We start from the raw sequence: 56261 nt of genomic DNA on the forward strand, positions 1-56261 counted from the left end.
GACCGGGCCCGTGGCCTGGCGCGGCTGGTCAACCTGGCGCAGGCCGAGCTGGCGCGCACCGTCGCCCACGCCGAGTCGGTGGATGCCGCCTACGCCGACGGGTTGACCGGGATGAAGCCCTGGCTGCGCGGCCACACCGCCGCCACCGGACCGGAAGCTGCTGCGGTGCTCGCTGCGGGCCGGTTGGCGCGGCGGATGCCGGCCGTCGGTTCCGGTGCGGCGGTGGGCGGGATCAGTGCCGGGCAGCTGGCGGTGATCGGCCGGATCCTCACCGACGACGTCTGGGCCACCGGCGACGCCCTCGGCGCCGACCTGCCCGCCCTGGATGCTCTGGTCGCGCACACCGCGGTGCACGCGCCCCGCACGCTGGCCGATGTGTGCCGGCGGATCGCCGACGCCCTGGACCCCGACGGGCCGCCACCGGTCGACCCCACCGAGGGTCGGGGCCTGCGGATCACCCGCCGGGCCGACGGGTCACGCGCCATCCGTGGGCAGCTCGATGCCGGTGGTGGCGAGCAGGTGGAGGCCGCGCTGGAGGCCATCGCCGCTGCCGGGCGGTGCGAGGGTGACCTGCGCTCCCGCGACCAGCGCGCCGCCGATGCGCTGGTGCAGCTTGCTGCGTTGCACCTGGCCGCCGGTGACCTGCCCATGCTGCGCACGGCCAAGCCCCAGGTGACGGCGTTGATCCAGCTGGAGGACCTGGCCGACCCCGACACCCGCCCGGCCGCCACCCGCCTGGGCTCCGGGGCGACGGCGTCGAACACGGTGGCCCGGCAGGCGGCCTGCGACGGTGACGTCGCCCGCATCCTGCTCGGCCCCGCCGGCCTGCCCCTGGACGTCGGCCGCGCCCACCGGCTGGTGCCGGCGCACATCCGCCGCGCCGCGGAGGTGCGGGACGGCGGCTGCGTGTTCACCGGCTGCCGCGCCCCCGCCTGGTGGTGCGACGCCCACCACCTCATCCACTGGATCCACGGCGGGGCCACCAGCCTCGAGAACACCGCCTTGGTGTGCGAACGGCACCACACCCAGGTCCACCACGGCTACCGCCTGCAGTGGGACCCCGACGACCGGTGCTGGCGCACCTACCGACCCGACGGCCGGGAGATCATCACCGGCGTCCTCACCGACACCACCGGCCAACCCATCGACCACCAACAAGCACCCGACCGGCCCCTGTTCGACCGCAGCTGACAGCCCGGAGCGAAGCTCCACCCTGCGTCAGTGCTGCGCTGTCGCGCTCGGCCACAGCCGGGGGACCGGCACGGACCGCACCTCGCGGCTGAGGGTGACCACCAGCGCCGTCCCCAGCAGTGCGACCAGGAGGACGACGGTGGCGCCCCGGCCGCCGAGGTGCTCCAGGGCCAGGCCGCCCAGCAGCGGGGCCAGCGGCATCACCGCCATCGACAGGAAGGTCGAGCTCGCGTCGACCCGGCCCTGCAGCGACGCCGGGGTGATGGCGATCCGGTAGGCGGCGATGCCCGCGTTGCTGGCCGGGAGCAGCAGGAGCACGGCGAACAGGGCGGCGGCGGCCACGGCCGGGTGGGCCCAGAACAGCAGTGGGACCAGCGGGAGACCCGCCGTCCACGCCAGGGCCACGGTCAGCCGGCCGGTGGCGACCCGGGCGATCAGCCACGGGGCGGCGACGGCGCCGACGATGCCGCCCACCCCGGCGGCGGCGTTGACCAGCCCGATCTCCGCCGGGTGCGCGCCCTCGTCCACCAGTCGGAGCACCACCACGAACAGCAGGGCGTTCAGCGCCAGGTTCACCAGGGCCGCCCAGGTCAGCAGCACCCGGAAGAACGGCCGGGCCAGCACGAAGCGCACCCCTTCGGCCAGGTCGGCGCCCACCCGCGGGCGTGGGCCGGGGTGGTCGGGTGCGGACAGGTCGGTGCGGATCTGGCTCAGCGTCAGGCAGGACACCGCGAAGGTCAGCGCGTTGACGGCGAACGGCAGCCAGCGGGTCACCGCGAACAGGAGGCCGCCGAGCGGGCCGCCGAGCAGCCCGGCGAGGTGCTCGCGGGCCTCGTTCTGGCTCAGCGCCGTGGGCAGGTCCTCGGTGCGGACGACCGAGCGGACGGCCGAGAGCTGCGCCGGCCCGAACACGCCGGCGGCCACCCCCACGACCCCAGCGACGACGGCCAGGTGCCCGACCGTCAGGTGGCCCGTCGCCCCCGCCACGGCCAGCGACGAGTAGCTCACCGCACCCGTCGCGGACGACCCCAGCATCAGCCGGCGGCGGTGCAGCCGGTCGGCCAGCACCCCCGCCGGCAGCAGCGCGGCCACGGTGCCGACCAGGTAGGCGGCCTCGACGGCGGCGGCCTGCACCGCCGACCCGGTGAGCCCGTAGGTCAGCAGCGGGAAGACGAACAGGCTCATCCGGCTGCCGAGGGCGCTGATCGTCTCCCCGACCCAGAGCACGGTGAAGTCGCGGTTGCGGACGAGGGATCGATAGCCGGGCACATCGCGCACGCTAGCTTGCGCAAGAGTACGTGCGCAATAAGACGTGTGGTCCCGGTACGCTCCGCCGGTGAGCGAGGAGCGGGCACCCGCCCAGCCGGTGCGCGACCCGACCGTGCTGCGGGGGCTGGCCCACCCGGTGCGGGCGCGGATCGTCGACGAGATGTACGCGACCGGGCCGGTCCGGGCGGCCGACGTGGCCCGCGACCTGGGCATCCCGGCCAACCAGGCCAGCTTCCACCTGCGCCAGCTCGCCAAGTACGGGCTGGTCGAGGAGGCCCCGGACGCCGGGCGCGATCGCCGCGACCGGGTCTGGCAGCTGACGGCGCAGACCGGGCTGAGCATCGACGTCGGCGACCTCGCGGCCCTCCCCGGTGGTCAGGCGGCCGTGGACGTGTGGCGGCAGCAGGCCAGCGCGTGGGCGCACGGGGTGGTCGACGCCGCCTACCACCGCGAACCCGACGACGCGGTCACCGTGCACATCGCCACGTCGACGGTGCGGCTGACCAAGGACGAGGCCGCCCGGATGGCGGCCGAGCTCGACGACGTCGTCCAGACCTGGGCGGACCGGACCCGGGGGCGGGACGGCGACCGGTCCACCTACGCCCTGCTCAGCGTGCTGCAGCCCTACCCGGAGAGCTGATCAGCCGCGGATGCGCGTGCCGTGCCCGTAGCCGCCGGCAAGGTCGGACATCGGGTGCGACCGGGAGCCGGTCCGGAAGGCACTGAAGGTTTCGTGTCGCATTGCCTCGACCGCGCCCCGTTGCCGAAACGACTGGCGGCTCCTGCGTGCAGCGCCCGTGCCGCCCTAGCTTCATGCGCGTGCGCCAAAGACCAGTTTGGCGGGCGCCAGCATTTCGTCCTGGCGCCTCGCCTAAGTCTCACCTCAAGTCGCTCGTGGCCGGAAACGGCCACCGTCAGGAAATCGACGCTGTTCGACGAGCAGGCGGCAGTCCATCTGGCCACGATCGGGTGACCTGCGAAGTCGTGAAGGAGTGCTAGGTTGTGGAGGACTCGATTGGAGCTTTGTGAGCCTGACTTTTGGCGACCACGACGACGTCGTCTTTGGGCGCGCGCCGTTAGTAAGCGTTTTGTGTCAGGTTACATTTCCCCCGGTCCTGTCCCTGATGACAGCCGTGGGCATCGCTGGGTTTCAGACAGCGGTGCGGAGCGTGTACCCAACTTTGCTGCCCGCTGAGCAATCTACGGACATCGCCTTCGGCCCGCAGTCACTTGACATCAAGCAAGGTGCACCCGTGTGGAGGATGGTTGATGAGGGCGGCCAATGGACGCTGGGAATATCGGCCGCCTTTGTCTCCCTAGAGACGCCGAACTACACGAATATCGATGAGTTCTTGGAGCGCGTCTCATTCGTTTTGAAGGCTTTGCGTCGTACGATCCGGCCGGCTGAAAGCAATCGGATCGGGCTTCGAAAGATTAACGTTATCGACGCCGACGAGTACGCCAACGACCTCGGCCAGCTTGCAACGATTGTCCGGCGAGACCTACTAGGGCCTCTCGGCGTGTCGTCTTTCCCGGCGAAAATTTCAGCAAACTTCTCTCAGCTCGAATTTGCAGATAGCTTCAATAGTCTCGTTGCACGGTACGGGCTTGGTACGAAAGACGGCCGTGACGGGTTCGTGCTGGACCTCGACTATTCAACCGAACAGCCATATACAGTCGATGGTGATCGCGGTTTGCTCGATCTGCTTCGCTACTTCAGCGACGGCATGACCAGTTTCTTTCATTGGTCAATCACCGAAGAGTATAAGAAGCGACTTGAACCCTCGGCCCGTTCTGAGTGGAAGAGTGCGGAATGACGGTACTGATTGAGTCTCCGACGACGTTCACGGAAGGGGTGTCGGATCGGCTGACTCGAATTCGTCAAGGCGGAACCACGATAGAAAGTGGTCACACGGGGGCGGTCTCAGCCGCCCTGATCAAACGAGCCGAGATGGCTCAAAAGCATCAGGGGTCCGGTGCAATGCAGCGGACCGTCCTTCTGGGTATTCTGCTGGCGCGTCTTGAGGGTGTTCCGTTTGAGGCGTGTGCGGCGCTCCTCGACGTGCGACCTGCGCGTTTGGCCAAGATGATGCATGGCGACGAGCAAATCCCGGGCAATCGGGTTGCGCGGTGGGAGGCACTAGCCGTAGCCCTCGACAACCTTCATAGCGTCCTCCGGCAGGACGCGACTTGGAGGTGGCTAAGCACGCAGATGTCTGCGTTGGGTGGTCAGAGTCCGTACTCGGTAATGCTAAGGCGCGGCGGAGCAGAACGGGTTCGAGACCTGACCGCCTCGTATCGCGATCCAAGCTTCACATAACGGTGGTCGCGCCAATATCTCCATCAGAGTGGTCTCCGGGAAAAATCCGCGCATACAAATGGGTCAACTCGTCGTCCTCGTATGATGCCGACAGTCCTTGGTTTGGTGTTGGACGGTTCGGCGACGGGTCCGGGAAAACGCTTTACGTTGCGGAATCCGACACTGGTGCGGTTGCTGAGTTCCTTCGGCGGCATCCCGAATTTGCGGAGCTTCAGGACGCCTTGGCGATTCGACTCTACGAGATCGATCTTGATGTCGTCGGCCGCTGTCTGGACGTGCGAACCGCAGCTGGTCAGACTGCAGCTCGGGTATCACTCGACCGTCTTGTGTCCTCGGAGGACGATGAGGTTGCGCGTTACCGCGAGAGTCGTCAACTGGCGACCCAAGCGCAGGGCGAAGGCTTCACCGGTATCGCTTATCCGTCGGCCGCCGCAATGTGGGCATGTTGGAATCTTGTTCTGTTCAACGATCCATCCACCACGACTTGGCAGAGTCGCGCGTGCAGAGAGATTCCAGTGCCAAAGGTCGACCCTGCGAACGTTCGATTTCTAGGGTAACGAGGACTGGGATTCTTCCGCCTAGCCGCGGATGCGGGTGCCGTCGACCCAGACGCCGGCGACGTCCGCCGGGCCGCCGAGGGCGAAGACCTTCGCCAACGCGTCGTCGGGGCCGGCGGCCGAGCGCAGGACGACGTCCAGGGTCGAACCCTCCGGCGGGCGCAGCCAGACCGCGTCGAAGCGCATGCCGACCGACAGGTGGCCGACCTGGTCGCCGAGCCCGAGTGCGTCGGCGCCCGCTGCGGTCGCCAGGTGCAGCAGGTCCGCCGGGGTCAGCGGCAGGCCCTCGGCGCCCAGCAGCTGCTGGGCGAAGTAGGCCTGCAGCCCCTCCTTGAGCAGCGAGAACCCGGTGCCGGCCCCGACGTCGGAGCCCAGCGCCACCCGGACGCCGGCCGCGCGGTGCCGGCGCAGCGGGAACAGACCGCTGCCCAGCGCGGCGTTGGACGTCGGGCAGTGCGCCACCGCCGTCCCGCGCAGCGCGAGCACGTCCAGCTCGCCGTCGGTGGGGTGAACGTCGTGGGCCAGCACCGAGCGCGGCCCGAGCAGCGCCCGCTCGTCGTAGCTGTCCACGTAGCCGCCGTGCAGCTGCTCGACGGCGGCCACCTCGGCCAGGTTCTCGTTGACGTGGGAGGTGAAGACGGCGCCGTCCAGCTCCTGCAACAGCGCCGCGCAGGACTCGAGCAGCTCCGCCGAGCAGGACAACGAGAACCGCGGCGTGACCGCGTACCGCGACCGGCCGACCCCGTGCCACCTGGCGGCCAGCTCCCGGCCCTCCCGGAGGGCCCGCGCGGGGTCGGTCAGCAGCTCGGCGGGCAGCAGCCGGTCGCTGACCACCAGCCCCGACGTCACCCGCAGCCCGACCCGCGCGGCCTCGGTGAACAGCGCGTCCACCGCGGTGGCGAAGTGCGAGCCGAAGACCAGTGCGGTCGTCGTCCCTGCGCGGACCAGGCCGTCGACGAACTCGGTGGCGACCGCGGCCGCGTAGGCGGGCGCGGCGAGCTTGCACTCCTCGGGCAGCGCGCACCGGTCCAGCCAGTCCAGCAGCGGCATGCCCAGCCCGCCGATCGCCCGGACCTGCGGGTAGTGCACGTGCGTGTCCACCAGCCCGGGGAGCACCACGCCACCGCGCAGGTCGACGTCCGCGGCGGGGAAGTCCTGCGCCGGGCCGCGGGCCACGACCACGCCGTCCTCGACCTGCAGCACCCCGTCGAGCGTGCGCAGCTCCCCGGCGACCGGGGTGTCGAGGAACGTGCCGCGGACCAGCGTCACGAGGGCACGCGGGCGACCGCGCCGAGCAGCGCGGCGGCCACGCCCACCGCGATCACGGCGGGGTCCTTGCCGGTGAGCTCCGGCAGCCCGATGGGGCAGGTGATCCGGTCGGGGTCGGGCGCGCCGTCGGCGACCAGGGTGCGCCGGAACCGGGCCCACTTGCCGGCCGAGCCGATCAGCCCGATCGAGGCCAGGCCCGGCGTGCGGAGGGCGGCGTCGCACAGCGCGGCGTCCTCGGCGTGGTCGTGCGTCATCACCAGCACGTGGCTGCCCGCGGGCAGCTCGGCCAGCACCAGCTCGGGCAGCACCGGCACCTGGTGCACGTGCACCTCGGCGACGGCGTCGTCCAGCACGGCCAGGCGCTCGGGGGTCAGCTGACCGGGCCGGGAGTCGACGAGGTGCAGGTCCAGGTCGTGCCGGGCCAGGATCCGGGCCAGCTCGAGCCCGACGTGGCCGATCCCGAACACCGCCACCGACGGGACGACGGGCAGCGGCTCCAGCAGCAGCCCGACCTCGCCGCCGCAGCACTGCACGCCGTGCCGGTAGGGCGCCTTGTCCGACAGCGCGAGCTCCACCAGCTCGGTGGCCCCGCCGGTGGCCAGCAGCTCCCGGGCCCGCTCGACGGCGACCGCCTCCAGGTTGCCGCCGCCCACCGTGCCGTGCAGCTGCGTGGCGGTGACCACCATCTTGGCGCCGGCCTCCCGCGGGGAGTGGCCGCGCACGGTCGCCACGGTGACCAGCACGCCCGCCTCCCGGCGCTCCCGCAGCGCCCGCACGGCGCGGTCCCAGCGCATCAGGCCTGGCCCAGGACGCGCTCGGACTCCGGCCGGATCGGCGGGCCCTGCGGCTGGGGCGGCGCAGAACCGCCGTCGCGCACGTGCGCGCCCTCGGCGGCCCGGGCGGCCTCGACCGCCCAGAACACCGCCTCCGGGGTGGCCGGGGAGGCCAGGTCGACGCTGGTGCCCGCCGGCCCGAAGGCGGCGGCGGCCTGGCGCAGTGCCTCGCGGACGGAGAACGCCAGCATGAGCGGCGGCTCACCGACCGCCTTGGCGCCGTAGACCGCGCCGTCCTCGTGGGCGGCGTCCAGCAGCGAGACCCGGAAGTCCTCGGGCATCTCCGAGAAGCTCGGCAGCTTGTACGTCGACGCCGACGACGTGGTGATCTTCCCGGTGCGCTCGTCCCAGCGCAGGTCCTCCAGGGTCAGCCACCCCACGCCCTGCACGAACCCGCCCTCGACCTGGCCGAGGTCGACCAGCGGGGACAGCGAATCACCGACGTCGTGCACGATGTCCACCCGCCGCACCCGGTAGGCGCCGGTGAACCCGTCGACCTCGACCTCGGCGGCGGCCACCCCGTAGGCGAAGTACTTGAACGGCTCGCCGCGCATCGCCGCGGAGTCCCAGTGCAGGCCCTCGGTCCGGTAGAAGCCGGCCGCCCACAGCTGCACCCGCGAGAAGTAGGCCAGCCGGACGACGTCCTCCCACGGCAGCGAGGGCCCGTCGGCGTCCAGCCCGCGCACCCGGCCGTCGACGAACCGGACGTCGGCCGCCGGCACGTGCAGCTCCTCGGCCGCGACCTGCGCCAGCCGGCCCAGGATCTGCTCGCAGGCGTTCTTCACCGCGCCGCCGTTGAGGTCCGCGCCCGAGCTCGCCGCGGTCGCCGAGGTGTTGGGCACCTTGTCGGTGCGGGTGGGCGCCAGCCGCACCCGCGACAGCGGGACGCCGAGAGCGGTGGCCGCGACCTGCAGCATCTTGGTGTGCAGGCCCTGGCCCATCTCGGTGCCGCCGTGGGTGATGAGCACCGAGCCGTCCTTGTAGACGTGCACCAGCGCCCCGCCCTGGTTGAAGGCGGTGAAGTTGAACGAGATGCCGAACTTCACCGGGGTGATCGCCAGCCCGCGCTTCACGTGGGCCGACGACGCGTTGAACGCCTCGACGGAGGCCGTCCGGGCGGAGAAGTCCGAGGAGTCCAGCACCTGCTGCCAGGCGGTGGCGAGCCGGTCGGCGTGCCGCACCGGCTGGCCGTAGGGCGTGTCCTGGCCCGCTGCGTAGAAGTTCCGTCGGCGCAGCTCCTCGGCGGTGAACCCGAGGGTGGGGGCGCAGCGGCCCAGCACGTCCTCGATCACCAGCATGCCCTGGGGCCCGCCGAACCCGCGGAACGCCGTCTGCGACGTCTTGTTGGTCCTGGCGATCCGGCCGTTCACCCGCACCGCGGGGATCCAGTACGCGTTGTCGATGTGGCACAGCGCCCGGGCCAGCACCGGCTCGGACAGGTCCAGGCTCCAGCCGCCGTCCGAGGTCAGCGTGGCGTCCAGCGCGGTCAGCCGGCCGTCGTCGTCGAACCCGACCCGCCACTGGGCCAGGAACCCGTGCCGCTTCCCGGTCATCGTGATGTCCTGCGCGCGGTTCAGGCGCAGCCGCACGGGCCGGCCGGTCAGCCGGGCGCCGAGGGCGGCGATCGCGGCCAGGCCGTGCGGCTGCATCTCCTTGCCGCCGAACCCGCCGCCCATCCGCAGGCACTGCACGGTGACCTCGCTGCTGGCCAGGCCCAGCACGTGCGCGACGATCTCCTGCGTCTCGGTGGGGTGCTGGGTGCTCGACTGCACGAACACCTGGCCGTCCTCGTCGACCTGGGCCAGCGCGCAGTGCGTCTCCAGGTAGAAGTGCTCCTGGCCGGCGAACTCGAACTCGCCGCTGAACACGTGCGCCGACCCGGCGAGCGCCTCCTCGACGTCCGGGCCGCGCAGCAGGGTCGGCTGCCCGCCCTGGAAGGACTCCGCGGCGACCGCGTCGCGCACGGTGACCACCGCCGGCAGCTCCTCGACGTCCACCTCGACGGCGACCGCGCCGAGCCGGGCGGCCTCCAGCGTCTCGCCGAGCACCCAGGCCACCGCGTGGCCGAAGAACATGACCTCGTCGGGGAACAGCGGCTCGTCGTGCTTGACCCCGGCGTCGTTGACGCCGGGGACGTCGGCCGCGGTGAGCACCCGGACCACCCCGGGGACGTCGGTCGCGGCGTCGGTGCGGACGGCGGTGACCCGCGCGTGCGCGGCGAGCACCTGCACCGGCCACGCGTGCAGCACGCCCTTCGTGCGGCCGACCAGGTCGTCGGTGTAGAGCGCCCGCCCGGTGACGTGCAGCGCCGCGGCCTCGTGCGGGACGGCGGCGCCGACGACGGCGCCGAGCGGGCGTTCGGACAGCGCACTCATGCCGGCACCTCCGCTGCGGCGATCTTGAGCAGGGACTGCCGGAGCATCGCCCGCCGGTAGGCGGCGCTGGCCCGGTGGTCGTCGAGCGGGGTGCCCTCGCCGGCCAGCACGTCGGCGGCCGCGGCGACGTCGGGCCACCGCGCGCCGACCAGGGCCTCCTCCGTGGCCCGGGCGCGGATCGGGGTGGCGGCCACCCCGCCCAGCCCGATCGTCGCCCGGGTGACCTCGCCGTCCACGACGTCCACCCCGACGGCGACGGCGACGCTGGAGATGTCGTCGAACCGCCGCTTGGCGATCTTGGTGAACCCGACCAGCCCGGGTTGCGGCTGCGGGATGCGGACGGCGCGGATCAGCTCGCCCGCCGTGCGCACGCTGCGCCGGTAGCCGGTGAAGTAGTCGGCCAGGGCCACCTCGCGCTCGCCGGCGGCCGAGACCAGCACCAGCGAGGCGTCCAGGGCCAGCAGGACGGGGGCGGCGTCGCCGATGGGGGAGCCGGTGCCCAGGTTGCCGCCCAGCGTCGCGCCGTTGCGGATCAGCACGGAGGCGAACTGCGGGAGCAGCAGGTCCAGCAGCGGGACGGCGCCGTCCAGCCGTGCGGCCACCTCGCTGAGGGTGACGGCGGCACCGATCTCGACCACCTCGTCGGTGACCGAGACCCCGTGCAGCTCCGGCAGCCGGTCGATCGCGACGACCTGCCGGGCGCGCAGGCCGCGCAGGTTGACCTCGACGCCGTGGTCGGTCGAGCCGGCGACGACGACGGCGTCGGGGTGCTCGGCCAGCAGCGCCAGCGCGGCGGGCAGGTCGGCCGGGCGGGCGAACCCGGGGACGTCGGTCGGGGTCGCGGCGGGTGCGGGACGGGTCTGCCGGCCGGCCAGCGCGTCGTCGGCGTCCGGGGCGGCCAGGGCGTAGGCCGCGTCGCGGATGGGCCGGTAGCCGGTGCAGCGGCAGAGGTTGCCCGACAGGGCGTGCAGGTCGAACCCGTTGGCGCCGTGCTCGGGCGTGGGCTCGCCCGGGGCGCGGTCGGGCCGGTAGAACTCCGCGGCCATCGAGCAGACGAACCCCGGCGTGCAGTAGCCGCACTGCGAACCGCCGCGCACCGCCATCTCGTGCTGGACCGGGTGCAGGTCGTCGGGGGTGCCCAGGCCCTCGGCGGTGACCACCTCCTGGCCGTCGAGCGCCAGCACCGGGACCAGGCAGGCGTTCAGCGCCGTCCAGCGGGTGGGCGTCGTCGTCCCGGGGCGGGCGACGAGCACCGAGCAGGCCCCGCACTCGCCCTCGGCGCACCCCTCCTTGGCACCGACCAGGCCCGACTCCCGCAGCCAGTCCAGCGCGGTGGTGTGCGCGGGGACGCCGTCCAGGGGGACGGTGCGCCCGTTCACGGTCAGGCTCGGGGACGGCATGCGGGGTGCTCCTCGGGGTCGGTGCGGGGCTCCAGGGTGCACTGTGCAGGTTGCGGGCAGGTCTCGGTCGTGCGCCGGAGGGTTGTGGAACGCGCGTGTCCTTGATCGGATGACGGTCCCCGACCTGCACGGAGGCACGTCGATGAGCGCGGCCCGACGGATCGGCACGCTGGCGAAGCTCCTGGGTGCCGTCGTGCTGGCCGGGGTGCTGGTCGCCGCCGTCCTGTTCCCGGTGGTCGGGGGGCTCGGGCTCACCGCGCGGGACTCCGCGTCGCTGCTGGACGCGCTGCCCGTCGAGCTCACCGACCGCACCCCGCCGGGCAACACCGTCGTCCTCGCGGCCAACGGCGAGGTGGTCACCGGGTTCTACGACGAAAACCGCGCGCCGGTGCCGGCCGACCGCATCGCGCCGGTGATGAAGCAGGCGATGGTGGCCATCGAGGACGCCCGCTTCTACTCCCACAACGGGCTGGACGTGCAGGGCACGCTGCGTGCCGCGGTGACGAACGTGGTGGCCGGCGACGTGCAGGAGGGCGGGTCGACGCTGACCCAGCAGCTGGTCAAGCAGACCCTGCTGCAGACCGCGCGGACGCCCGCGGAGGCCACCGCCGCCACCGAGCAGACGCTGGAGCGCAAGCTGCGCGAGGCCCGGCTCGCCCTGGCGCTGGAGGAGACCTACTCCAAGGACGAGATCCTCACCCGCTACCTGAACATCGTGTACTTCGGCCAGAACGCCTACGGCGTGCAGGCCGCCGCCCGCATCTACTTCTCCGTCGACGCCGCCGACCTGACCCTGCCGCAGGCCGCGATGCTGGCCGGCCTGGCGCAGAGCCCCACCAACGACGACCCGACGGTCAACCCCGACGCCGCGACCACCCGCCGTGACCAGGTGCTGGACCGGATGGCCGCGCAGGGCATGGTCACCCCTGCCGACGCCGCGGCCGCGCAGGCCACCCCGCTGGGGCTGGTGCTCGGCGCGGCCCCGCCGCGCGGCTGCGTGCAGGCCTCGGTCGGCGCGTTCGTCTGCGACTACGTGCAGCGCTACCTGACCCAGACCCTGGGCATCAGCCAAGAGCAGCTGGACAACGACGGGCTGACCATCCAGACCACGCTGGACCCCGACCTGCAGCGCGCCGGGGACGCCGCGGTGCTGCAGACCCTGCCGATGGGCGACTCGCTGGCCGGCATGTTCACCGCCGTCGAGCCGGGCACCGGGCACCTGCTGGCGATGAGCGTCAACCGGGTCTTCGGCTACGACCCGGCCGACCCGGCGCAGGAGTCCTACAACCTCAACGTCGCGGCCAGCCAGGGCTCCGGGTCGACCTACAAGGTGTTCACCGCCGCCGCGGCCCTGGCCCGGCAGTACTCGCAGTACTACACGCTGACCACCGGCGACCCCTACACCTCGCGGGTCTACCGCGACGGCGGCGAGCCCTACGACGTGGAGAACGCCGGCCGCTACTCGCCGACGCTGGACCTCGCGACCGCCCTCTACCAGTCCTCCAACACCTACTTCCTGGCGCTGGAGGACGCACTCGGCAGCGTGGAGGAGCCGGTGCGGATGGCCGAGGCGGCGGGGCTGTTCCAGTTCAGCGACCCCGGCCTGCCGCAGCAGATCATCGACGAGAACCGCGGCTCGTTCACCTTCGGCGCCGAGGCCACCAGCCCGCTGGCGCTGGCCAGCGCCTACTCCACCTTCGCCGCCAGCGGCACCCGCTGCCTGGTCACCCCGGTGACCGCCGTCCTCGACCGCACCGGCGCCCCGCTGACCGGCGCCGACGGCGCGCCCGTCGTCCGCGGCGACCAGTGCACGCCGGGCGCGATCAACCCGGGCGTGGCCACCACGATGAACCAGATCCTGCGCCGCGACGTCGAGCCCGGGAACCCGGGCCAGACCGGGTCGCGCGCCTACGTCGCCGGCCACCAGATCGCGGGCAAGACCGGCACCTCGCAGGACAACTTCTCGGCCGCCTTCGTCGGCTACACCCCCGAGATCACCGCCAGCGTCATGGTGCTCAACCCCAAGCAGAACCAGGACGTCGGCGGTTTCGGCGGCAACAAGCCGGCCACCATCTGGCGGGCGGCGATGGCGCCGATCCTCGAGGCCCGGGGGAGCGGTGAGTTCCCGCCCGCCGACCCGGTGGTGGTCAACGGCAACACCCGGGCGGTGCCCGGCTGCGGCTCGGTCTCGGCGTGCCGCTCGGCGCTCACGTCGGCCGGGTTCGTCCCGCAGACGGTCACGGTCAACGGCAGCAGCCCGTCGGGGTCGCTGCTGGGCACCAGCCCGCCGGCCGGGGGCCGCGCCGTGGTGGGCCAGGTGGTCACCATCCGGGTCAGCAACGGCGCCTCCTACGTGCCGCCGGCGCCGGCACCCGCGCCGGCCCCCGCACCCGGGCCGGCGCCGGGACCGGCCCCGCCGCCGGGGGTGCCGGTCCCGGGCCTGCCGGTGATCCCGGGGCTGCCGACCAACTAGCTCGTGTGGTGGACGGCGGCCGGCTCGCTGACCGGGGTGGGGATGCCCTCGTAGCGGGCCTTGAGCTGCAGCGCCAGGTACAGGGAGTAGTGCCGGGACTGGTGCAGGTTGCCGCCGTGCATCCACAGCTGCGGGACGGCGGTGGGCTTCCACATGTTGCGCTGCTCGCCCTCCCACGGGCCGGGGTCCTTGGTGGTGTCCGAGCCCAGGCCCCAGACCTTGCCCACCCGGTCGGCGGTCTCGGCGTCGACGAGGTCGGCGATCCAGCCGTTCATCGAGTTGTAGCCGGTGGCGTAGACGACCAGGTCGGCCGGCAGCTCGGTGCCGTCCTCGAGCACGACGGCGTCCTCGGTCAGCTCGCGCACCTGGCCGCCGACCAGCTTCACCGACCCGTTCGCGATGAGCTCGGAGGCACCCACGTCGATGTAGTAGCCCGAGCCCCGGCGCAGGTACTTGAGGAACAGCCCGGAGTCGTCGTCGCCGAAGTCGAGGGCGAACCCGGCCTTCTCGAGGCGGGAGTAGAACTCGGCGTCGTCGATGCGGATCTGGTCGTAGAGCGGCTTCTGGAACTCGCCCATGATCCGGTAGGGCAGCGAGGCGAAGGTCAGGTCGGCCTTGTGCGTGGTCATCCCGTTGGCCACGGCGCTCTCGGAGTACAGGCCCTCCATGGTGCCCATCAGGGACTTGCTGGTGACGATGTGCGTCGAGCTGCGCTGCACCATCGTGACGTCGGCGCCGTGCTCCCACAGCGCCGCGCAGATGTCGTGGGCGGAGTTGTTGGAGCCGACGACGACCACCTTCTTGTCCCGGTACTGCTCCGGCCCGGGGTGCTGCGAGCTGTGCTGCTGTTCGCCGCGGAAGCGGTCCATGCCCGGGAACTGCGGCATGCGGGCCTTGCCGCTCATGCCGGTGGCGAACACCAGCTGGGTGGGGTGCAGCGTCAGCCGCTCGCCGTCCCGGGTGAGCTCGACGGTCCAGGTGCCAACGGCCTCGTCGAACGACGCCGACTCGACCGTCGTGGAGCTCCAGTAGATCAGCTCCATGACCTTGACGTACATCTCCAGCCAGTCGCCGATCTTGTCCTTCGGCGCGAACACCGGCCAGTTCTCCGGGAACGGCAGGTAGGGCAGGTGGTCGTACCAGACCGGGTCGTGCAGGCACAGCGACTTGTAGCGGCTGCGCCACTGGTCACCGGGCCGGGCGTGCCGGTCCACCACGATCGTGGGGACGTCGAGCTGGCGCAGCCGGGCACCGAGGGCGATCCCGCCCTGGCCGCCGCCGATGACCAGCACGTAGGGCTGCCGGCTGTACCCCAGCTCGGCGGCCTCGGCGTCGCGGCGCTCCAGCCAGGTCTGCCGGTCCTTGTTCGCGCCGTGCTCGGCGCCCATGGGCCGGTCGCGGCCCGCCTTCTCCTCGTGGCCGGTGAGCTCGTAGAGCGTCGTCAGCAAGGTCCACGCCTTGCCGTCGGTCAGCCGTAGGTGGCCGCGGCCGCGCCCGACCGAGGTCTCGAAGTGGATCCACGCCTCGTCGACGCCGTCGGCGCCGGTGGGCTCCTCGCCCTCGGTGACCCGGAACCCGGTCGGGTCCACCCGGTCCAGCACCTCGGTCAGCCGGGCGCGGACGGCGTCGCGGCCCTCGGCGGTGGTGATGTTCCAGGTGAAGGCGATCAGGTCCCGCCAGAAGCAGGTCGGGGCGAACAGCTCGACGGCGGCGTCCACGTCGCGGGCGGTGAGCGCGGCCTGGAAGTCCTCGAGCCAGGCGGTCACCCGCCCGGCCGGGGTGTCGGTGGGCCGTTCCAGGGTCTGGGTCATGCCGGTGCCTCCTCGCACGGGCGGCCTCGTCGCCGCCCGCGCCCACCCCACACCCGCCCGGGACGCAGCGGCAGGGTTGCAGGGGGTTGCGTGATCCGTGGTCCAGGTCACACGCTGGGGTGGTGCCCCGGCCGCTGATCGACGCATCGTGGCGGCGGGTGGCCGCCGCCGGCGTCGACCCCGGCGGCACCGCGGGCCCGGCCGTGCTGCCCGACGCGGAGGTGTCCCGCCGGGTTGTCACCGGCCCGCTGGCCCCGATGCTGCCGGTGCTGCGCGACCGCCTCGAGCCGGTCGCCCGGGCCTGCGGCCAGCTGGTCGTCGTCACCGGCACCGACGGGCGGGTGCTGTGGCAGGGCGGGGCCCCGGAGGTGCGGCGGCGGGCCGACGGCCTGGGCTTCGTGCCCGGTGCCGCCTGGGACGAGCCGACCGTGGGCACCAACGCCATCGGCACCTGCCTGGTGCTGGGCACCCCGGTCGGCGTGCACGGCGGCGAGCACTACGTCGACGGCCACCAGCAGTGGACCTGCGCGGCCGCCCCGCTGCGCGACCCGGTGGGCGGGGGCCTGCTCGGCGTCGTCGACCTGTCCGGGCCGGCCCGCACGGCCCACCCCGGTGCCCTGGCGCTGGTGTCGGCGGTCGCCGCGCTGGCCGAGCACGAGGTGCGGGCCGCGCACGACCGGGTGCTGGAGCAGCTGCGCCGGGTGGCCGGGCCGCTGCTGGCCCGGGTGGACGGCCGCGCGCTGGTGCTGGCCCCCGACGGCGCGACCGCGGCGGCCACCGGGTTCGCCGGCCCGGCGCGGGTCGTCCTGCCGGCCGGCCTGGACGGCGGGGCGGTGGTGCTGCCGGGGCTGGGTGCCTGCCGGGTGGAGCCGCTGCCCGGTGGCTGGCTGGTCCGGCTCGACGACGCCGAGCCCGGCAGCGCCACCGGTGCGGTGCTGGACCTGTCCGGCGACCGGCCGGTGCTGCGGGTCAGCACCCCGACCGGCTCGTGGACCGACGTGCTCGGGCTGCGGCACGCCGAGATCCTGCTGGCCCTGGCGGGTGCCCCGGGGGGCCGCAGCGCCGGCGAGCTGGCCGACGACCTGTTCGCCGACCCCACCCGCACGGTCACCGTGCGGGCCGAGGTGTCGCGGCTGCGACGCACGGTCGGGCCGCTGCTGGCCGCGCGGCCCTACCGCTTCGCCGAGGGCGTCACGGTGCAGGTGCGCCGTCCGGCCGGTCGGCTGCTGCCGGGGTCGGTGGCCCCGGTGGTGCTCCGCGCGCGAGCCGCTCGTCCAGCGCCTGCGTGAGCAGCCACCCCGCGATCACCACCAGGTGCAGCACGAACAGCCACAGCCCGATCGCGACCACGCCGCCGACGACGTCCAGCCCGCCGAACGGCGCCCCGAGGGCGAACGGCAGCCGCAGGAACAGCACGAACCCCTGCAGGAACCCCGACAGCGACGCGGCGGTGAAGAAGGCGCCGACCAGGATCGCCCGCCACCGCAGCATCCCCGGGGCGACCACCCGGAAGCCCCACACCAGCGGGACGGCGAGGGCGAACAGCACCGTGTAGAAGCCCACCGCGATCGACCCGACGCGGCCCCAGAACCCGTGCTCCTGCAGGTCGGCGAGCACCGGGACGACGCCGAGCACGGCCAGCAGCAGGAACGGGGCGACCACCAGCAGGGGGACGACGGCCAGCCGGCCGCGCCACCCGGTGAAGCTGTCCTCCTGGCCGGTGAACCGCAGCAGCGCCCGGCGCAGGCCCTCGCCCCAGAAGGTCATCGGCAGCAGCGCCAGCACCCCGCCGAGCCAGGTCAGCGTGGTGCCCGCCGCGGCGAGCGCGGCCAGCGCGTCGGGGGCGCCGAGCTGGTCGGGCAGCACCTGGCCGAGGGTGTCCAGGTAGCCGCGCACGGTGCCCGGCGAGGTCAGCAGCGAGGTCAGGCCCAGCGCGAGCAGCAGCAGCGGGACGACGGAGATGCCGGCGTAGAAGGTGAGCCCGGCGGCGATCAGCGACAGGTCGCGGCCGCGCAGCCCGCGGCGGACGGAGCGCAGCAGCCCGCGGGTCTCGGAACGCCATCGGGTCACCGGGCCCACTCCACCACCCCGCGCGCGGCGGCGCCCGGTCAGCCGAGCACGACCTCCCCGGAGAAGCCGGTGACCTCCACCTCGCCGGACGCCGACACCGCGACGGTGACCTCGTCGGCGCCGATCCGCAGCCCCTCCACCCGCAGCGCACCCAGCGGCGCCGGGCGCAGCGGGGCGACCTCCAGCCGCCCGGCCGGGACGTCGGGCCGCAGCCCGAGCACCGCGGTGAGGACGGCGACGGGGGCAGCGGCCGACCAGGCCTGCGGGCGGCAGGACGCCGGGTAGGCCAGCGCCCGCCGGACCTCGGTGGCCGGGTCACCGGCGAACAGCTCCGGCAACCGCTGGTCGAAGGACTCCCCGGCGGCGAGCACCCCACGGGCCAGCGAGGCCGCGGGGGCGGCGTGGCCGTCGCGGGCCAGCCCGGTCAGCGCGATCGCGGTGTCGTGCGGCCAGACCGAGCCGCAGTGGTAGGTCAGCGGTCCGTAGCCGCCGGCCGTGGTGGCCATCGTGCGCAGCCCGAACCCGGAGTCCAGGGCGGGGGAGCCGAGCCGGGCGGCGACCTGGGCGGACTCGTCGGCGTCCAGCAGCCCGGTGCCCAGCAGGTGGCCCATGTTGGAGGCGGGTGCGTCCACCGGGACCTTGGCGCCGTCCAGCGCGATCGCCGGGTAGCGGCCCTCGTCGTCGCCGACCCAGAAGGCGTCGCGGAACCGGCCCCGCAGGTCGGCGGCCCGGTCCCGCCAGCGCTGGGCGCCGGGCCGGCCGAAGGCCTCCAGCAGCGCGGCGCCCCCGAGGGCGGCCTCGTAGGCGTAGGCCTGCGCCTCGCACAGCGCGATCGGTCCGTCGGCGATCCGGCCGTCGACGAAGCGCACCGAGTCGTGGCTGTCCTTCCAGCCCTGGTTGGCCAGGCCGGTGCCGGTGCGGTCCAGGTACTCCAGGAACCCGTCGCCGTCGGGGTCGGCGTCGGTGGCCAGCCACCCCAGTGCCCGCTCCAGCGGGTGCAGCAGGGCCTCGACCTCCGCCGCGGGCAGGCCCCACCGCCAGGCGTCGTGCAGCAGGCAGACCCACAGCGGGGTGGCGTCGACGGTGCCGAAGTAGACCGGCGGCAGGAACGGGGTGACCCCCTCCTCCGCGACCGGGGGACGGCGGATCTCGTGCAGGATCTTGCCCGGCTCCTCCCCGGTCGCGTCGTCGCGGCGGGCGCCCTGGCGGGCAGCCAGGGCGCGCAGCGTGCCGCCGGCCAGCTCGGTGCCCAGCGGCAGCAGCAGCCGCGCCGTCCAGAGGCTGTCGCGGCCGAACAGGGTGAGGTACCAGGGCGCCCCGGCGGCGGTGAAGACGTCGTCGGGCTCGGTGGTGGTGACCATCCGCAGCCCGGCCAGGTCCTCCAGCGACTGCGTCAGCAGCGGGGCCAGCCGGGAGTCGTCGCAGGTCACCCGGGGGGTCGACCAGGTGGACGGCGTGGGTGCGGCGGCGGTGACCCCGCCGGGGTCGACGACCGTCACCGACCAGTCCAGGCAGACCTCGCCGCGGGCCGGGACCTCGACGGTCCAGCTCAGCCGGCCGGAGTCGCCCACCGCCTCCAGCCCCGGGACGGCGACGGCGACGCCGCGGCCGGTCCAGCCCTCGCCGTCGGGGGCGACCAGCGGGCGCCGGTGCCCGCTCTTGACCTCCTCCACGGTGGCCAGGTCGGTGGCCAGGGTGAGGACCACCTCGGCGTGCACCGGCCGGGCCGCGGTGGACACCAGGCGCAGGGTCTCGGCCAGGCCGTCGGGGCCCAGCACCCGGGTGGTCTCCAGCCGCAGCGTCGGGTCCGGGCCGGGGTCGCCGAGGCCGCGCAGCACGGCGACGTGCCGGCTGGTGCCGGTGCCCGTGGCGCCGCCGCCGATGCCGTCGGGACGCCGGCCGGCCACCGTCACCCCGACCTCCGACAGCACCCGGACGTCACCGCAGTAGACGCCCTCGGCGCCCTGGCCGCGGACCGCGCCGTCGCTGGCCGACAACACGCTCACCGGTGCCCGCAGGCACACGTCGAGCTCGTGCACGGTCGGCTGGAGGCCCGGGTCGCTCGTCATTCGACCGATCCAACCCGATCACTGCGGCGACGCACAAGCCGGGTCCAGAGCCGACTTGACATCGGCCGTGCGGCGGCGCACTGTGCCAGCCATCACTTTGGATCGGTCAAATCGAGGGAGGTGCGAGGTGGACCCTGACGACGGCGTCGAGCGCCCGACCCTGGCCAGCGTGGCAGCCCTCGCCCAGGTCTCGAAGCAGACCGTCAGCAACGTGCTCAACGCCCCGCACCTGGTCAGCGGGGCCACCCTGGACCGGGTCCGCGCGGTCATCGACGAGGTCGGCTACCGCCCGCTGCGGGCCGCCCAGCAGATGCGCAGCCACCGCTCCCAGCTGATCGGCATCCGCATCGACCCGGTGCGCGAGGGCCTGGGCGGCATCGTCCTCGACCAGTTCCTGCACGCCCTCACCCGCAGCGCCGAGGAGTCCGGCCACCGGATGGTGCTGTTCACCGCCGACGGCGCCGAGGGCGAGGTGGCGGCCTACGACGAGCTGGTCGCGGGCTTCGCCGTCGACGCCTTCGTGCTCACCGGCACCTCCCACGGCGACCCCCGCACCGCCTGGCTGCGCCGACGCCGGCTGCCGGTGGCCAGCTTCGGCCGGCCCTGGGACGACCCGACCGGGCGCAGCTGGGTGGACACCGACGGCGCAGCCGGCACCCGTGCGGCGACCGAGCACCTGGTGGCGCAGGGCCACACCCGGATCGCCTTCCTGGGCTGGCCGGTGGGCTCGGGCACCGGCGACGACCGGCGGTCGGGCTGGCTGGGCGCGATGGCCTCGGCCGGCCTGCCCGTCGCCGGCCTGGACGCCGGCCTCCCCGACGACCCCGCCGTCGCCCAGGCCGCGGCCCTGGGGCTGCTGGCCGCCCGCGGCGTCACCGCGCTGGTCTGCGCCTCGGACTCCCTCGCGCTCGGCGCGCTCGGCGCGGTGCAGGAGCTGGGCCGCCGGCCGGGCGCCGACGTCGGCGTCGTCGGCTTCGACGACAGCCCGGTGGCCGCGGCGATCGGGCTGTCCTCGGTCGCCCAGCCCGTCGCCGCCGCGGCCGCGGCCTGCATCGACCTGCTGCGCGCCCAGCTGGACCCCGGACCCGGGGACGACGTCGACGAGCCGGTGCTGCTCGCCCCCCGGCTGGTGGTGCGGGCGTCGTCGGAGCGCGGCGGCCCGCAGGCCGTCGTCCCCCCGGTCCTGCCGGCCCCCTGAACCCCCGACCGGCGGCACCGCGCCGCCGGCCACCTCGACGAGGAGGAACCCCGTGAGATCCCCGATCCGACGGTCCGCGCAGGCGGCGGTCGCCGTCGCCACGCTGTCCCTGGCCGCCGCGTGCGGCGGCGGGTTCGACGACGGCGCCCAGCAGCAGGAGTCCGGCAGCGCCTCGCTGACCATGCTCATCGCCAGCTCCGGCGACGCCGAGACCCAGGCCGTGCAGGAGCAGGTCGACGCCTACGAGCAGCAGTCGGGCAACACCGTCGAGGTCCAGGTGGCCGCCGACCTGTCGCAGGAGCTCGCGCAGGGCTTCGCCGGCGGCAACCCGCCGGACGTGTTCTACCTCGACGCCAGCCGGCTGGCCGACCAGGCCGACGCGGGCAACCTGTTCCCCTACGTGGACCAGGTCGACGACGCCGACGACTTCTACCCGAACCTCCTCGACGCCTTCACCTACCAGGGCACGCAGTACTGCCTGCCCAAGGACTTCTCCACCCTCGCGCTGGAGATCAACGACGCCGCGTGGTCGGCGGCCGGGCTGACCGAGGCCGACTACCCGACCACCTGGGACCAGCTGGCGTCGGTGGCGCAGCGGCTGACCACCGGGGGGCAGACCGGCCTGGTCGTCAACGCGACCCGGGACCGGGTCGGGGCGTTCATGGTCGAGGGCGGGGGCTGGTTCCTGTCCGAGGACGGCAGCGAGGTCACCGCGGACAGCCCGGAGAACCTCGAGGCGCTGCAGTACTTGCAGACCAACCTGCAGTCCGGCAGCTTCAGCTTCCCCGGCGACGTCGACGCCGGTGACGGCGTGGAGGCCCTGGGCACCGGCAAGGCCGCGATGACCATCGAGGGCAACTGGCTGGTCGGCGGCATGGCCAACGACTACCCCGACGTCGGCTACACCGTCGTCCCGCTGCCCGAGGGCCCCGGTGGCCCGGGCACCCTGTCGTTCACCAACTGCCTGGCGGTGGCCTCCGACAGCGACGCGCAGGACGCTGCGGTCGACCTCGCCACCTACCTGACCGGCGGCGACGCGATGACCGCGCTGACCCAGGACACCGGCGTGCTGCCCTCGCGCCAGTCGCTGGCCGACGCCTACCTGGAGCAGTTCCCCGAGCGCGAGGCCTACATCGCCGGGGCCGACTACGCGCAGGGCCCGGTCAACGCCCCGGGCGTGGAGCCGGTGCTGCAGGACTTCGACAGCCAGCTCGGCTCCGTCGAGACCGGTGACCCGGCCGAGATCCTGCAGTCCACCCAGACCAACCTCGAGCAGGCGATCGGCGGATGACCGCCGCCCCGGCCCCCGCGGGGGGCCTGCGGACGCGGCCCCTGCGGGGGTCGGGGGCGCCCGGCGCCTCGCGCGCGGGGCAGGGCCGGGCGGGCTGGGCCTTCGCCACCCCGCAGGCCGTGCTGATCGGGCTGTTCGTGCTCATCCCGATCCTCATGGCGTTCTGGGTGAGCCTGACCGACTGGCGCGGCCGCGGGTCGCCGTTCAGCGGCTCGGTGGGCTTCGTCGGGTTCGACAACTACGCGGCGATCCTCACCGAGCCGGGTCTGGCCCGGCAGGACTTCATGACCGCGCTGCGCAACAACGCCTGGTACGTGCTGCTGGTGGTGCCGCTGCAGACGGCGATCGCGCTGGGCCTCGCACTGGTGCTGAACTCGCGGATCCGGGCGAAGGGGTTCTTCCGGACCGCCTTCTACTTCCCGACCGTGACCAGCTCGGTGGCCATCAGCCTGGTCTTCATCTTCCTGTTCACCGGCGGCGGCGCGGTCAATGCACTGCTCGGGGTGTTCGGGATCGACGGGCCGAACTGGTTCAGCGACAGCCGCGGGCTGCTGCACCTGGTCGGCGACGGGCTCGGGCTGTGGGACTCGGCGAACCCGCCGGCGGCGCTGACCTCCGGCGGCCCGGCCGGGCTGACCTGGTGGGACTGGCTGTCCGGGCCGTCGATCGCGCTGGCCGCGCTCATCCTGCTGGTGGTCTGGACGTCGGCCGGCGGCTACATGCTGATGTTCCTGGCGGCGCTGCAGGACGTGCCCGCCGACGTGCGGGAGGCCGCCGTCATGGACGGCGCCAACCGGTGGCAGCGGTTCCGCGCCGTGACGTTGCCGGCGCTGCGGCCCACCCTGTTCCTGGTCACCACGCTGGGCCTGATCGGCACCTGGCAGGTGTTCGACCAGGTGTACCTGATCAGCCAGGGCAACCCGGCGAAGACGACCCTGACGCCGGCCTACCTCAGCTACACCTCGGCGTTCGAGGTCGGGCAGTGGGGCCGGGCCGCGGCGATGTCGTTCGTGCTGTTCGCGATCATCGTCGTGCTCACCACGCTGCAGCGGTTCCTCATGCGCGACAAGGACGCCGCCGCCGAGAGGAAGGCGGCCCGGGCGGCCGCCCGGCGGCGCACGTCCACGACCTTCTTCCACGCGGACCGGTGAGGCAGCCATGACCGCCGCCCTCGAGACACCCCCTGTCCGGACCCCCGCCCCCGCGCCGGCCCGCCGTCGCCGGTTCCCCGTGGGCCGGTTCCTCGCCTACGCGGTGCTGGTGTTCTTCGCGCTGGTCTACGTCTACCCCTTCGTCATCCAGGTGGTGACGTCGTTCAAGACCAACAGCGACGCGACGAACTCCCCGCTGTCGCTGCTGCCCGACCCGGTGACCACGGCGGCGTTCGGCCGGCTGTTCGACACCGACTTCGCCCTCTGGGGCTTCAACTCGGTGTGGGTGTCGCTGCTGGTCACCCTCGGCCGGGTGTTCCTGTGCTCGCTGGCCGGCTACGCCCTGGCGCGGCTGCGCTTCCGCGGCCGCTCGGCGCTGTTCACCGCCGTCCTGGCGGTCATGGCGGTGCCCAGCGTCGTGCTGCTGATCCCGAAGTTCCTGGTGCTCAACCAGCTCGGCATCTACGACACCCCGGTCGCGCTGTTCCTGCCGCTGGTCGCCGACGCCGCGGGCGTGTTCATCATGAAGCAGTTCTTCGAGAGCGTGCCGGCCTCGATCGAGGAGGCGGCCCGCATCGACGGCGCGGGCACCTTCCGGATCTTCTGGTCGGTGGTGCTGCCGATGGCCCGCCCGGCCCTGATCACGCTGACCATCCTCAGCTTCCAGGCGTCGTGGAACGAGCTGCCGCACTTCATCGTGGCCAGCCAGGACCGCGACCTCTACACGCTGACCAAGGGCGTGGCGACGCTGACCACCGGCCAGCTCGGGTCGGGCAACCAGTTCCCGCTCACCCTGGGCGCGGCGCTGCTGATGACCCTGCCGGTGGCCGTGGTGTTCTTCGTCTTCCAGCGCTACTTCGTCGCCGGCGCCAACGAGGGGGCGGTGAAGGGCTAGTCCGCGTGCACCAGCAGGCCGCGGATCGTCTCGCCCGCGGCCTGGTCGGCGAAGCCCTGGTGCAGCTGGTCCAGGGAGTACCGGCGGGTGACCAGCCGGTCGAGCTCGAGCTTCCCCTCCTCGGCCAGCCGCAGCAGCATCGGCACGTCGCGGTGGGCGTTGCAGCTGCCGAACAGCGCGCCCTGGATGCGGTGCTCGTAGGCGGTCACCCCGTTGCCCTGCAGCGACAGCGTGACGTCGGAGGCGACGTCGGCCAGGGCGGTGAGCACCAGGGTGCCGCCCTTGCCCAGGCAGCGGGCGGCCAGCCGGGTGCTCTCGGGATCGGTCGACCCCAGCGTCAGGACGACGACGTCGGCGCCGTTGCCCCAGGTCAGCTCGCGGGCCAGCGCCGCGGCCTCCTTCGAGCTCGCGACGGCATGGGTGGCGCCGACGGTGAGCGCGAACTCCCGCCGGAACGCGACCGGGTCCACCGCCACCACGTGCGAGGCACCGGCGTGCGCGGCGCCCTGCACCGCGTTGGCGCCCACCCCGCCGCAGCCCACGACCACCACGGTGTCCCCGGGCCGGGTCCCGCCGGCGTACACGGCCGAGCCCCAGCCGGTGGGGACGCTGCAGGCCATCAGCGCCGCGGTGTCCAGCGGCAGCCACGGGTGGATCTTGATGACCGAGGCCTCGTGCAGCAGCGAGTGCCGCGCGAAGGCGCCGACCATGCAGAACGCGCCCAGCTCCTCGCCGTCCAGCCGGAAGGGCCAGGTGCCGGTCGGCAGCTGACCGGTCGCGATGGTGGCGCCCAGGTTGCACAGGTTGGACCGGCCCGAGGCGCACCAGCGGCAGGTGCCGCAGGCGGGCAGGAAGCTGGCCACGACGTGGTCGCCGGGGGCCACCCGGCTGACCCCGGGCCCCACCGCCAGCACCCGCCCGGAGCCCTCGTGGCCGCCGACGATGGGGTACCGGCCGCCGGCGTTGGAGTGCCGGAGGTGCTCGTCGGAGTGGCACAGGCCCGCGTAGGCCATCTCCACCAGCACCTCGCCGGGGCCGGGGTCGCCGACCTCCAGCGTCACGAGCTCGTACTGACCACCCTGGCTGCGCAGCACTGCGCCGGTCGTCTCCACCGGCTCATCCCAGCAGATGCCGCGCCGCGGCGTACCCGCCGAGCCCGCTGACCGCCCCGCCGCGCACCGTCCCGCCCGAGGACGCCGACACCACGCGCGGGTGCGCGGTGCCCGCTCCCCAGCTGCCCGCCGGGTGCGCCTCGTCGGCCACCGGCCAGGCCAGGTCGCCGTGGAAGATGTGCCCGCCCGGCATGGCCAGCGAGGCCTCGACGTCCAGCGGGGACGCGGCCTGCAGGCACGGCCGGCCCTCGGCGTCGGTGGCCAGGCACCCCGCCAGCGGCTCCTCGAGCTGGGCGTCCAGCTGGGCGACCACCCGGCGCACGGCCTCCTCGCGGGTGCCCACCGGGTCGGCGGCGAACAGCCCGGCCGGGGTGTGCAGGCCGAAGAGGGTGAGCGTGTGCAGGCCGGTGCCGCCGGTGATCGACGGGTCGGTCAGCGAGTGGCAGTACACCTCGAACGGGATGGTGTCCGGCAGCGCCCCGGCCGCTGCCTGCGCGTACGCCGCGTCGATCTGGGAGGCGGCCTCGTCGACGTGGCAGGTGCCGCCGAAGGCCACCGAGGGGTCCAGGCCCGAGCGGGGCCGGGGCAGCCGGGTGAGCACCATGTTGACCTTGAGCTGGGCACCCTCCGGCCGCGGCCCGGGGGCGGCGCCGGTCAGCTCGTCGAGGACGGCGGGGGCGCAGCCGGCCACCACGTGCCCGGCGTCCACGGCGTGCGCCGTCCCCTCGTCGTCGGTCCAGTGCACCGTCACCCCGTCGGCGCGGGTCTCCACGGCGGTCACGGTGGCCCGGGTGCGCAGCTCCGCCCCGGCCCGCCGGGCGGCGTCGGCCATCGCGCCGCTGACCGCGCCCATGCCGCCCACCGGCACCCGCCACAGCCCGGTGCCGTTGCCCACCAGGTGGTACAGGAAGCAGCGGCCGGCCAGGCCGTCGGCGGCGTGCACGTCGGCGAAGGTGCCGATCAGCCCGTCGGTCAGCGCCACCCCGCGGGCCACGTCGGAGTCCAGGTGGTCGGCGACCACGTCGGCCAGCGGCCGCTCGACCAGGTCGCGGTACAGCTGCGGGTCGCGCAGCCGGCCCTCCAGCTCGCCCCGGTCGAGCAGCGGCTCGACGAGGGTGGGGGAGAGGTCCTCGGCCAGGGTGGCGAGCCGGCCGTAGAGGCGCTGCCAGCCCGCCCACTCGGCGTCCGAGCCGGTCAGCGCGCGGAAGGACGCCGCGGTCGCCGTGCCCGGGTCGCGCTCGACCAGCAGCGCCCGGTCGCCCAGCAAGGTCGCCGAGCTCACCGACCGGTCGGCGAGCTCGATGCCCAGCTCGAGGTCGGTCACCAGCCGGTCGGGCAGCAGGCTGACCAGGTAGGAGTAGGCCGAGAGCCGGACGTCGACCCCGGGGAAGACCCGCTCGCTCACCGCCGCGCCGCCGAGCCCCGCCCGGCGCTCCAGGACCAGCACCGACCGGCCCGCGCGGGCCAGGTACGCCGCGGCGACGAGCCCGTTGTGCCCTCCGCCGACCACCACCACGTCGTGACGCATCCCGGCATCCTGTCCCACCCGCAACAGGCGCAACGAGGTGGTCACGGGTTGTGAGCGTGCTCATGGCGTGTCCTCGGCGCGGGCGTGCGGAAGTCCACAAACGGAGGAGGGTGGGTTGTCACGACTGGGTTACGCACCTACCGTCGGGCCGTCCGGACGGATCGTTCCGCCACCCGCCAGGGGTGGCACCGGCCGGACGCCGCCGAACCACGGCCGCCCCCCGCACCACACCAGCACCACCGGGGCGCGCCAGGACCGGGGACCCACCGAAGCACTGGGGTGAAGCACCGACGGCCCGCGAGGGCCCACGTGCCGGGCGACCTTCCCGCCCGAATCCGTCAGCTAACCCGGTAGGCGGCCTGTGGGAAGAAAGGACCACCCGCCGCACATGGCGAGTACCAGCACGGCCGCGCGCCGCCCTGCCCTCCTCCGGGGGCGTCGCGCAGCGATCACCCTCCTCGCCGCCGCCGGGGTCCTGGTGACCACCGCCCCCGCGCAGGCCGCCCCCGGCGACACCGCCGAGCCCACCACCGCCGCCGAGGCCGCCCAGCTGGTCGCCGACCGCGGGCACCAGCTCGAGGTGCTGACCGAGCAGTTCAACGACGCCCGTGTGGCGCTCGAGACCGACCAGGCCGCCGCCACCCAGGCCGCCGCCGACGCGCAGGCCGCCCAGGCCGCCTACGACGCCGCCCGCGGCTCGGTCACCGACGTCGCCCGCACCGCCTACCAGGGCGGCAGCCAGCTCACCGGTCTGCAGACCCTGCTGTCGGCCAGCTCGGCCGGGGAGTTCGTCGAGCAGACGGCCACCCTGGACCTGCTCTCGCAGCACACCACCGACGTGCTCAGCGCGGCGCAGCAGGCCAACGAGGCCGCCGCGGCCGCCCAGCAGCAGGCCGACCAGGCCACCACCGACGCGCAGGCCCAGCTGGACGCGGTCAGCGCCCAGCAGGACCAGCTCAACGCCGAGATCGCCGACTACCAGGCGCAGTACGAGCGGCTCAACGCCGCGGAGCAGGCCGCGGTGCAGGCCAGCCACGGCGGCGGTGACACCGCCACCTCCCCCGCGTCGTCGTCGAGCTCCTCGGGCGGGTCGGACAGCTCGTCCGCGTCCGCCCCGGCCAGCACGGTGGTCGCCAACTCCGCCGCCGCGCAGACCGCCGTCGACACCGCGATGGCCCAGCGCGGCGACCCCTACGTGTGGGCCGCCTCCGGGCCGAACAGCTTCGACTGCTCGGGCCTGGTGCAGTACGCCTACGCCGCCGCCGGCATCTCGCTGCCGCACTCCAGCCGCGCCCAGGCCTCGATGGGCCAGGCCGTGTCGCGCGCCGACCTGCAGCCCGGCGACCTGGTGGCCTTCTACTCACCGGTCAGCCACATCGGCATCTACATCGGCAACGGGATGATGGTCCACGCGCCGACGTCCGGTGACGTGGTCAAGGTCGCCAGCATCGACGCGATGGGCTCCTCGCCCACGGCCTACCGCCGCCTCGCCGGCTGACACCCGCGCAGCTCCGGGGCCCCGGTCACCCTCGTGGTGACCGGGGCCCCGTGCTGTGCGGGGTCGGTCACACCCGGGGACCCCGGCGGCGCCCCGGTCGTTGCTCCCGGTCGTGGCCAGCCTCCTCGAACCCCGGACCGTCGCCCGCGCCTTCCGCGTCGTCGCCCTCGCGGAGGCGGTGAGCTGGGGGCTCCTGCTGGCCGGCATGTTCGTCAAGTGGGTGCTGCGCACCTCCGAGCTCGGCGTGCAGATCGCCGGGCCGATCCACGGCGGGGTCTTCGTCGTCTACGTGGTGCTGGCCGTGGTGGCCTGGCGGGTGCTGCGCTGGGACATCCGGACCGGCCTGCTGGCACTGGTCGCGTCCGTGCCGCCGTTCGCCACCGTCTGGTTCGAGCGCCGGGCCGTCCGCGCCGGTCGGCTGCCGGTCGGCCGGCCGGTCGCCACCCCCTAGCCTGCGGGTCATGCCCGACGTCGCCCCCACCACCGCCCGCACGCTGCTCGCCCGCACCGCCCGCGTGCAGCGCGAGGGCCGGGCCCCCGGCCTGGTCGCCGGGGTGGTGCGCGACGGCGGGCTGGCCTGGTCGGCCGGCCGCGGCGACGTCCCCGAGCCGCACGCCGACGTGCAGTTCCGGCTGGGCTCGATCAGCAAGACCGTCACCGCGGTCGCGGTGATGCGGTTGCGCGACGAGGGCCGGCTGGGGCTGGACGACCCGCTGGACCGGCACGTCCCCGGCACCCCGCTAGGCGACCGCACCGTCGGGCAGCTGCTCTCGCACCTGGCCGGGGCCTCCAGCGAGAGCCCGGGCGGCTGGTGGGAGCGGGTGCCCGGCGGCACGCTCGAGGAGCTGCGGCTGGGTCCCGAGCACGTGGTGCTCGGCGCGGCCCGCCGGTTCCACTACTCCAACCTGGGCTTCGGCCTGCTCGGCGAGCTCGTGGCCCGCCACCGCGGCCGGCCGTGGGCCGACGCCGTCGCCGACGAGGTGCTGCGCCCGCTCGGCATGACCCGCACGACCCCGCGCCCCTCGGGCACCGCGGCGCGCGGCACCGCCGTCCACCCCTGGGCCGACGTCGTGCTGCCCGAGCCCGAGCACGACGCCGGCGTGATGGACGCCGCCGGGCAGCTGTGGGCGACGCTGACCGACCTGGGCCGCTTCGCCGCGTTCCTGCTCGGCGACACCGGCGACGTGCTCGCCCCCGCGACGCTGGCCGAGATGTGCGTGCCGGCCGGCGTGGACTCCTCCGCGGCCGGCTGGTCGGCCTACGGGCTGGGGGTGCAGGTGATGCGGGTCGACGGCGCCACCCTCGTCGGGCACGGCGGCTCGATGCCTGGTTTCCTCGCCGGGGTGTTCGTCGACCGCGCCGAGATGGCCGGGGCGGTGATGCTGGCCAACACCACCAGCGGCCTGGACCCGCTCGTGCCCGGGCTGCTGGCCGACCTGCGCGCCGCCGAGCCGTGGGTGGGGCCGGCCTGGTCGCCGTCCCCTCCGCCGGTGCCGCTGGACGTGCTCGGCGTCTGGTTCTGGGGCCCGGCGCCCTACGTGCTGCGCGCCCAGGCCGGCGGCCTGCTGCACCTGGGCCCGCTGCCCGGCCGCGCCGGCCGGGCCAGCCGGTTCCTCCGCCGGGACGACGGCGCATGGGTGGGTCTGGACGGCTACTTCGCGGGCGAGGTGCTGCGCATCGCCGACGACCACCTGGACCTGGCCACGTTCGTGTTCACCCGCCAGCCCTACGACCCGGCCGCGCCCGTGCCCGGCGGCGTGGACCCGGTCGGCTGGCGCTGAGCCGGCTGGCGCTGGGCCGGCCGGCGCTGAGTCGGCTCAGGCGCGGTCGAGCGCGGCCAGCGTGGCGTGGGTGGCGAACCCGTAGGCCAGGTGCGGCACCACGTCGCTGGCCCAGTCGGTGGCCGACCAGGTGCGCGGGTCGCTGATGCCCAGGGCGGCCATCGGCCCGTTCGCGCCGACCAGGGCGCCCACCGTGGCGGCCAGGCCGCCGACCACCGGGGCCGGGCGGAACCCCGCGGCGCGGGCGAGCCCGGCCAGGACGCCGACCCCGACACCGGCGGCGATGCCGGTCAGGGGCCCCAACCCGGCGACGCGGTTGTCGCGGGTGTCGCCCTCGCCCGGGATCTGCACGTGCGCCTTGTCGGCCAGTGCCTCGACGGTCTGCTCGGGGGTGTCGCTGGTCCCGCGCCCGCGCAGCACCATGTCCAGGTAGGTGACCGTGTTGAGCACCGTCGTCCCCGCGGCGCCGGCGGCTGCCCCGCGGAGCACCCACCCGCCGGTGGAGATGCCGCGCCTGCCCTTGCCCACTGCGCCCAGGGGCGTCCGCTTCGCCATGGGCACCCGCTACCCGCTCCGGCGGGGGCGGGAAACGGTCACCAGCGGCAGACGGTGATCCGCCGGTCGGGCACCTGCCCGGTCGTGATGAAGGTGTTCACCGGGTCGTCGACGCACGGGTCGCCGCGGCCGTAGAGCACGTGCGGCCCGTAGAGCTGCACGACCGCGGCGTCGGCCGGCCCCGCCCCGGGGACGAGGTCGCGGAAGACGTCCTCGGCCCCGACGAACGGCGTGTTCGGGTCGGTGTCGGCGTTGAGCACCATGACCGGGTACGGCGGGTCGGTGACCGGGGCCGGGCGGTCGAAGTCCGGCGTGGTCGACGAGCCGGGCCAGAACAGGCAGTCCAGGTCGCCGTAGTAGGAGCCGCCCACCCGCAGCTGGTCGATGCCCTGCTGCGCGGAGACGTCGAGCCACTCGTCGAGCACGGCCCGCGGGTCGCCGCCCTGCGGCACGACGTCGTAGTCCTGGCACTCGACGGCGTAGAACAGCGCGTCGGAGAAGCTCGGGTCGGGTCCGCCGCCGGCGGCGTTGCCGAGCTCGTCGAGGCCGGACACGTCGCCGACCAGTGCCTCGTTCAGGGCGTCGGTGAACTCCTCGCGGCTGTAGGGGTCGCTGGTCGAGGAACCGGCGGCCGCGCGCAGGGTGAGGTCGTCGACGGGGTCGCCGCCGGGCGGGGTGACCGGCGCGTCGGCCAGCCGCTCGAGCAGGGCGTCGTAGCCGGCGGCCGTGTCCCCGGGAGCGGCGTCGGCGCAGACCGGGTCGGCGTCGCAGCGGGCGAAGGTCGCCGCGAGCACGTCGTCCCCGGCCCGCGCCTGCTCGACGGCGAACAGGGGCTGGTCGGTGCTCAGGTCGACGACGCCGTCCAGCACCAGCCCGGCGACCCGCTCGGGGTGGCCGGCCGCGTAGGTCTGCACGTACTGGGTGCCGTAGCTCTCGCCGTAGAGGGTCAGCTGCGGCGCGCCCAGCCACTGCCGGAGGTCCTCGAGGTCCTCCACGGCCTGGGTGGTGGCGTAGCGGGGGGCGTCGGCGGGGTCGACGCCGGCCTCGGCGAAGCAGTCCTCGCCGAACTACGTGCTGGCCTCGGCGAACTCGTCGCGGTCGCCGGCCGACGAGGACGCGTCGACCGGCACGTAGTAGCTGTCGTACGCGTCGTCGCAGCGGAACTCCTGGGAGAGCCCGATGCCGCGCTGGTCGAAGAACACCACGTCGAAGCCTTCGCGGACCTCGTCGGGGAAGGACTGCGTGTAGGCGTCGGCGGCGGCCAGCCCGCTGGAGCCCGGCCCGCCGGTGGCGGTGACGAGGACGCCGCGGCGCTCGCCCTCGGCGCGCAGCACGGCGAAGGTGACGTCCCAGTGCTCGCCGGCCGGGCGGGCGTGGTCCACCGGCACCGACAGGGTCACGCAGGAGAAGTCGCCGGCGCCGGTCGAGGGTGCGCAGGGCTGCTCGTCGACGAACGCCCAGCCCTCGGGCGCCGGGGACGCCGTCCCGTCGACGCGGCAGCCGGTGAGCACCAGCGCGGCGAGCACGAGCAGGGACCGGGACCGCACGGCGCACCCTAACCGGGGAACGCCCCGGTCAGGCCTGTGCGGCGCGCCTGAGCAGCGGGGCCATCCGGTGGTCGACGAACCGTCGCAGCGCCAGGTTGGTGTCGGTGCGCTGCACGCCCGGGATGGCCAGCACCTGCTCGCTGATCCGCCACAGGTCGTCGGCGTCGACCGCGACCACCTGCACCAGCAGGTCGGCCACGCCGGACAGCCCGATCACCTCGAGCACCTCGGGGATGTCGGCCAGGCCGGTGCTCACCTCGGCGAGCGAGGTCTGCACCACGGTGACGGTGATGTAGGCGGTGAGCCGGTAGCCCAGCGCCTCGGGGCGCAGCCGTCGCTCGAAGGGGTCCAGCGCGCCCCCGGACTCCAGCCGGGTCAGCCGGGCCTGCACCGTGTTGCGGGCCAGGCCCAGGGTCTGCGACAGCGCCATCACCGTGGCCCGCGGGTCCTCGGACAGGGCGAGCAGCAACCGGGCGTCGGTGGCGTCGATCCCGGGCACGCTGCTCAGTGTGCCACGCCACACCCGGCCTCGGGTGAACAATCTGCTCGGTCGAACACGATCTCCTTGCGCATCCCGACGCGGGAGTGATGTGCTGCACATGCAGGACCGCGACGTGAGGAGGACGACGGTGACCGCCGTGCGAGAGATGGTCGACCCGGTACCGGGGGCGGCCGCGCCCCACCTGCCGGCCCAGCCCGATCTGGTGCAGCTGCTGACCCCCGAGGGCGAGCGGGTCGAGCACCCCGAGTACTCCCTGGACGTCACCGACGAGGAACTGCGCTCCCTCTACCGCGACCTCGCGCTGGTCCGTCGCTGGGACGTCGAGGCCACCGCCCTGCAGCGCCAGGGCGAGCTGGGGATCTGGGCCTCGCTGCAGGGCCAGGAGGCCGCGCAGATCGGCGCCGGCCGCGCGCTGGGCGAGGCGGACATGGCCTTCCCGACCTACCGCGAGCACGGGGTCGCCTGGACCCGCGGCGTCGACCCGCTCGACGTCATCAGCCTCTTCCGCGGCAACGACCTCGGTGGCTGGGACCCGGTCGCCACCCGCTTCAACCTCTACACCGTCGTCATCGGCGCGCAGTGCCTGCACGCGACCGGCTACGCGATGGGCATCCAGCGCGACACCGCCGACGCGGCCGCCATCGCCTTCCTCGGCGACGGCGCGACCAGCCAGGGCGAGGTCAACGAGGCCTTCATCTGGGCGGCCACCTTCGACGCCCCGGTGGTCTTCTTCTGCCAGAACAACCAGTACGCCATCTCGGTGCCGATCGAGCGCCAGTCCAAGGTGCCGCTGTTCCAGCGCGCGGCGGGCTTCGGCTTCCCCGGCGTCCGCGTCGACGGCAACGACGTCCTCGCGGTGCTCGCGGTGACCCGGGCGGCGCTCGCCCGGGCCCGGGAGGGTTCCGGGCCCACCTTCATCGAGGCCTTCACCTACCGGATGGGCGCGCACACCACCTCCGACGACCCCACCCGCTACCGGCTGGCCGACGAGCTGGAGGAGTGGAAGCTGCGCGACCCGATCGCCCGGCTCAAGGCGCACCTGTCCCGCTCCGGCAAGGCCGACGCCGAGTTCTTCGCCGGCGTCGACGCCGAGGGCGACGAACTCGCCGCCCGCATCCGCAAGGGCACGCTGGAGATGCCCGACCCGGCCGGCACCGAGATGTTCGACCACGTCTACGCCGAGCAGACCGAGGAGATCGCCGCCCAGCGCGCCGCGTTCCTCGCCTACCAGGAGGGGTTCGAGAAGTGAGCACCCTGACGTTGGGCAAGGCGCTCAACACCGGCCTGCGCAAGGCGATGGAGGACGACCCGAAGGTCGTGCTCATGGGCGAGGACATCGGCAAGCTCGGCGGGGTCTTCCGGATCACCGACGGCCTGCAGAAGGACTTCGGCGAGGCCCGCGTCGTGGACACCCCGCTGGCCGAGGCCGGCATCGTGGGCACCGCGGTCGGGCTGGCCATGCGCGGCTACAAGCCGGTGGTGGAGATCCAGTTCGACGGGTTCGTCTTCCCCGCCTACAACCAGATCGTCACCCAGGTCGCCAAGATCCACGCCCGCTCGCGCGGCAAGCTCCCGATGCCGATCACCATCCGCATCCCCTTCGGCGGCGGGATCGGGGCGGTCGAGCACCACAGCGAGAGCCCCGAGGCCTACTTCGCGCACACCACCGGCCTCAAGGTCGTCGCGGTGTCCAACCCGGCCGACGCGTACTGGATGCTGCAGCAGGCCATCGCCCACCCCGACCCGGTGGTGTTCTTCGAGCCCAAGCGCCGGTACTGGGACAAGGCCGAGGTCGACCTCGACGCCGCGCCCCCGCCGCTGTTCAGCTCCCGGGTTGTGCGCGCCGGCGACGACGTCACGCTGCTGGCCTACGGCCCGATGGTGAAGACCGCGCTGCAGGCCGCCGAGGCGGCCGAGGCCGAGGGCCGCTCGCTGGAGGTCGTCGACCTGCGCACGCTCTCCCCGCTGGACCTGGCCCCCGTCGAGGAGTCGGTGCGCCGCACCGGCCGCTGCGTGGTGGTGCACGAGGCGCAGACCACGCTGGGCCTGGGCGCGGAGATCGCCGCCCGGGTCAGCGAGAGCTGCTTCCACTCCCTGGAGGCCCCGGTGCTGCGGGTCGGTGGCTACGACGTCACCTACCCGCCGTCCAAGCTCGAGGAGGAGTACCTCCCCGACCTGGACCGGGTGCTCGAGGCCGTCGACCGCTCGATGGGGTTCTGAGATGCCGGACCTGCGCCAGTTCAAGCTGCCCGACGTCGGCGAGGGCCTGACCGAGGGCGAGATCCTGCAGTGGCTCGTCGCCGTCGGCGACACGGTGACCACCAACCAGCCGCTGTGCGAGGTGGAGACCGCCAAGGCCGCCGTCGAGCTGCCCAGCCCGTACGCCGGCACGGTGGTCGAGCTGCTGCACGAGCCGGGGACGACGGTCGACGTCGGCGCCCCGATCATCACCATCGACATCGGCGGCGACGCGCCCGACGCGCCCGCCGACGACACCCCGGCCGCCGGCCTCATCGGTGGTCCGGCGCCGGGTGGGCGGACGTCGGTGCTGGTCGGCTACGGACCCCGCAACACCGAGGCGGTGCGGCGCCCGCGCCGGTCGGGCACCACGGTCGCCGAGCGGGCCACCGCGCCCGCCGCGCAGGCCCCCACCGCCGGGCAGGACGGTGCCGCCGTTCTGCCCGAGGCCGACTACGGGTCGGGCACCGACCGCCCGCCCCTGCTGGCCACCGCGCCCGACGCCACCAGCAAGCCGGTGCGGCACGGCGGGCTGGAGGTCGGCCGGGCCGCCGAGCAGCACGCCGCCGACACCGAGGCGGCCTCGGGCACCGCGGTCGCCCCCGGCCGGCGCGCGCCCCGCCCGCTGGCCAAGCCGCCGGTGCGCAAGTACGCCAAGGACCTGGGCATCGACCTGACCACCGTCACCGGCACCGGCGCGGGCGGGGTCATCACCCGCGCCGACGTCGACGCCGCCCGCTCGGCCGTGGTCGAGCCGGCGGCGGCCGAGACCGTCGTCCGGTTCCCCGAGGGCGACGGCGGGACCGCGGACCGCGAGCAGCGCATCCCGATCAAGGGCGTGCGCAAGCACACCGCCGCGGCGATGGTGTCCAGCGCCTTCACCGCCCCGCACGTCACGGAGTTCCTCACCGTCGACGTCACCCGGATGATGGCGCTGCGCGGCCGGCTGGCTGCGCGGCCGGAGCTGGCCGGCCTCAAGGTCAGCCCGCTGCTGTTCGTGGCCAAGGCGCTGCTGCTGGCCGCGCGGCGGCACCCGATGGTGAACAGCTCGTGGGACGAGGCGGCGCAGGAGATCGTGGTCAAGGACTACGTGAACCTGGGCATCGCGGCGGCCACCCCGCGCGGCCTCGTCGTCCCCAACATCAAGGACGCCGGCCGCCTGTCGCTGGCCGAGCTGGCCGGTGCGCTGGCCGACCTGACCGCCACCGCGCGGGCGGGGAAGACCTCCCCGGCCGACATGTCCGGCGGCACGATCACGATCACCAACGTGGGCGTGTTCGGGGTGGACACCGGGACGCCGATCCTCAACCCCGGCGAGTCGGCCATCCTGGCCTTCGGCGCCGTCCGCGAGATGCCGTGGGTGCACAAGGGCAAGGTGAAGGTCCGGCAGGTGACGCAGCTGGCGCTGTCCTTCGACCACCGGATCATCGACGGCGAGCTGGGCAGCCGGTTCCTCGCCGACGTCGGCGCCGTCCTGCACGACCCGGGCGTCGCCTTGGCGCTCTAGCGCCCGTCTGCGGGGCCCGCGCCCTCCGGGCACCTGTCGAGGGGGCCAGAACCCCGCGGTGCGACGTCGAGTTCGGGGTTCGCGGGGTCCTGGGCCCGTCGACGACCCCGCGAACCCCGGTCTCGGGGGCCGGGGACGACGAAGGCCCCCTCCCGCGGGTGCGGGAGGGGGCCGTCGGGGTCGTGCTGGTTACTCGGCGTCGAGGTCGCGCTCGACCATGCCGGCGATCTCGGCGAGGACGGCCTCGTCCTCGCTGCTGACCTCGACCTCGGCGCCCTTCTTGGCGCCCAGGGTCATGATCATCAGCGGGGAGCCGGCGTCGACCGGGTTGCCGCCGGGGGTGGCGAGGGTGACCGGCTTGCCGGACTTGCTCACCGCCTCGGCGATCAGGGCGGCGGGGCGGGCGTGCAGGCCGACGGCGGAACCGACGGTCACGGTCTTGCTGGGCATCGAGGGGGTCTCCTCTGCGTCGAGTGAGGTGCGGGGCGCGGGCGGGGTGGCCGCCCGCGCCCCGGGGTCGGGGTTGATCCTGTCAGCTGGCGGCGACGGCGGCACCCGTGGTGTTCACGGTGCTGCCGGCCATCGCGGCCTCGGTGGCCTCGGCGGGGGCCACCGGCTTGCGGCCGATGCTCTTGGCGGCGGTCACCGCGACGGCGCCGACGATGGTCCCGATGATCACCGCGAGGAAGAACAGCAGCGCGTTGCTCATCGCGAAGAACACGAAGATGCCGCCGTGGGGGGCCCGCAGCTGGACGCCGAAGCCGGCGACCAGGGCACCGGTGGTGGCACCGCCGAGCATCATCGAGGGGATGACCCGCAGCGGGTCGGCCGCGGCGAACGGGATGGCGCCCTCGGAGATGAACGAGGCACCCAGTAGCCAGGCGGCCTTGCCGTTGTCCCGCTCGGCCGCGGTGTACAGCTTCGGCCGGATCGCGGTGGACAGCGCCATCGCCAGCGGCGGGACCATGCCCGCGGCCATGACGGTGGCCATGATGACCAGCTGCTGGCGGCCGCCGTCGCCGGCGATCGCCGCGGTGAGGCCGGTGGTGGCGAAGACGTAGGCCGCCTTGTTGACCGGGCCGCCGAGGTCGAAGCACATCATCAGGCCGAGGATGATCCCGAGCAGGATCGCCGAGGCACCGGTGAGGCCGTTGAGGAAGTTGCCCAGGCCGGTCAGCGCCGCGGCCAGCGGGCGGCCGAGGAAGAGCACCATGATGCCGCTGGAGATCAGCGTGGCCAGCAGCGGGATGATCACGACCGGCTGCAGCCCGCGGACACCGGAGGGCAGCTTCCACGAGGCGATCCACTTGGCCGCGAAGCCGGCGATGATGCCGCCGACGACGCCGCCGAGGAAGCCGGCGCCGACGGTGCCGGAGACCGCGCCGACGACGAAGCCGGGCACGATGCCGGGGCGGTCGGCGATCGCGTAGGCGATGTAGCCGGCCAGTGCCGGGACGAGGAAGCCGAACGCCGCGCCGCCGAGCACGAAGCAGAGCGCGCCGAGGTAGCCGAGCAGGCCGTCGTTGAGGCCGGTGCCGGCGTCGGCGACCGGCAGGTTGAAGAAGCTGTTGTTCAGCGCCCAGTTCAGCGCGTAGCTCTGGCCCGACGCGGACGCCGGGTCGGTCAGCACGATCTGGTAGCCGCCGAGCAGGAAGCTCAGCGCGATGAGCAGACCGCCCGCGGCGACGAACGGGATCATGTAGCTGACACCGGTGAGCAGCCAGCGGCGGATCTCCGAGCCGACCCCCTGGCCGCCCGAGGACGACGCGGCGGCCGCGTCGGCGCCCGATCCACCGGGCACCCGGCGGGCGTTCGGGTCCTGCGCAGCGGCGAGCGCCTCGCGGATCATGACCTCGGGCTCCTGGATGGCCCGCTTGGTGCCCGACTGCACGACCGGCTTGCCGGCGAACCGGTCGCGGTCCCGCACGCCCACGTCGACGGCGAAGATGACCGCGGCGGCCTTGCTGATGACCGAGGGGTCCAGCGGGGTGGAGCCCGAGGAGCCCTGGGTCTCCACGTGCAGCTCGACACCCATCTCGCGGGCGGCGGCGGCCAGCTTGTCGGCGGCCATGTAGGTGTGCGCGATGCCGGTCGGGCAGGCGCTGATCGCGACCAGGGTCGGGCCGCCGGCGGCGGGCGCGGCGGCCGGGGCGGCAGCGGCGGCGGCCGGTGCGGCGGCGGTGGCCGGGGCGGGGGAGACGACGTCCTGCACCAGGGCGACGACCTCGTCGGCGGAGGAGGCGCCGCGCAGGGAGGCGACGAACTCCGGCCGCACCAGCGCGCGGGCCAGCGAGGACAGCAGGGTCAGGTGGTCGGCGTCGCCGGCCTCGGGGGCGGCGATCAGGAACACCAGGTCCGCCGGGCCGTCGGCGGCGCCGAAGTCGGCGCCGGGGCGCAGCCGGGCGAAGGCCAGCGAGGCCTCGGTGACGGCGGCCGAGCGGCAGTGCGGGATCGCGATGCCGCCGGGCAGGCCGGTGGCGACCTTGGCCTCGCGGTCCATCGCGTCGGAGTACAGGCCCTCGGCCGAGGTGGCCCGCCCGCTGCGGGCGACCAGCTCGGCGAGCTGCCTGATGACGGCGGTCTTGTCAGCGCCGGGGCTGACGTCGAGCGCCACCAGGTCGGTGGTGATCAGTGCGGACACGGGTGCTCCTGGTCGTGAAGGGGGCTGCGGCGGGGAAGTGGGCTCAGTGGGACAGGGACGGTGCAGAACCGGCGAAGCCGGGGGTGACCCGGACGGCGGGACCGTCCACCTGGGCCGGGGTGGGCACGGCGGAGCCGGGCAACGATGCCGAGGCCGCGCCGTAGGCGACAGCGGAGCGCAGCCGGTCGGCGGCGGACCCCCCGTCGAGGTCGGCCAGCAGGTAGCCGGCCAGGCTGCAGTCGCCGGCGCCCACCGTGCTGCGCACGGTGATGGCCGGCGGGCGGGCGGAGAACAGCTCGCCGTCCGCGGTCGAGAGCAGGGCCCCGTCGGCCCCGAGGGTGAGGAGCACCTCGCGCACGCCGCGCTCGTGCAGGACGGCGACGGCGGCCAGCGCGGCCTCGGGGTCGGCGACGACCTCGGCCTCGGTGGTGCCGGCCAGCTGCGCCAGCTCCTCGGTGTTGGGCTTGAGCAGGTCGGGGGCGGCGTCGGGCCCGGCGGCCAGCAGCGCCAGCAGCGGCGCCTCGGAGGTGTCCACGGCGATGCGCGCGCCGGTCGGCCGCACCGCGCGGACCAGGTCGGCGTACCAGTCCAGCGGGGTGCCCGGGGGCAGCGAGCCGCACAGCGCCACCCAGCGGGCGCCGGCGGCGTGCTCGGCCACGGCCGCGGCCAGCGCCGAGCGGGTGGCCTCGTCGAGGGGGGCACCGGGCTCGTTGAGCTTGGTGGTGGTGCCGTCGGGCTCGGTGAGGGTGTAGTTGGTGCGCACCGGCTGGCCGATCGGCGCGGTGGCCAGCCGCAGGCCCAGCTGCTGCAGGGCGCGCACGATCGGGTCGTCGTCGGCCGCGGGCAGCACGGACACGACGTCGGCACCGGCGGCGGCGACCGCGCGGGAGACGTTGACGCCCTTGCCGCCGGGCTCGGTGCTGCTGGGGGCCAGCCGGGCGACGCTGCCGCGCTCCAGCGGGCCGGGCAGCGACAGCGTGCGGTCCAGGCTGGGGTTGGCCGTCAGGGTCACGATGCTCATGCGGTGAGGACCTCGATCCCGTGCGATTCGATCTCGGAGACGACGTCCGGGTCGGCCTCGTCGTCGGTGACCAGCACGTCGACGTCGTCGACGGCGGCGAAGCGGACCAGGTGCTCGCGGCCGAGCTTGCTGCTGTCGGCGAGCACGACCACCCGCTGGGCGGCCTTGACCATGGCGCGCTTGGAGGCGGCCTCGGTCTCGTCGGGGGTGGTGAAGCCGTGCGAGCCGGTGACCCCGTTCGCGCCGAGGAAGACCACGTCGGCCTTGAGGTCGGCCAGCGCGGCGACGGTGGACTCGCCCACCGCGGTCTGGGTGATGCCGCGCACCCGCCCGCCCAGCACGTGCAGGCTGATGCCGGGGGCGGCGGACAGCCGGTGGGAGATGGGCACGGAGTTGGTGACCGCGAGCAGCCGGCGGCCGGCCGGGAGCACCTCGGCGAGCGCGGCGGTGGTGCTGCCGCCATCGAGGATCAGGCTGCCGTCGGCCTCGGGGACGTAGGCCAGCGCCGCGGTGGCGATGCGGCGCTTCTGCTCGGTGCGGGTGCTGCGCCGCTCCCCGAGGCCGGGCTCGAGGACGGTGAGCGTGCCGGCGGGCACCGCGCCGCCGTGCACCCGGCGCAGCATCCCCGAGCGCTCGAGGAGGGCGAGGTCGCGCCGCACGGTCTCGGTGGTGACCCCGAACCGCTCGGCGACCGCGGTCACCGCGACCCGGCCGCGCTGGGCGACCAGGCCGGCGATGGCCTGCTGGCGTTCCTCGGCGTACATCTCCACCCCCACCCAGTGTTGCGCAGGTCACCAATAGGTGCCCGGTTCTGTTGTTTCTGGTCTGTGTTGGTGTTGTTCTACGTTGGTTACGTTGACAAGTCAAGACCACTCGGTGACTGTGGTCACCACGCCCCTGCGACGCCGGTCACCCCGGTGTCGACGACCGGGACGCGGGTGGTCACCATTCACCCCACACCCGTCCGCGCCACCGTCGTCGCGTCGCCTCCAGAGCCAGGAAGAGGTCCCGATGTCGACCACCCACCCCGACGTCACCAGCACCGGCGCCGACGGCCCCGTGGTGCTCACCGGCACGCCCGTCGTGCCCGGGGTGGCGCTCGGCCCGGTGATCCGCCCGCACGGTGCGGTCCAGCTGCCCTCCGAGGACGCCGAGCCGGTCGCCGAGGCCGACCGCGCGGCGGAGAAGGAGCGGTTCACCGCCGCGGCCGAGGTGGTCGCCGGTCGGCTGACCGAGCGGGCCGCCGCCGCCAGCGGGGTCAGCGCCGCGGTGCTGCAGACGACAGCGGGGCTGGCCCGCGACCGCGGGCTGCTGTCGACCGTCGAGCAGCGGATCGACGCCGGCGCCTCGGCCCCGGTGGCCACGGTGGGGGCCGCGCAGCAGTTCGCGGAGCTGTTCGCCAGCCTGGGTGGGCTGATGGCCGAGCGGGTCACCGACGTCAACGACGTCCGCGACCGCATCGTCGCCGAGCTGACCGGCCAGAGCGAGCCCGGCGTGACCAACCCCGACACCCCGTCGGTGCTGCTGGCCGACGACCTGGCCCCGGCCGACACCGCCGGCCTGGACCCCGCGCGGGTCATCGCGCTGGCCACCCGGCTGGGCGGGTCCACCAGCCACACCGCGATCATCGCCCGCCAGCTGGGCCTGCCCTGCGTGGTCGCCGTCGGCGGGCTGGCCGACGTCCCCGAGGGCGCGCTGGTCCTGGTGGACGGCGAGGAGGGCACGGTCACCGTCGACCCCGACCCGACCGAGGCGGAGACCCGGGTCGACGCGGCCAAGCAGGCCGCCGCGGCGCTGGCGGGCTACACCGGCCCGGCCCGCACCGCCGACGGGCACGCGGTGCAGGTGCTGGCCAACGTGCAGGACGGCGCCGGGGCGCGGGCCGCCGCGATCGCGCACGCCGAGGGCGTCGGCCTGCTGCGCACCGAGCTCGCCTTCCTCGGCCACAGCGAGGAGCCCTCCGTCGAGGAGCAGGCCCAGGGCTACGCCGGGGTGTTCGAGGCCTTCCCCGGCGGCAAGGTCGTCGTCCGCACGCTGGACGCCGGGTCGGACAAGCCGCTGGCCTTCGCCACCCCGGCCGACGAAGCCAACCCCGCCCTCGGCGTCCGCGGGCTGCGCACCACGCGGCTCAACCCGGGCATCCTGACCCGGCAGCTCGACGCGGTGAAGCAGGCCGCCGAGGCCACCGGCGCCACGCCGTGGGTCATGGCGCCGATGGTCTCCACCGTCGCCGAGGCCGCCGACTTCGCCGCCGCCGTCCGCGAGCGGGGCATGGTCCCCGGTGTCATGGTCGAGGTGCCCTCGGTGGCCCTGCTGGCCGACCGGTTCCTGCAGCACCTGGACTTCCTGTCCATCGGCACCAACGACCTGTCGCAGTACACGCTGGCCGCCGACCGGCTCTCCGGCGACCTCGCCGACCTCACCGACCCGTGGCAGCCGGCGCTGCTGCGCATGGTGCAGCTGACCGCGGAGGCCGGCCAGCGGGTGGGCAAGCCGGTCGGGGTCTGCGGCGAGGCGGCGGCCGACCCGCTGCTGGCCTGCGTGCTCGTCGGGCTCGGCATCACCTCGCTGTCCTGCGCGGCGTCGTCGGTGCCCGGGGTCGGGGCCAAGCTCGGCACCGTCACCCTCGACACCTGCCGGCGGGCCGCCGAGGCCGCGTTGGCCGCCGACGACCCGCAGTCGGCGCGCGCCGCCGTCCGCGAGGTGCTCGACGCCGCCTGAACCACCCCGCTCGCCCCACGGGCCCCCGGTGACCACCTGGTCGCCGGGGGCCCGTGTGGTTTCCGGCACATTTCGTGAGGCTGATCCGGCTTTCGGGTGAACATCCGTAGACCTTCAGCCGACACAACCTACGAATCGTGGGAACAATCGAGTCCGCACCTGCTTTACTACAGGTGCACACCACGACCGAGCAACGGAAGAAGGACAGCACCATGAGCAGCGTGACCAGCACCTGGCGTCAGCGTCGGGAGGCGTCGCGGACCCGTCGGGCTCTGGACAAGGCGCTCGCCCGCTCCAGCAGCCCCGCGATGCGCGACGACCTGCTGACCCTGGCCAACAGCAGCCAGTTCTCCAGCGTCCTGCGCTGACGCAGCACGCCACGCACGAGCCCGACTCCCTCGCGGAGCCGGGCTCGTCCCGTCTCAGGGGCGGGTGAGCTTCTCCCGCAGCGCCGCCTGCGCGTCGGCACCGAACCCGTGGTCGGCCAGCCAGCCCTGCGGTCCGCCGTGCCGCTCGTCGAGCAGGTCGAGCACCCGCTCCATCGTCTCCGCCCGCGGCGTGTGGCTGGCGACGTCGCGCCGGGTCATGTCCTCGGCGTAGGTCGGGCGGGCCGCGAGCTTGCCGACCACGTCCTCGATCCGCTCCGCGGTGAGCGCGTAGTCGGCCACCACCGCCTCCCGCCGGACGCCGGCCACCGACAGCGCCAGCGCGCTGACCACACCGGTGCGGTCCTTGCCGGCCGCGCAGTGCACGACCGCCGCACCCGGGGCCGCGGTGATCGCCCGCAGGGCGCCGACGACGTTGTCCGCGCCGTCGGAGAGGTAGCCGAGGTAGGCCTTCACCGACGGCGTCTCGTCCTCGTCGCCGGGTGCCGCGGTGCGCGGCAGCAGCGTCTCGACCCAGTCGGCCGGGGGCTCGACGTCCGCGGCGTCGGCGTCGTCGGCGAACACGTCGGTGTACTCGCCGACCTCGGGGATGAGCGTGAAGTGCCGGTGGGTGACCTCGGGGACCTCGCGCAGCGGGCCGCGCCCCTCCATCCGGACCTCCGCGCTGGTGCGCAGGTCCACCACGTCGGTCAGGCCCAGCGCGCCCAGCCGGGCGACGTCGGAGGCGTCGAGCTCCTGCAGGTCGTCGCTGCGCAGCACCCGCCCGGGCACCGTCGTCCCCCCGCCGGACAGCGGCAGGCCGCCCAGGTCGCGGGTGTTGGTGGTGCCGGTCAGGTCCAGCCAGCGGGTGTCGGGCACCCGGCGAACCTAACCGGTGCGGTCCTAGGGTGGCCCGGTGGTGACGCAGAGCACGCAGGACCTGCAGGCCCGCATCGTCCGCAAGGTCGCGGTGCGGCTGATCCCCTTCCTGGGGCTGGCGTACTTCCTCAACTACGTGGACCGCACCAACATCGGCTTCGCCAAGCTCACGATGAGCGAGGACCTCGGCCTGACCGAGACGATGTTCGGCCTGGCCAGCGGTCTGTTCTTCATCGGCTACCTGCTCTTCGAGGTGCCCAGCAACATCGCGCTGCACCGCTTCGGTGCCCGCCGGTGGATCGCCCGCATCCTGGTGACGTGGGGCCTGGTCGCGGCGGCCATGGCCTTCGTGCCGAACGCGACGACGCTCTACGTGCTGCGCATCCTGCTGGGCATCGCCGAGGCCGGGTTCTTCCCCGGGATCATGCTGTACCTGACGTTCTGGTTCCCGCGGTCGGTGCGGGTCCGGCTGACCGGGATGTTCATGATCGCGCTGCCGGCCTCCAGCGCCCTGGGCGCGCCGATCGCCGGGGCGATCCTGCAGTACGGGGACGGCCTGCTCGGCCTGGCCGGCTGGCGGGTCATGTTCCTGGTGCTCGGTCTGCCCGCCGTCGTGCTGGGCATCGCTGCCTGGTTCTACCTGACCGACCGGCCCGGGGACGCCGACTGGCTGGCCCCCGACGAGCGGCGCTGGCTGGACGACACGATGGCCGCCGAGCAGCAGGCCACCGGGGCGACCGGGAAGCACCGGGTCCGCGACTCGTTGCGCGACCCGCGGGTGTGGGCGCTGGGCCTGGTCTACTTCGGCGTCACCTACGGCCTCTACGCGCTGAGCTTCTTCCTGCCGACCATCGTCGCCGGGTTCGCCGAGAGCTTCGACACCAGCTTCTCGATCCTGGAGAACGGGCTGATCGTGGCGGTGCCCTTCGCCGTCGGTGCGGTGGCGATGGTGTTCTGGTCCCGGCACTCCGACCGCACCGGCGAGCGGGTCTGGCACGTCGCGCTGCCGGCGCTGCTCGGCGCGGTGAGCATCCCGGTCGCGCTGTACATGGAGTCCCCGCTGGCCACGATGGCGGTCATCACGGTGACGGCGGTCGGCGTCTTCTGCGCGCTGCCGGTGTTCTGGTACCTGCCCTCGACCTTCCTGGCCGGCGCCGGGGCGGCCGCGGGCATCGCGCTGGTCAACACCCTGGGCAACAGCTCCGGGTTCGGGGCGCCCTACGTGACCGGGTTCCTCCTCGACGCCACCGGCAGCTCGCGCGCCGGGCTGTGGGTGGTCGGCGCAATCATGCTCGTCGCCGCGCTCACCGTGCTGGCGCTGCGCGGCCGGCTGCGCGCGGCCGACGCCGACCGGGCCACGGCGCACCCCTGAGGAACCTCACGGGTCACCCGTGCAGGGGGCCCGTGAGGTCGTGAGGGATGGCACCTGCCCGCGGGCGGGACGGCGGGCAACGTCAGGGGTGACCGAGAACCAGCCCCTGGAGGACGACGATGCACCCCGCCACCGCGGCACCGCCCCGCACGACCACCGCCGCCGTCGAGGTCCACGGCCTGCGCCGCAGCTACGGCGACTTCGAGGCCGTGCGCGGCATCTCCTTCGAGGTCCGCCGCGGCGAGGTGCTGGCCCTGCTCGGCGTCAACGGCGCCGGCAAGACCTCCGCCCTCGAGGTGCTCGAGGGCCTGGCCCCGGCCGGCGGCGGCACCGTGCGGGTGCTCGGCATGGACCCGGTCCGCGACCGCACCCGGGTGCGCCGCGAGCTCGGCGTGCTGCTGCAGACCAGCGGCCTGCCCGGCGACCTCACCGTCGCCGAGACCGTGCGGGCCTGGGCCGGCACGCTCACCGACCCCCGCCCGGTCGAGGAGGCGCTGGCGCAGGTCTCGCTCACCGGCCGGGCCGACGTCCGGGTGCGGGCCCTGTCCGGCGGGGAGCGCCGCCGGCTGGACCTCGCCATGGCCCTGCTCGGCCGGCCGAGCGTGGTCGTGCTGGACGAGCCCACCACCGGCCTGGACCCCGAGTCCCGCCGCCAGGTGTGGGAGCTGGTGCAGGGCCTGGTCGCCGACGGCGCCGCCGTGCTGCTCACCACCCACCACCTGGAGGAGGCCGAGGAGCTGGCCGACCGGGTCGCCGTCATGCGGGCGGGGCAGGTCGTGCTCTCGGGCACCCAGGCCGAGATCGCCGAGACCCAGCCGGCCACGATCCGGTTCGCCCTCGACGCCGGCGACCCGCGTCCGCCGGTGCCCGCCGACGTCCAGGTCGTCGAGGACGGCCGCCGCGTCGAGTGGCGCACCCGCGCGCTGCAGCCGGTGCTGGCCCAGCTGCTGGCCTGGGCCGCCGAGCACGGCGTCGTGCTGCGCACCCTCGCCGCCCGGGCCGGCTCGCTCGAGCAGGCATTCCTCGCCGTCGCCGACGGCACCCACCCGAGCCTGACGGAGGAGAACCGATGACCACCGCCACCGCCGCCCCCACCCGCCCGACCGGCCCGTCCCGCCTGTCCCGGGTCTGGTCGCTGGCCTCGGCCGAGACCCGGCTGCTCGTGCGCAACCGGACCGCCCTGGTCAACTCCGTCCTCGTCCCGGTGCTGTTCGTGCTGGCCGTGCCCGCCCTCGGCCTGGACGGCGGCGACCTGCCCTTCGGCGGGCGGCTGCTGGTCATCGCCGTCGGCATCAGCCTGGTGATGCTGACCTACTACAACCTGGTCACCACCTACGTCGCCCGCCGCGAGGAGCTGGTGCTGCAGCGGATGCGCACCGGCGAGCTGACCGGCACCGAGGTGCAGGTGGCCACCGCCGCCCCGACCGTGCTGGTCACCCTGGGCCAGATCGCGCTGATCGCCGTCGGCGTCGTCGCGATCGGGGAGTGGTCGGCGCCGGTGGACGTCGTCCTGCCGCTGGTCGCCCTCGCCGGCGGCGTCGTGCTGATGGTGCTGCTCGCCGCGGCCACCACCGGGTTCACCCGCACCGCGGAGTCCGCGCAGATCACCGGCCTGCCGTTCATCATCGTGTCCACCGGTCTGTCCGGGCTGTTCTACCCGCTGTCGGTGCTGCCCGAGACCCTCGGCGAGGTCGCCCGGTTCCTGCCGCTGACCCCGGTCGTCGAGCTGCTGCAGCTGGGCCTGGCCGGCCAGACCTGGCAGGGCGACGCGGTCGACGGCTCGGTGTGGGCCGCCGCCGGGGTGCCGCTGGCGGTGCTGGCCGGCTGGCTGGTGCTGGGCGCCCTCGCCGCCCGCCGCGGGTTCGCCTGGGCGCCCCGACGGTGACGGTTCGCCCGATCCGGGCCCGGCACGGCAGCATGGCTGCCGTGCCGGGCCTGTCGCGGTGGTGGGGCAGCCGCTCCGACACCGACCGCATCGAGATCTACACCCGCTGGTCCTTCCACACCACGCTGGCCGGGCTGCCGTTCCTGCTGCTGCTGGCCACGGTGTCGGTGCACCGCCCGAGGGGCGTGGTCTGGGACGTGGCGCTGGCCGTCGCCGCGCTGGTCACCACCGGTGCCTGCATCGCCGTCGCCGAGGCCGGCTTCCGGCGCGGCACGGTGCCCCGGGCGCCCCTGGCCACCGCGCTGGTCGCGGGGGCGGCCACGGTCGGGGTGGGCCTGCAGGTGGTGGCCGAGCGGGACGCCGTGGGGGTGCCGTCGCCGTCCGGCCCCTGGTACGTCGGCCTGGTCGGCGCCGCGGTCCTGGTCGCCCTGTCGGTCACCACGCCCTACCGCCCGCTGGTCGCGGGCTCTGCGGTCACGGGCGCGCTCGCCGGCGGGGTCGCCGCGCTGCGCGGGACGCCGATGCTGGGTGCGGCGATCATCGGGCTGTCCATCGTGGTCGCGCTGGCCTTCTTCGTCGGGGCGTTCCGGTTCAGCGTGTGGCTGCTCGACGTCGTGCGGGAGCAGGAACGGGCCCGCGGCGTGCAGGCCCAGCTCGCCGTCGCCGAGGAGCGGCTGCGCTTCGCCCGCGACCTGCACGACGTCATGGGCCGCAACCTGTCGGCGATCGCGGTGAAGTCCCAGCTCGCCGAGCAGCTGGTCCGCCGTGGCCGGCCCGGGGCCGCCGACGAGGTCGCCGCGATCGGCGCGCTGGCCGGGTCGTCGCTGGCCGAGGTGCGCGAGGTGGTGCGCGGCTACCGGGCCGTGGACCTGCGCTCGGAGCTGGCCGGCGCCCGGTCGGTGCTGCGCGCGGCCGGCATCGACTGCACGGTCACCGGCGAGGACGCGCAGCTGTCGGAGCAGGCGCAGGTGGTGCTCGGCTGGGTGGTCCGCGAGGCGGTCACCAACGTGCTGCGGCACGGCTCGGGCGGGGCGTGCACGATCGCGGTGGACACGGGGGACCGGGAGGTGTCGTTGACGGTGACCAACACCGTGGCCGGGGACGTCGGCGCGTGGGGCTCGGGGCTGACCGGGCTGTCCGAGCGGCTCGCCGCCGCCGGGGGCCGGCTGTCGGCCGGACGGCGGGACGGCGACTTCGTGCTGGTGGGGGAGGTGCCGGCGTGATCCGGCTGCTGCTCGCCGACGACGAGAACCTGATCCGGACGGCGCTGGCCACCCTGCTGGGGCTGCAGGACGACCTCGAGGTGGTCGCCCAGGCCGCGTCGGGCTCGGAGGCACTGGCCATGGCCCGGGCGCACCGGCCCGACGTCGCGGTGCTGGACCTGCAGATGCCCGACCGCGACGGCATCTCCGTCGCCGGGGACCTGGCCGAGGCGCTGCCCGGCTGCGGGGTGGTGATCGTGACCGGCCACGGCCGCGCCGGGCACCTCAAGCGCGCGCTGTCGGCCGGCGTGCGCGGGTTCCTGCCCAAGACGGTGCACGCCACGGTGCTGGCCGACGTCGTCCGCACCGTGCACGGCGGGGGGCGCTACGTGGACCCGGAGCTGGCCGCCGAGGCGATCAGCGCCGGCGACTCACCGCTCACCCCGCGCGAGGCCGACGTCCTGGAGCTGGCCGCCGGGGGCGCGCCGGTCGAGGAGATCGCCGCCCGGGCGCACCTGTCGGTGGGCACCGTGCGCAACCACCTGTCCTCGGCGGCGGGCAAGCTCGGCGCCCCGAACCGGCACGCCGCCGTCGACGCCGCCCGCCGCCACGGCTGGATCTAGGAGTTCTCGGGGTCGGCGACGTCGCCCTCGCGCTGGGCGTCGTCGTCGGTGGTCAGGGTGGTGTCCTCGGCGCCGGCGTCCGGGCGGTCGTCACCCGGTCGGCCGTCGACCAGGTTGTCGTCGGAGGGGGAGTCGGCCGGGTCGGTGATCGGGTCGGTCATGCACCCCACCCTTCCCCGGCCCGGCCGCGCTCACCCCTCAGAAGGCGGCTTCGTCGACGTCCATGAGGGAGTTGTCGGTGGCCTCGACGATCGCCCGCTCGGCGGTCAGCCTCGGCAGCACCTGGGTGCAGAAGAAGCGGGTGGCGGCGAGCTTGCCCTCGTAGAAGTGCCGGTCGCGCTCGCCGACCTCGCCGGCGAGGGCCGCCAGGGCCACCTCCGACTGCCGGACCAGCAGCCACGCGGTGACCAGGTCGCCGACGGCCAGCAGGAACCGGGAGGTGTTCTGCCCGACCAGGTAGGCGTTGCGCATGTCCTGCGCGGCCTGGCCGAGGTGGCCGAACATCGTGGTGAGCATGCCCTGGACGTCGTCCAGCGCGGTGGCCAGCAGGGCCCGCTCCTCCTTGAGCCGCCCGTTGCCGGCCTGCGCGTCCAGGGTCTGCTGGATCTGCGCGGCCAGCCAGCCGATGGCCACCCCGCCGTCCTTGACGATCTTGCGGAAGAAGAAGTCCTGGCCCTGGATCGCGGTGGTGCCCTCGTAGAGGGTGTCGATCTTGGCGTCGCGGACGTACTGCTCGATCGGGTAGTCCTGCAGGAAGCCCGAGCCGCCCAGGGTCTGCAGCGACTCCGCGGCCAGCAGCTGCGAGGCCCGCTCGGAGCCGTAGCCCTTCACGACCGGCAGCAGCAGGTCGTTGACCTTGGCGGCCAGCTGCGCCTGCTCGGAGTCCGCGGTGCCGGCGGCCTCGGCCTCCATCACCTCGTCGCGAAAGGTCGCGGTGTAGAGGTACAGCGCGCGCATGCCCTCCACGTGCGCCTTCTGCAGCATCAGCGAGCGGCGGACGTCGGGGTGGTGGGTGATCGTCACCCGCGGCGCGTCCTTGGACGTCGCGGTCATGTCCGCGCCCTGCACCCGCGACTTCGCGTAGTCCAGCGCCACCCGGTAGCCGGCCGACAGCGTGCCGATGGCCTTGGTGCCCACGAACATCCGGGCGTGCTCGATGATCCGGAACATCTGCGCGATGCCCTGGTGCACCTCGCCGACCAGCGTGCCGACCGCCGGCACCGGGCCGTCGCCGAAGGTCAGCTCGCAGGTGGTGGAGACCTTGAGCCCCATCTTCTTCTCCACGCCGGTGACGTAGGCGCCGTTGCGCTCGCCGAGCTCGCCGGTGGCCAGGTCGACGTGGAACTTGGGGACGACGAACAGCGACAGGCCCTTGGTGCCCGCGCCGTGGCCCTCGGGCCGGGCCAGCACCAGGTGCACGATGTTGTCGGCCATGTCGTGCTCGGCGGAGGTGATGAACCGCTTCACGCCGTGGATGTGCCAGGTGCCGTCGGGCTGCTGCACGGCGCGGGTGCGCCCGGCGCCGACGTCGGAGCCGGCGTCGGGCTCGGTCAGCACCATCGTGGCGCCCCAGCCCCTGTCGATCATCAGCTCGGCCAGCCGCTGCTGGTCGGGGGTGCCGAGCTCGTGCAGCACGGTGGCGAAGCTGGGGCCCGAGCCGTACATGAACACGGCCGGGTTGGCGCCGAGGATCATCTCGTAGGCGGCCCAGCGCATGCTCGGGGGAGCGCCGAAGCCGCCGAGCTCCTCGGGCAGGTCGAGCCGGAACCACTCGCCGTCGTTGATCGCCCTGATCGACTTCTTGAACGACTCGGGCATGGTGACCGTGTGGGTGGCCGGGTCGAACACCGGCGGGTTGCGGTCGGCGTCGACGAAGCTCTCGGCCAGCGGACCCTCGGCCAGTCGGCGGACCTCCTCGAGCACGCCGCGGGCGGTCTCGGCGTCCACCTGGGCGAACGGGCCGGTGCCGAAGCGGTCCTTGGTGGACTGGAACTCGAAGAGGTTGAACTCCAGGTCCCGCAGGTCGGCGGTGTAGTGGCCCATCGGTGCTCCTGCTGTCGTCCCGGGCGGGCCGGGTTACCCGCCAGTAACGACGACCCTATTACTGGCGGGTAACAAGCGACAAGGACGACTCGCCCGGTGGGGTCAGCGCTCCCGGCGGCGGGCCCGGATCGACAGCAGCGCCACGATCAGCGCGCCCAGGACGGCGGCGGCCAGCAGGGCCACGACCAGCGGCAGGTCCACCACGCCGAACACCAGCGAGACCCGCACGGTCTGGGTGTTGAACAGCACGAACAGCACCAGGATCACCGTCACGACGACGAGCAGGACGCTGGACAGGGTCCGGCCGAGGCTGCCGCCGCGCTGGGGGGTGCGCCCGGGGGTGGCGGTGGGCCCGGCGGTCGGGCGAGGAGTCGGGTCGCCGGCGGGGGAGGAGGTGGTCACGCCGCAGACGGTAGGGCGCAACCGGTCTGCCCGCCCGTCAGGACGGCGGCTGCTCGTCCAGCGCCGGGCCGGCCTTCTGCCGGGGCGCGCCCGGGGTGCGCTCGCGCTGCTTCATCCGTGCCTCGAGCACGTGCCGGTCACCGCCGGAGAGCTCCTCGCGGGCGCGGGCGTCGAAGGCGCGGAAGGTGGACCAGTACCCGGCGTCGTAGTCCTCGACGACCTGGAAGGTCCACCGGTCGGCGACGACGTTGCGCCCGACCAGGTCACGCTCCAGGTCCTCGGCCAGCGCGGTCGCCCCGGCCGAGCGCAACCCGTCGACGGCCTCGCCGAGCAGGACGTCCGCCTTGCCGGAGAGCTGGTGGAACGCGTAGAGGAAGCCGCGGGCCTGCTCCACGGTCTCCAGGGCCTCGGACAGCGTGCCGAGGGCCTCCACGGTGGTGTCGTCGAGGTCGGGGCGGGATCGGTCGGTCACGCCGCTGGGGCTGCCCCGCGGTGGCGGATCCGAACCGTCCGGATTCAGCCGGCGGCGACGGCGGCGTCGACCAGCCGCTCGGCGAGCTTGCGGCCGTGGCTGGCCGGGCCGTCGGGGCCGAGCAGGCCGCCGGAGAGCTGCATGCCGTCGATGATCAGGTGCAGCTGGGCGGCCAGGTCGTCGCCGGAGCCGGGCACGAGCTCCTCGGCCAGGTGCACCAGCCGCATGTGCAGCTCGTACTTGTAGTCGGCGGCGGCCGAGCGGGCCGGGTGCTGCGGGTCGTCGTACTCGCTGCTGACGTTGGTGAACGGGCAGCCGCGGAAGCCGGTGCGGGTGACGTCCTTCTCCACCACGTCGACGATGGTCAGCAGGGCGCCGCGCGGGTCGTCGGCGAACCGGCCGAGCTCGGCGTCGATGAAGCCCAGCAGGGTGGCGGCCTTGCGGGAGAGGTAGGCGCCGACCAGGTCGTCCTTGCTCTTGAAGAGCCGGTAGACGGTCATCTTGCCCAGACCGGTCTCGCGCACCAGCTCGTCCATGCCGACGCTGCGCGAGCTGCGGCCGGAGAACAGGCGCTCGGCGGTGTCCAGCACGATGGCCTGCCGCTCGGCGCGGCTGCGACGGACGGGGATCGGGGCGCCCAGCGGGTCGACGGCCGCGAGGGCCTCGGCGTCGGTGGGGTAGGAGATGGCGGCGGTCACGTCAGCGATGGTGCACGCCGTCGTGACGGAGCGGTTCACGGCACGCCGGTGTGTCGGGGTCGCAACTCAGCGTGAAACGTACTGGTGAGCCGCCCGTGAGCGGGGTGGCGACTGGGACCGCTGTGACTGCGCGGTCACGGTTGGGCCAGATCTGCCGAGGGTCAGGCGCGACGTACCCGGCGGGGGTTGGCCAGCAGCCGGACCACCGGCGGGGGTGGCGTCTGCTCGGTCTCGGGGTGCTGGTCCTGCTCGGTGCTGCCGCTGCGCTGCGGCTCGTGGTCCGTCATCCGAGGACTATGCACCCGGTCACGTCCCGGTGACCAGTCGTGCGGCTGCGAACTGCCTGGGACGGGTCAGCGGGCCCGCTCGGGCACCGCGTGCACGACGTCGTGGCCGCCCACCGCGGGGGCCGCCGGCCGGGCCGACCGGCGCTCGCGGGTGGCGACGAGCACCGTGCCCCAGATCAGCACCGCGACGGCGACGACGAAGAAGCTCGGCGGCAGGTCGATCATCGCCGACAGCACCAGGCCGACCCAGACCGACGCCAGCGCGAAGGCCACCGACAGCCCGGCGACGGCCCCGGGCCGGGCGGTCAGGCGCAGCGCCGCGGCGGCGGGGGTGACGACCAGGGCGAACAGCAGCAGGGTGCCCACGACCTGCACGGCCATCGTGATGGTCAGCGCCAGCAGGACGACGAAGGCGACCCCCAGCGCGCGCACGGGGACGCCGCGGGCCTCGGCGACGGCGGGGTCGACCGAGGCGAACACCAGCGGCCGGGCGATGACGGCGAGCGCGGCGACCACCAGCAGGGTGAACCCGCCGAAGGTCCACAGCTGGTCGCGGCTGATGGCCAGCAGGTTGCCGAACAGCACGTTGGTCGTGGTGGAGGCGTTGGCGGTGGCCAGCGAGGCGAACAGCACGCCCAGGCCGGTCGCGAAGGCGAGGATCGTGCCGGTGGCGATCTCGCGCTCGGCCACCCGCTTGCCGAACAGGCCGATGAGCAGCCCGCCCCCGACGCAGAACACCGCCAGGCCCAGGGTGACCGGGGCGCCGACGAGGATCGCACCGGTGGCGCCGGGGAAGCCGATGTGGGCCAGTGCGTGGGCGGCGAAGGCGTTCTGCCGGGTGATGACGAAGTAGCCCATCAGCCCCGCGGTCAGCGCGACCAGGCTGCCGCCGACCAGGGCGTGCTGCATGAACGTCGTCTGCAGGATCTGGAACCAGTTCTCCTGGAACCGCATGGAGGGGCTCCTTCAGCCGCTGCGGGTGAACAGGTCGCCCTGTGCGGTGCGGACGACGCGCACGCGGGTGCCGTAGAGGTGGGTGAGCAGGTCCTCGGTGACGACCTCGCCGATGACGTCGTGGTGCGGGTGCCCGTCGAGCAGGTAGACCGCGTCGGTGAGCACCGGCAGCAGCGGGTTGAGGTCGTGCGCGACGACCATGATCGTCACCGCCCGCTCGCGGCGGAGCTCGCCGAGCAGGGTGACGATCTCCTGGGAGTTGCGCAGGTCGAGGTTGGCCAGCGGTTCGTCCAGCAGCAGCAGGTCGGCGTCGTCGACGATGGCCTGCGCGATGGCGACCCGCTGCTGCTGGCCACCGGAGAGCTCGCTCATCCGCCGGTCGGCGTAGCCGGCCGCACCGACCCGGCGCAGCGCGTCGTCCACCCGGGCCCGCTCGTCGGGGGTGCTGCGGTGCAGGCCGAACCGGGTGCCGGTCAGCCCGAGGGCGACCAGGTCGCGGGCGCGCACGGCCTGGCCGAGGGCGGCGGTGTAGTTCTGCGGCACGTAGCCGATCCGCCGGTTGCCGCGCCGCGGCGGGGCGCCGAGCACCTCGACCCGGCCGGTGGCGGCCGGCAGCAGGCCCAGGGCCAGCTGGAACAGGGTGGTCTTGCCCGCGCCGTTGGGGCCGATGACGCCGACCACGGCGCCGGCGGGGACGGCGAGATCGCCCTCGTCCCAGACCACCCGGCCGCCGCGGACGACGGAGACCCCGTCCAGCACCAGGGCCGGCGGGGTCTCCGAGTCGGGTGCTGCCGTCACTGCCCCCCACCGAGTGCGTCCGCGAGCTGCTGCAGCTGGCCCAGCTGCCACGCCACGAAGGAATCATCCCCGTCGGGCACCGATTCCGTGACGTCGACCACCGGCACCCCGGCGGACTCGGCCGCGGCGCGCAGCTGCTCGGGCACGCTGCCCTCGGTTTGGGTGTTGTAGACCAGCACGTCGATGCTGCCGTCGGCCAGTGCGGACTCGAACGCGGCCACGTCGGAGGGCGAGGGGTCGCTCTCGTTGCTGGCGGCGTCCCGGTAGCCCTCGGGCGTGGCGTCGGTGAGGCCGACGGCGGTCGCGGTGTAGTCGAAGACGGTCTCGGTGGCCGCGTAGGACCTGCCGGAGGCCAGGCCCTGCAGCGTGGTCAGCTCCTGGTCGTAGGGCTGCAGCGCGGTCGTGAACGCGTCGGCCTGCTGGGTGAAGTAGTCGGCGGCGTCCGGCGAGAGCTGCGAGAGCTCGGCGGTGATCGCCTGCGCGGTCTGCTGGACGTACTCGGGGGAGTACCAGAGGTGCGGGTTCACCGAGCCGTGGCCCTCGTCGGAGTGCGCCTCCTCGTCGGAGTGGCCCTCCTCCTCGTCGGAGTGGCCGTCCTCGACGCCCACGACCTCCGCGGCGTCCACCACGGCCGGGGCCGGGTCCAGGTTCGCCACGGCGTCGGAGGCCCAGTGGTCGTAGTCGGCGCCGTTGACGACGACCAGGTCGGCGTCCTCGAACGCGGCGATGTCGCCGGTGGTCGGCTCGTAGTCGTGCGGGTCGAGCGCGGTGGAGTTGATGACCGTGGTGACGTTCGCGCAGTCCCCGGCCAGCTGCTGCACGATGTCGCCCCACTGGTTGACCGAGACGACGACGTCGAGCACGTCGCCCGGGCAGTTGGCCGAGTCGGCCTCGGTCGTGAGGGTCTGGTTCTGGTCGCCGCCGCCCCCGCAGGCGGCCAGGCCCAGGGCGGAGACGGCCAGCGCGGCCAGGACGATCGGACGGCGGGGCACAGCACGCTCCTGCTTGTTGACAATGATTCCCGGAACCAATGTCACCACACCGCGGTGGCCGCCGTCCACCCGGGGGTCAGGCCAGGGCGCGCACCACGGGGTCCAGCACGTCCAGCGGCACCCCGGTGCCGGGGTAGACGCTGAAGCGGTCGACCAGCCCGTCGTAGCGCTCGAGCAGCGCCGGGCCCACCGCGTCTGGCTCGGCGACGACGGCGAACGTGCCCAGCACCTCGTCGTCCACCAGTCGCGCCATGGCCCGCCAGCGGCCCTCGTCCCGGGTGGTCGACAGCGCGTGCAGCTCGTCCCCGAGCGAGCCCCAGCCGTGCAGCTCCAGCACGGGCCGGTAGGCCGGGGTCGACCCGTAGAAGGCGATCTGCGCCCGGACGGCGTCCGCGGCCCGGGCCCGCTCGGCGTCGTCCCGTCCGGTGACCACGAACCCCGGCAGGCTGACCTGGACGGCTGACCG

At 74.2% G+C, this 56261-nt stretch carries 53 protein-coding genes, 1 pseudogene and 1 riboswitch (2 of these 55 only partly in view); of the genes and pseudogenes, 24 read left to right on the forward strand and 30 right to left on the reverse strand.

Annotated elements, in window-relative coordinates; genetic code table 11:
- Window positions 1–1191: the 3' portion of an HNH endonuclease signature motif containing protein gene (locus BLT39_RS05725; protein ID WP_242658184.1), read on the forward strand. The gene continues 207 nt to the left of window position 1, outside the view; only the last 1191 of its 1398 coding nucleotides appear in the window; its start codon lies beyond the left edge, outside the window; its stop codon occupies window positions 1189–1191.
- Between the two features lie 27 nt (window positions 1192–1218).
- Here BLT39_RS05725 and BLT39_RS05730 read toward each other — a convergent pair whose 3' ends face one another.
- The gene (locus BLT39_RS05730) at window positions 1219–2460 is read right to left on the reverse strand and encodes an MFS transporter (RefSeq protein WP_091060293.1); all 1242 of its coding nucleotides are present in this window, start codon (window positions 2458–2460) and stop codon (window positions 1219–1221) included.
- Window positions 2461–2527: 67 nt separating this feature from the next.
- Between BLT39_RS05730 and BLT39_RS05735 the strand changes: the two genes are divergently transcribed.
- From BLT39_RS05735 to BLT39_RS23495, 4 genes are all read left to right on the forward strand, one after another.
- Window positions 2528–3100 (forward strand): winged helix-turn-helix domain-containing protein, encoded by a 573-nt coding sequence (locus BLT39_RS05735; RefSeq protein ID WP_207507651.1) that lies wholly within the window; start codon window positions 2528–2530, stop codon window positions 3098–3100.
- A gap of 385 nt (window positions 3101–3485) precedes the next feature.
- The gene (locus BLT39_RS05740; protein WP_165640163.1) at window positions 3486–4277 is read left to right on the forward strand and encodes a TIGR04255 family protein; all 792 of its coding nucleotides are present in this window, start codon (window positions 3486–3488) and stop codon (window positions 4275–4277) included.
- Between the two features lie 272 nt (window positions 4278–4549).
- Window positions 4550–4780: an antitoxin Xre/MbcA/ParS toxin-binding domain-containing protein gene (locus BLT39_RS23490; protein ID WP_423221482.1), complete on the forward strand. Its 231-nt coding sequence runs from the start codon at window positions 4550–4552 to the stop codon at window positions 4778–4780.
- A gap of 2 nt (window positions 4781–4782) precedes the next feature.
- Window positions 4783–5337 (forward strand): RES family NAD+ phosphorylase, encoded by a 555-nt coding sequence (locus BLT39_RS23495; protein ID WP_165640164.1) that lies wholly within the window; start codon window positions 4783–4785, stop codon window positions 5335–5337.
- 21 nt (window positions 5338–5358) lie between these two features.
- Here BLT39_RS23495 and BLT39_RS05755 read toward each other — a convergent pair whose 3' ends face one another.
- Genes BLT39_RS05755 through BLT39_RS23250 form a run of 4 tightly spaced genes read right to left on the reverse strand, consistent with a single transcriptional unit; the run spans window position 5359 to window position 11214 of the window.
- A complete protein-coding gene (locus tag BLT39_RS05755; protein WP_091060303.1) occupies window positions 5359–6606 on the reverse strand; it encodes a guanine deaminase in 1248 nt (415 codons plus the stop codon).
- Window positions 6603–7400 (reverse strand): xanthine dehydrogenase accessory protein XdhC, encoded by a 798-nt coding sequence (gene xdhC, locus BLT39_RS05760; RefSeq protein WP_091060307.1) that lies wholly within the window; start codon window positions 7398–7400, stop codon window positions 6603–6605. Before xdhC ends, BLT39_RS05755 begins: the two co-directional genes overlap by 4 nt.
- Complete coding sequence (xdhB, locus tag BLT39_RS05765; protein ID WP_091060311.1) at window positions 7400–9814, reverse strand: xanthine dehydrogenase molybdopterin binding subunit; 2415 nt, start codon at window positions 9812–9814, stop codon at window positions 7400–7402. Before xdhB ends, xdhC begins: the two co-directional genes overlap by 1 nt.
- Window positions 9811–11214 carry a xanthine dehydrogenase small subunit gene (locus BLT39_RS23250; RefSeq protein WP_091060314.1) on the reverse strand — a complete coding sequence of 468 codons (1404 nt, stop codon included), beginning with the start codon at window positions 11212–11214 and terminating at the stop codon, window positions 9811–9813. Before BLT39_RS23250 ends, xdhB begins: the two co-directional genes overlap by 4 nt.
- A 142-nt stretch (window positions 11215–11356) precedes the next feature.
- On the opposite strand from BLT39_RS23250, the gene BLT39_RS05775 reads away from it, so the two are divergent.
- A complete protein-coding gene (locus tag BLT39_RS05775; protein WP_091061732.1) occupies window positions 11357–13687 on the forward strand; it encodes a penicillin-binding protein in 2331 nt (776 codons plus the stop codon).
- Here the strand turns inward: BLT39_RS05775 and BLT39_RS05780 are convergent.
- The gene (locus tag BLT39_RS05780) at window positions 13684–15498 is read right to left on the reverse strand and encodes an NAD(P)/FAD-dependent oxidoreductase (RefSeq protein WP_091060318.1); all 1815 of its coding nucleotides are present in this window, start codon (window positions 15496–15498) and stop codon (window positions 13684–13686) included. The genes BLT39_RS05775 and BLT39_RS05780 overlap by 4 nt on opposite strands.
- 122 nt (window positions 15499–15620) lie before the next feature.
- Between BLT39_RS05780 and BLT39_RS05785 the strand changes: the two genes are divergently transcribed.
- Window positions 15621–16787 carry a GAF domain-containing protein gene (locus tag BLT39_RS05785; RefSeq protein ID WP_242658186.1) on the forward strand — a complete coding sequence of 389 codons (1167 nt, stop codon included), beginning with the start codon at window positions 15621–15623 and terminating at the stop codon, window positions 16785–16787.
- Here BLT39_RS05785 and BLT39_RS05790 read toward each other — a convergent pair.
- The gene (locus BLT39_RS05790) at window positions 16690–17568 is read right to left on the reverse strand and encodes a YhjD/YihY/BrkB family envelope integrity protein (protein WP_091060324.1); all 879 of its coding nucleotides are present in this window, start codon (window positions 17566–17568) and stop codon (window positions 16690–16692) included. The two genes, BLT39_RS05785 and BLT39_RS05790, sit on opposite strands and share 98 nt — an antisense overlap.
- A 38-nt stretch (window positions 17569–17606) precedes the next feature.
- Window positions 17607–19637: a glycogen debranching N-terminal domain-containing protein gene (locus tag BLT39_RS05795; RefSeq protein WP_091060327.1), complete on the reverse strand. Its 2031-nt coding sequence runs from the start codon at window positions 19635–19637 to the stop codon at window positions 17607–17609.
- A gap of 127 nt (window positions 19638–19764) precedes the next feature.
- On the opposite strand from BLT39_RS05795, the gene BLT39_RS05800 reads away from it, so the two are divergent.
- The 4 genes from BLT39_RS05800 to BLT39_RS05815 are packed head-to-tail and all read left to right on the forward strand — an operon-like array spanning window position 19765 to window position 24172.
- Window positions 19765–20835 carry a LacI family DNA-binding transcriptional regulator gene (locus BLT39_RS05800; protein WP_091060330.1) on the forward strand — a complete coding sequence of 357 codons (1071 nt, stop codon included), beginning with the start codon at window positions 19765–19767 and terminating at the stop codon, window positions 20833–20835.
- A gap of 52 nt (window positions 20836–20887) precedes the next feature.
- Entirely contained in the window at window positions 20888–22126 is a 1239-nt protein-coding gene (locus BLT39_RS05805) for a sugar ABC transporter substrate-binding protein (RefSeq protein WP_091060333.1), read from the forward strand.
- Window positions 22123–23277 carry a carbohydrate ABC transporter permease gene (locus BLT39_RS05810; protein ID WP_091060336.1) on the forward strand — a complete coding sequence of 385 codons (1155 nt, stop codon included), beginning with the start codon at window positions 22123–22125 and terminating at the stop codon, window positions 23275–23277. The genes BLT39_RS05805 and BLT39_RS05810 overlap by 4 nt, the downstream gene beginning before the upstream one ends.
- A 7-nt stretch (window positions 23278–23284) precedes the next feature.
- Window positions 23285–24172 (forward strand): carbohydrate ABC transporter permease, encoded by an 888-nt coding sequence (locus BLT39_RS05815; protein WP_091060339.1) that lies wholly within the window; start codon window positions 23285–23287, stop codon window positions 24170–24172.
- On the opposite strand, the gene BLT39_RS05820 is transcribed toward BLT39_RS05815, so the two are convergent.
- Both BLT39_RS05820 and BLT39_RS05825 read right to left on the reverse strand, forming a co-directional pair.
- On the reverse strand, window positions 24169–25284 hold the full coding sequence (locus tag BLT39_RS05820; protein ID WP_091060341.1) for an NDMA-dependent alcohol dehydrogenase: 1116 nt from the start codon (window positions 25282–25284) through the stop codon (window positions 24169–24171). The two genes, BLT39_RS05815 and BLT39_RS05820, sit on opposite strands and share 4 nt — an antisense overlap.
- Before the next feature lie 4 nt (window positions 25285–25288).
- Window positions 25289–26812, reverse strand: coding sequence for a phytoene desaturase family protein (locus BLT39_RS05825; protein WP_091060345.1), 1524 nt, complete (start codon window positions 26810–26812; stop codon window positions 25289–25291).
- A gap of 227 nt (window positions 26813–27039) precedes the next feature.
- Window positions 27040–27185, forward strand: a riboswitch (cyclic di-AMP (ydaO/yuaA leader).
- A gap of 105 nt (window positions 27186–27290) precedes the next feature.
- Here BLT39_RS05825 and BLT39_RS05830 point away from each other — a divergent pair.
- The 3 genes from BLT39_RS05830 (at window position 27291) to BLT39_RS05840 (ending at window position 30091) form a co-directional block, all read left to right on the forward strand.
- Complete coding sequence (locus BLT39_RS05830) at window positions 27291–28310, forward strand: C40 family peptidase (protein WP_242658187.1); 1020 nt, start codon at window positions 27291–27293, stop codon at window positions 28308–28310.
- A gap of 112 nt (window positions 28311–28422) precedes the next feature.
- Entirely contained in the window at window positions 28423–28761 is a 339-nt protein-coding gene (locus BLT39_RS05835) for a DUF3817 domain-containing protein (RefSeq protein ID WP_242658188.1), read from the forward strand.
- Window positions 28762–28771: 10 nt separating this feature from the next.
- Window positions 28772–30091 (forward strand): serine hydrolase domain-containing protein, encoded by a 1320-nt coding sequence (locus BLT39_RS05840; RefSeq protein ID WP_091060353.1) that lies wholly within the window; start codon window positions 28772–28774, stop codon window positions 30089–30091.
- Between the two features lie 36 nt (window positions 30092–30127).
- Here BLT39_RS05840 and BLT39_RS05845 read toward each other — a convergent pair whose 3' ends face one another.
- From BLT39_RS05845 to BLT39_RS05860, 5 genes and pseudogenes are all read right to left on the reverse strand, one after another.
- On the reverse strand, window positions 30128–30646 hold the full coding sequence (locus BLT39_RS05845) for a hypothetical protein (protein WP_207507653.1): 519 nt from the start codon (window positions 30644–30646) through the stop codon (window positions 30128–30130).
- A gap of 38 nt (window positions 30647–30684) precedes the next feature.
- A complete protein-coding gene (locus BLT39_RS23455; protein ID WP_341349860.1) occupies window positions 30685–31515 on the reverse strand; it encodes an alpha/beta hydrolase in 831 nt (276 codons plus the stop codon).
- Window positions 31495–31653 (reverse strand): annotated as a pseudogene (locus BLT39_RS23460) (alpha/beta fold hydrolase); the annotation flags it as partial. The gene BLT39_RS23455 and the pseudogene BLT39_RS23460, both read right to left, overlap by 21 nt.
- 60 nt (window positions 31654–31713) lie before the next feature.
- Window positions 31714–32193, reverse strand: coding sequence for a hypothetical protein (locus BLT39_RS05855; protein WP_091060359.1), 480 nt, complete (start codon window positions 32191–32193; stop codon window positions 31714–31716).
- Window positions 32194–32221: 28 nt separating this feature from the next.
- On the reverse strand, window positions 32222–32692 hold the full coding sequence (locus BLT39_RS05860; RefSeq protein WP_207507655.1) for an Lrp/AsnC family transcriptional regulator: 471 nt from the start codon (window positions 32690–32692) through the stop codon (window positions 32222–32224).
- Between the two features lie 130 nt (window positions 32693–32822).
- Between BLT39_RS05860 and pdhA the strand changes: the two genes are divergently transcribed.
- Genes pdhA through BLT39_RS05875 form a run of 3 tightly spaced genes read left to right on the forward strand, consistent with a single transcriptional unit; the run spans window position 32823 to window position 36440 of the window.
- Window positions 32823–33944: a pyruvate dehydrogenase (acetyl-transferring) E1 component subunit alpha gene (pdhA, locus tag BLT39_RS05865; protein WP_242658189.1), complete on the forward strand. Its 1122-nt coding sequence runs from the start codon at window positions 32823–32825 to the stop codon at window positions 33942–33944.
- The gene (locus BLT39_RS05870) at window positions 33941–34915 is read left to right on the forward strand and encodes an alpha-ketoacid dehydrogenase subunit beta (protein ID WP_091060368.1); all 975 of its coding nucleotides are present in this window, start codon (window positions 33941–33943) and stop codon (window positions 34913–34915) included. Before pdhA ends, BLT39_RS05870 begins: the two co-directional genes overlap by 4 nt.
- 1 nt (window position 34916) lies before the next feature.
- Window positions 34917–36440, forward strand: a complete 1524-nt coding sequence (locus BLT39_RS05875; protein ID WP_091060372.1) for a dihydrolipoamide acetyltransferase family protein — start codon at window positions 34917–34919, stop codon at window positions 36438–36440.
- 189 nt (window positions 36441–36629) lie between these two features.
- On the opposite strand, the gene BLT39_RS05880 is transcribed toward BLT39_RS05875, so the two are convergent.
- The 4 genes from BLT39_RS05880 to BLT39_RS05895 form a co-directional block, all read right to left on the reverse strand.
- A complete protein-coding gene (locus BLT39_RS05880) occupies window positions 36630–36890 on the reverse strand; it encodes an HPr family phosphocarrier protein (RefSeq protein WP_091060375.1) in 261 nt (86 codons plus the stop codon).
- A gap of 82 nt (window positions 36891–36972) precedes the next feature.
- On the reverse strand, window positions 36973–39081 hold the full coding sequence (locus BLT39_RS05885; protein ID WP_091060378.1) for a PTS fructose transporter subunit IIABC: 2109 nt from the start codon (window positions 39079–39081) through the stop codon (window positions 36973–36975).
- Window positions 39082–39124: 43 nt separating this feature from the next.
- Entirely contained in the window at window positions 39125–40102 is a 978-nt protein-coding gene (locus BLT39_RS05890) for a 1-phosphofructokinase family hexose kinase (RefSeq protein ID WP_091060382.1), read from the reverse strand.
- Complete coding sequence (locus BLT39_RS05895; protein WP_091060385.1) at window positions 40099–40866, reverse strand: DeoR/GlpR family DNA-binding transcription regulator; 768 nt, start codon at window positions 40864–40866, stop codon at window positions 40099–40101. Before BLT39_RS05895 ends, BLT39_RS05890 begins: the two co-directional genes overlap by 4 nt.
- A 247-nt stretch (window positions 40867–41113) precedes the next feature.
- Between BLT39_RS05895 and BLT39_RS05900 the strand changes: the two genes are divergently transcribed.
- Both BLT39_RS05900 and BLT39_RS22275 read left to right on the forward strand, forming a co-directional pair.
- Complete coding sequence (locus BLT39_RS05900; protein ID WP_091060388.1) at window positions 41114–42823, forward strand: phosphoenolpyruvate--protein phosphotransferase; 1710 nt, start codon at window positions 41114–41116, stop codon at window positions 42821–42823.
- Window positions 42824–43035: 212 nt separating this feature from the next.
- Entirely contained in the window at window positions 43036–43191 is a 156-nt protein-coding gene (locus tag BLT39_RS22275) for a hypothetical protein (RefSeq protein ID WP_165640165.1), read from the forward strand.
- Window positions 43192–43245: 54 nt separating this feature from the next.
- Here BLT39_RS22275 and BLT39_RS05910 read toward each other — a convergent pair whose 3' ends face one another.
- Window positions 43246–44067: a tyrosine-protein phosphatase gene (locus BLT39_RS05910; RefSeq protein WP_091060394.1), complete on the reverse strand. Its 822-nt coding sequence runs from the start codon at window positions 44065–44067 to the stop codon at window positions 43246–43248.
- 37 nt (window positions 44068–44104) lie between these two features.
- Here BLT39_RS05910 and BLT39_RS05915 point away from each other — a divergent pair, with 37 nt between their 5' ends.
- The 5 genes from BLT39_RS05915 to BLT39_RS05935 all read left to right on the forward strand — a co-directional run bounded on the left by BLT39_RS05915 (window position 44105) and on the right by BLT39_RS05935 (window position 49149).
- A complete protein-coding gene (locus BLT39_RS05915) occupies window positions 44105–45439 on the forward strand; it encodes an MFS transporter (RefSeq protein ID WP_242658190.1) in 1335 nt (444 codons plus the stop codon).
- A gap of 119 nt (window positions 45440–45558) precedes the next feature.
- Entirely contained in the window at window positions 45559–46512 is a 954-nt protein-coding gene (locus BLT39_RS05920) for an ABC transporter ATP-binding protein (RefSeq protein ID WP_091060397.1), read from the forward strand.
- Window positions 46509–47324: an ABC transporter permease gene (locus BLT39_RS05925; RefSeq protein ID WP_091060400.1), complete on the forward strand. Its 816-nt coding sequence runs from the start codon at window positions 46509–46511 to the stop codon at window positions 47322–47324. The genes BLT39_RS05920 and BLT39_RS05925 overlap by 4 nt, the downstream gene beginning before the upstream one ends.
- A gap of 32 nt (window positions 47325–47356) precedes the next feature.
- A complete protein-coding gene (locus tag BLT39_RS05930) occupies window positions 47357–48547 on the forward strand; it encodes a sensor histidine kinase (RefSeq protein ID WP_091060402.1) in 1191 nt (396 codons plus the stop codon).
- Window positions 48544–49149, forward strand: coding sequence for a response regulator transcription factor (locus tag BLT39_RS05935; RefSeq protein WP_091060405.1), 606 nt, complete (start codon window positions 48544–48546; stop codon window positions 49147–49149). The genes BLT39_RS05930 and BLT39_RS05935 overlap by 4 nt, the downstream gene beginning before the upstream one ends.
- On the opposite strand, the gene BLT39_RS22280 is transcribed toward BLT39_RS05935, so the two are convergent.
- The 10 genes from BLT39_RS22280 to BLT39_RS05975 form a co-directional block, all read right to left on the reverse strand.
- Complete coding sequence (locus BLT39_RS22280) at window positions 49146–49310, reverse strand: hypothetical protein (protein WP_165640166.1); 165 nt, start codon at window positions 49308–49310, stop codon at window positions 49146–49148. The two genes, BLT39_RS05935 and BLT39_RS22280, sit on opposite strands and share 4 nt — an antisense overlap.
- A 37-nt stretch (window positions 49311–49347) precedes the next feature.
- A complete protein-coding gene (locus BLT39_RS05940; protein WP_091060409.1) occupies window positions 49348–51192 on the reverse strand; it encodes an acyl-CoA dehydrogenase in 1845 nt (614 codons plus the stop codon).
- 102 nt (window positions 51193–51294) lie between these two features.
- Window positions 51295–51594 (reverse strand): lipopolysaccharide assembly protein LapA domain-containing protein, encoded by a 300-nt coding sequence (locus tag BLT39_RS05945; RefSeq protein ID WP_242658191.1) that lies wholly within the window; start codon window positions 51592–51594, stop codon window positions 51295–51297.
- A 37-nt stretch (window positions 51595–51631) separates the two neighbouring features.
- Window positions 51632–52066, reverse strand: a complete 435-nt coding sequence (locus tag BLT39_RS05950) for a hypothetical protein (RefSeq protein ID WP_091060415.1) — start codon at window positions 52064–52066, stop codon at window positions 51632–51634.
- 44 nt (window positions 52067–52110) lie between these two features.
- Window positions 52111–52764, reverse strand: coding sequence for a TetR/AcrR family transcriptional regulator (locus tag BLT39_RS05955; protein WP_242658192.1), 654 nt, complete (start codon window positions 52762–52764; stop codon window positions 52111–52113).
- A 161-nt stretch (window positions 52765–52925) separates the two neighbouring features.
- The gene (locus tag BLT39_RS23265; protein ID WP_278246944.1) at window positions 52926–53051 is read right to left on the reverse strand and encodes a hypothetical protein; all 126 of its coding nucleotides are present in this window, start codon (window positions 53049–53051) and stop codon (window positions 52926–52928) included.
- Window positions 53052–53117: 66 nt separating this feature from the next.
- Entirely contained in the window at window positions 53118–54005 is an 888-nt protein-coding gene (locus BLT39_RS05960; RefSeq protein WP_091060422.1) for a metal ABC transporter permease, read from the reverse strand.
- Window positions 54006–54017: 12 nt separating this feature from the next.
- Window positions 54018–54803, reverse strand: a complete 786-nt coding sequence (locus BLT39_RS05965) for a metal ABC transporter ATP-binding protein (RefSeq protein ID WP_091060426.1) — start codon at window positions 54801–54803, stop codon at window positions 54018–54020.
- Entirely contained in the window at window positions 54800–55795 is a 996-nt protein-coding gene (locus BLT39_RS05970) for a metal ABC transporter solute-binding protein, Zn/Mn family (protein ID WP_207507657.1), read from the reverse strand. Before BLT39_RS05970 ends, BLT39_RS05965 begins: the two co-directional genes overlap by 4 nt.
- A gap of 76 nt (window positions 55796–55871) precedes the next feature.
- Window positions 55872–56261, reverse strand: the final stretch of a protein-coding gene (locus BLT39_RS05975) for a TIGR03617 family F420-dependent LLM class oxidoreductase (protein WP_091060429.1). It continues 621 nt past the right edge of the window; only the last 390 of its 1011 coding nucleotides appear in the window; its start codon lies off the right edge, out of view; the stop codon is at window positions 55872–55874.

The sequence above is a fragment of the Klenkia brasiliensis genome (assembly GCF_900100695.1).
Classification (GTDB): Bacteria; Actinomycetota; Actinomycetes; order Mycobacteriales; family Geodermatophilaceae; genus Klenkia; species Klenkia brasiliensis.

What these genes read in the sequence shown, in the direction of transcription:
- BLT39_RS23490 (WP_423221482.1), top strand. Translation starts at nt 4,550, where the DNA reads ATGCATGGCGACGAGCAAATCCCGGGCAATCGGGTTGCGCGGTGGGAG.
- xdhC (WP_091060307.1), bottom strand. Translation starts at nt 7,400, where the DNA reads ATGCGCTGGGACCGCGCCGTGCGGGCGCTGCGGGAGCGCCGGGAGGCG.
- xdhB (WP_091060311.1), bottom strand. Translation starts at nt 9,814, where the DNA reads ATGAGTGCGCTGTCCGAACGCCCGCTCGGCGCCGTCGTCGGCGCCGCC.
- BLT39_RS23250 (WP_091060314.1), bottom strand. Translation starts at nt 11,214, where the DNA reads ATGCCGTCCCCGAGCCTGACCGTGAACGGGCGCACCGTCCCCCTGGAC.
- BLT39_RS05775 (WP_091061732.1), top strand. Translation starts at nt 11,357, where the DNA reads ATGAGCGCGGCCCGACGGATCGGCACGCTGGCGAAGCTCCTGGGTGCC.
- BLT39_RS05780 (WP_091060318.1), bottom strand. Translation starts at nt 15,498, where the DNA reads ATGACCCAGACCCTGGAACGGCCCACCGACACCCCGGCCGGGCGGGTG.
- BLT39_RS05795 (WP_091060327.1), bottom strand. Translation starts at nt 19,637, where the DNA reads ATGACGAGCGACCCGGGCCTCCAGCCGACCGTGCACGAGCTCGACGTG.
- BLT39_RS05810 (WP_091060336.1), top strand. Translation starts at nt 22,123, where the DNA reads ATGACCGCCGCCCCGGCCCCCGCGGGGGGCCTGCGGACGCGGCCCCTG.
- BLT39_RS05815 (WP_091060339.1), top strand. Translation starts at nt 23,285, where the DNA reads ATGACCGCCGCCCTCGAGACACCCCCTGTCCGGACCCCCGCCCCCGCG.
- BLT39_RS05825 (WP_091060345.1), bottom strand. Translation starts at nt 26,812, where the DNA reads ATGCGTCACGACGTGGTGGTGGTCGGCGGAGGGCACAACGGGCTCGTC.
- BLT39_RS05840 (WP_091060353.1), top strand. Translation starts at nt 28,772, where the DNA reads ATGCCCGACGTCGCCCCCACCACCGCCCGCACGCTGCTCGCCCGCACC.
- BLT39_RS05845 (WP_207507653.1), bottom strand. Translation starts at nt 30,646, where the DNA reads ATGGCGAAGCGGACGCCCCTGGGCGCAGTGGGCAAGGGCAGGCGCGGC.
- BLT39_RS05875 (WP_091060372.1), top strand. Translation starts at nt 34,917, where the DNA reads ATGCCGGACCTGCGCCAGTTCAAGCTGCCCGACGTCGGCGAGGGCCTG.
- BLT39_RS05880 (WP_091060375.1), bottom strand. Translation starts at nt 36,890, where the DNA reads ATGCCCAGCAAGACCGTGACCGTCGGTTCCGCCGTCGGCCTGCACGCC.
- BLT39_RS05890 (WP_091060382.1), bottom strand. Translation starts at nt 40,102, where the DNA reads ATGAGCATCGTGACCCTGACGGCCAACCCCAGCCTGGACCGCACGCTG.
- BLT39_RS05895 (WP_091060385.1), bottom strand. Translation starts at nt 40,866, where the DNA reads ATGTACGCCGAGGAACGCCAGCAGGCCATCGCCGGCCTGGTCGCCCAG.
- BLT39_RS05900 (WP_091060388.1), top strand. Translation starts at nt 41,114, where the DNA reads ATGTCGACCACCCACCCCGACGTCACCAGCACCGGCGCCGACGGCCCC.
- BLT39_RS22275 (WP_165640165.1), top strand. Translation starts at nt 43,036, where the DNA reads ATGAGCAGCGTGACCAGCACCTGGCGTCAGCGTCGGGAGGCGTCGCGG.
- BLT39_RS05920 (WP_091060397.1), top strand. Translation starts at nt 45,559, where the DNA reads ATGCACCCCGCCACCGCGGCACCGCCCCGCACGACCACCGCCGCCGTC.
- BLT39_RS05925 (WP_091060400.1), top strand. Translation starts at nt 46,509, where the DNA reads ATGACCACCGCCACCGCCGCCCCCACCCGCCCGACCGGCCCGTCCCGC.
- BLT39_RS05930 (WP_091060402.1), top strand. Translation starts at nt 47,357, where the DNA reads ATGGCTGCCGTGCCGGGCCTGTCGCGGTGGTGGGGCAGCCGCTCCGAC.
- BLT39_RS22280 (WP_165640166.1), bottom strand. Translation starts at nt 49,310, where the DNA reads ATGACCGACCCGATCACCGACCCGGCCGACTCCCCCTCCGACGACAAC.
- BLT39_RS05940 (WP_091060409.1), bottom strand. Translation starts at nt 51,192, where the DNA reads ATGGGCCACTACACCGCCGACCTGCGGGACCTGGAGTTCAACCTCTTC.
- BLT39_RS23265 (WP_278246944.1), bottom strand. Translation starts at nt 53,051, where the DNA reads ATGACGGACCACGAGCCGCAGCGCAGCGGCAGCACCGAGCAGGACCAG.
- BLT39_RS05960 (WP_091060422.1), bottom strand. Translation starts at nt 54,005, where the DNA reads ATGCGGTTCCAGGAGAACTGGTTCCAGATCCTGCAGACGACGTTCATG.